53 protein-coding genes and 3 pseudogenes (2 of these 56 cut by a window edge) are annotated in these 57028 nt (G+C 63.2%); 33 read left to right on the top strand and 23 right to left on the bottom strand.

What is annotated here, in order from left to right:
* The 3 genes in view from ACZY1I_RS25415 to ACZY1I_RS25405 are tightly spaced (at most 27 nt apart) and all read left to right on the top strand, a layout consistent with a single transcriptional unit that may run on beyond the window.
* Positions 1-11, top strand: the 3' end of a protein-coding gene (locus ACZY1I_RS25415) for an acyl-CoA dehydrogenase family protein (RefSeq protein WP_463758895.1). Its footprint begins 1057 nt before the window's first position; only the last 11 of its 1068 coding nucleotides appear in the window; its start codon lies beyond the left edge, outside the window; the stop codon is at positions 9-11.
* 27 nt (positions 12-38) lie between these two features.
* Positions 39-659 (top strand): RNA polymerase sigma factor, encoded by a 621-nt coding sequence (locus ACZY1I_RS25410; RefSeq protein ID WP_463758893.1) that lies wholly within the window; start codon positions 39-41, stop codon positions 657-659.
* Complete coding sequence (locus tag ACZY1I_RS25405; protein WP_463758891.1) at positions 656-922, top strand: anti-sigma factor; 267 nt, start codon at positions 656-658, stop codon at positions 920-922. Before ACZY1I_RS25410 ends, ACZY1I_RS25405 begins: the two co-directional genes overlap by 4 nt.
* A gap of 65 nt (positions 923-987) precedes the next feature.
* Here ACZY1I_RS25405 and ACZY1I_RS25400 read toward each other — a convergent pair whose 3' ends face one another.
* Positions 988-1245 carry a cold-shock protein gene (locus tag ACZY1I_RS25400; RefSeq protein WP_463758889.1) on the bottom strand — a complete coding sequence of 86 codons (258 nt, stop codon included), beginning with the start codon at positions 1243-1245 and terminating at the stop codon, positions 988-990.
* Between the two features lie 184 nt (positions 1246-1429).
* On the opposite strand from ACZY1I_RS25400, the gene fdxA reads away from it, so the two are divergent.
* Complete coding sequence (gene fdxA, locus ACZY1I_RS25395) at positions 1430-1771, top strand: ferredoxin (RefSeq protein ID WP_463758887.1); 342 nt, start codon at positions 1430-1432, stop codon at positions 1769-1771.
* A gap of 70 nt (positions 1772-1841) precedes the next feature.
* Positions 1842-2030 carry a hypothetical protein gene (locus ACZY1I_RS25390; RefSeq protein WP_463758885.1) on the top strand — a complete coding sequence of 63 codons (189 nt, stop codon included), beginning with the start codon at positions 1842-1844 and terminating at the stop codon, positions 2028-2030.
* On the opposite strand, the gene ACZY1I_RS25385 is transcribed toward ACZY1I_RS25390, so the two are convergent.
* Both ACZY1I_RS25385 and ACZY1I_RS25380 read right to left on the bottom strand, forming a co-directional pair.
* The gene (locus ACZY1I_RS25385) at positions 2027-2707 is read right to left on the bottom strand and encodes a PAS and ANTAR domain-containing protein (protein ID WP_463758883.1); all 681 of its coding nucleotides are present in this window, start codon (positions 2705-2707) and stop codon (positions 2027-2029) included. The genes ACZY1I_RS25390 and ACZY1I_RS25385 overlap by 4 nt on opposite strands.
* A 248-nt stretch (positions 2708-2955) precedes the next feature.
* Positions 2956-3375 carry an Hsp20/alpha crystallin family protein gene (locus tag ACZY1I_RS25380; RefSeq protein WP_463759297.1) on the bottom strand — a complete coding sequence of 140 codons (420 nt, stop codon included), beginning with the start codon at positions 3373-3375 and terminating at the stop codon, positions 2956-2958.
* A 142-nt stretch (positions 3376-3517) separates the two neighbouring features.
* Between ACZY1I_RS25380 and ACZY1I_RS25375 the strand changes: the two genes are divergently transcribed.
* A complete protein-coding gene (locus ACZY1I_RS25375) occupies positions 3518-3928 on the top strand; it encodes a MerR family transcriptional regulator (protein WP_463758880.1) in 411 nt (136 codons plus the stop codon).
* 9 nt (positions 3929-3937) lie between these two features.
* Here ACZY1I_RS25375 and ACZY1I_RS25370 read toward each other — a convergent pair whose 3' ends face one another.
* Entirely contained in the window at positions 3938-4693 is a 756-nt protein-coding gene (locus ACZY1I_RS25370) for a PIG-L deacetylase family protein (RefSeq protein ID WP_463758878.1), read from the bottom strand.
* An 87-nt stretch (positions 4694-4780) separates the two neighbouring features.
* Between ACZY1I_RS25370 and ACZY1I_RS25365 the strand changes: the two genes are divergently transcribed.
* The 4 genes from ACZY1I_RS25365 to ACZY1I_RS25350 all read left to right on the top strand — a co-directional run bounded on the left by ACZY1I_RS25365 (position 4781) and on the right by ACZY1I_RS25350 (position 7025).
* The gene (locus ACZY1I_RS25365; RefSeq protein WP_463758876.1) at positions 4781-5407 is read left to right on the top strand and encodes a flavodoxin family protein; all 627 of its coding nucleotides are present in this window, start codon (positions 4781-4783) and stop codon (positions 5405-5407) included.
* A 33-nt stretch (positions 5408-5440) separates the two neighbouring features.
* Positions 5441-5854: a ChaB family protein gene (locus tag ACZY1I_RS25360; protein WP_463758874.1), complete on the top strand. Its 414-nt coding sequence runs from the start codon at positions 5441-5443 to the stop codon at positions 5852-5854.
* 96 nt (positions 5855-5950) lie between these two features.
* A complete protein-coding gene (locus ACZY1I_RS25355) occupies positions 5951-6334 on the top strand; it encodes a hypothetical protein (RefSeq protein WP_463758872.1) in 384 nt (127 codons plus the stop codon).
* Between the two features lie 4 nt (positions 6335-6338).
* Positions 6339-7025, top strand: coding sequence for an HAD family hydrolase (locus tag ACZY1I_RS25350; RefSeq protein ID WP_463758869.1), 687 nt, complete (start codon positions 6339-6341; stop codon positions 7023-7025).
* 58 nt (positions 7026-7083) lie between these two features.
* On the opposite strand, the gene mbp1 is transcribed toward ACZY1I_RS25350, so the two are convergent.
* Complete coding sequence (gene mbp1 / locus ACZY1I_RS25345) at positions 7084-7317, bottom strand: microaggregate-binding protein 1 (RefSeq protein ID WP_463758866.1); 234 nt, start codon at positions 7315-7317, stop codon at positions 7084-7086.
* A 149-nt stretch (positions 7318-7466) separates the two neighbouring features.
* Between mbp1 and ACZY1I_RS25340 the strand changes: the two genes are divergently transcribed.
* Positions 7467-7694: a DUF3349 domain-containing protein gene (locus ACZY1I_RS25340; RefSeq protein WP_463758864.1), complete on the top strand. Its 228-nt coding sequence runs from the start codon at positions 7467-7469 to the stop codon at positions 7692-7694.
* On the opposite strand, the gene mhpA is transcribed toward ACZY1I_RS25340, so the two are convergent.
* From mhpA to ACZY1I_RS25325, 3 genes are read right to left on the bottom strand one after another with little or no spacing between them, the layout of a single operon-like run.
* Positions 7681-9204 (bottom strand): bifunctional 3-(3-hydroxy-phenyl)propionate/3-hydroxycinnamic acid hydroxylase MhpA, encoded by a 1524-nt coding sequence (mhpA, locus tag ACZY1I_RS25335; protein WP_463758860.1) that lies wholly within the window; start codon positions 9202-9204, stop codon positions 7681-7683. The two genes, ACZY1I_RS25340 and mhpA, sit on opposite strands and share 14 nt — an antisense overlap.
* The gene (locus ACZY1I_RS25330; protein ID WP_463758857.1) at positions 9201-10139 is read right to left on the bottom strand and encodes a fumarylacetoacetate hydrolase family protein; all 939 of its coding nucleotides are present in this window, start codon (positions 10137-10139) and stop codon (positions 9201-9203) included. The genes mhpA and ACZY1I_RS25330 overlap by 4 nt, the downstream gene beginning before the upstream one ends.
* Positions 10136-11299, bottom strand: a complete 1164-nt coding sequence (locus ACZY1I_RS25325; protein ID WP_463758854.1) for a VOC family protein — start codon at positions 11297-11299, stop codon at positions 10136-10138. Before ACZY1I_RS25325 ends, ACZY1I_RS25330 begins: the two co-directional genes overlap by 4 nt.
* Before the next feature lie 105 nt (positions 11300-11404).
* Here ACZY1I_RS25325 and ACZY1I_RS25320 point away from each other — a divergent pair, with 105 nt between their 5' ends.
* The gene (locus ACZY1I_RS25320; protein ID WP_463759295.1) at positions 11405-12037 is read left to right on the top strand and encodes a TetR/AcrR family transcriptional regulator; all 633 of its coding nucleotides are present in this window, start codon (positions 11405-11407) and stop codon (positions 12035-12037) included.
* Positions 12038-12289: 252 nt separating this feature from the next.
* Positions 12290-13114 (top strand): alpha/beta fold hydrolase, encoded by an 825-nt coding sequence (locus ACZY1I_RS25315; protein WP_463758852.1) that lies wholly within the window; start codon positions 12290-12292, stop codon positions 13112-13114.
* 33 nt (positions 13115-13147) lie between these two features.
* Here ACZY1I_RS25315 and ACZY1I_RS25310 read toward each other — a convergent pair whose 3' ends face one another.
* A complete protein-coding gene (locus ACZY1I_RS25310) occupies positions 13148-14500 on the bottom strand; it encodes an acyltransferase family protein (protein ID WP_463758850.1) in 1353 nt (450 codons plus the stop codon).
* A 37-nt stretch (positions 14501-14537) separates the two neighbouring features.
* On the opposite strand from ACZY1I_RS25310, the gene ACZY1I_RS25305 reads away from it, so the two are divergent.
* Positions 14538-15512, top strand: coding sequence for an aldo/keto reductase (locus tag ACZY1I_RS25305; RefSeq protein ID WP_463758847.1), 975 nt, complete (start codon positions 14538-14540; stop codon positions 15510-15512).
* Here ACZY1I_RS25305 and ACZY1I_RS25300 read toward each other — a convergent pair.
* The 3 genes from ACZY1I_RS25300 to ACZY1I_RS25290 are packed head-to-tail and all read right to left on the bottom strand — an operon-like array spanning position 15509 to position 18621.
* Positions 15509-16273, bottom strand: coding sequence for an acyl-[acyl-carrier-protein] thioesterase (locus tag ACZY1I_RS25300; protein WP_463758844.1), 765 nt, complete (start codon positions 16271-16273; stop codon positions 15509-15511). The genes ACZY1I_RS25305 and ACZY1I_RS25300 overlap by 4 nt on opposite strands.
* Positions 16270-17673, bottom strand: a complete 1404-nt coding sequence (locus tag ACZY1I_RS25295) for an NAD(P)-binding protein (protein ID WP_463758839.1) — start codon at positions 17671-17673, stop codon at positions 16270-16272. Before ACZY1I_RS25295 ends, ACZY1I_RS25300 begins: the two co-directional genes overlap by 4 nt.
* A gap of 33 nt (positions 17674-17706) precedes the next feature.
* Positions 17707-18621 carry an SDR family NAD(P)-dependent oxidoreductase gene (locus ACZY1I_RS25290; protein WP_463758835.1) on the bottom strand — a complete coding sequence of 305 codons (915 nt, stop codon included), beginning with the start codon at positions 18619-18621 and terminating at the stop codon, positions 17707-17709.
* A 57-nt stretch (positions 18622-18678) separates the two neighbouring features.
* On the opposite strand from ACZY1I_RS25290, the gene ACZY1I_RS25285 reads away from it, so the two are divergent.
* The 5 genes from ACZY1I_RS25285 (at position 18679) to ACZY1I_RS25265 (ending at position 23478) form a co-directional block, all read left to right on the top strand.
* On the top strand, positions 18679-19497 hold the full coding sequence (locus ACZY1I_RS25285; RefSeq protein WP_463758831.1) for an enoyl-CoA hydratase-related protein: 819 nt from the start codon (positions 18679-18681) through the stop codon (positions 19495-19497).
* Positions 19498-19601: 104 nt separating this feature from the next.
* Entirely contained in the window at positions 19602-20462 is an 861-nt protein-coding gene (locus ACZY1I_RS25280) for an alpha/beta hydrolase fold domain-containing protein (protein ID WP_463758827.1), read from the top strand.
* Between the two features lie 95 nt (positions 20463-20557).
* Positions 20558-21853, top strand: coding sequence for an acyl-CoA dehydrogenase family protein (locus ACZY1I_RS25275; protein WP_463758825.1), 1296 nt, complete (start codon positions 20558-20560; stop codon positions 21851-21853).
* Complete coding sequence (locus ACZY1I_RS25270; RefSeq protein WP_463758822.1) at positions 21850-22869, top strand: zinc-dependent alcohol dehydrogenase family protein; 1020 nt, start codon at positions 21850-21852, stop codon at positions 22867-22869. The genes ACZY1I_RS25275 and ACZY1I_RS25270 overlap by 4 nt, the downstream gene beginning before the upstream one ends.
* Positions 22870-22884: 15 nt before the next feature.
* The gene (locus tag ACZY1I_RS25265; RefSeq protein ID WP_463758818.1) at positions 22885-23478 is read left to right on the top strand and encodes a TetR family transcriptional regulator; all 594 of its coding nucleotides are present in this window, start codon (positions 22885-22887) and stop codon (positions 23476-23478) included.
* 98 nt (positions 23479-23576) lie between these two features.
* On the opposite strand, the gene ACZY1I_RS25260 is transcribed toward ACZY1I_RS25265, so the two are convergent.
* Both ACZY1I_RS25260 and ACZY1I_RS25255 read right to left on the bottom strand, forming a co-directional pair.
* On the bottom strand, positions 23577-24338 hold the full coding sequence (locus ACZY1I_RS25260; protein WP_463758816.1) for an SDR family oxidoreductase: 762 nt from the start codon (positions 24336-24338) through the stop codon (positions 23577-23579).
* Positions 24335-25366: a phosphotransferase family protein gene (locus ACZY1I_RS25255; protein ID WP_463758815.1), complete on the bottom strand. Its 1032-nt coding sequence runs from the start codon at positions 25364-25366 to the stop codon at positions 24335-24337. Before ACZY1I_RS25255 ends, ACZY1I_RS25260 begins: the two co-directional genes overlap by 4 nt.
* Positions 25367-25403: 37 nt before the next feature.
* Between ACZY1I_RS25255 and ACZY1I_RS25250 the strand changes: the two genes are divergently transcribed.
* Complete coding sequence (locus ACZY1I_RS25250) at positions 25404-27056, top strand: tetratricopeptide repeat protein (RefSeq protein ID WP_463758812.1); 1653 nt, start codon at positions 25404-25406, stop codon at positions 27054-27056.
* 39 nt (positions 27057-27095) lie between these two features.
* Positions 27096-27599 carry a cupin domain-containing protein gene (locus ACZY1I_RS25245; protein ID WP_463758810.1) on the top strand — a complete coding sequence of 168 codons (504 nt, stop codon included), beginning with the start codon at positions 27096-27098 and terminating at the stop codon, positions 27597-27599.
* Here ACZY1I_RS25245 and ACZY1I_RS25240 read toward each other — a convergent pair.
* The gene (locus ACZY1I_RS25240; RefSeq protein WP_463758808.1) at positions 27524-29761 is read right to left on the bottom strand and encodes a molybdopterin-containing oxidoreductase family protein; all 2238 of its coding nucleotides are present in this window, start codon (positions 29759-29761) and stop codon (positions 27524-27526) included. The two genes, ACZY1I_RS25245 and ACZY1I_RS25240, sit on opposite strands and share 76 nt — an antisense overlap.
* A gap of 18 nt (positions 29762-29779) precedes the next feature.
* Positions 29780-30514 (bottom strand): TetR/AcrR family transcriptional regulator, encoded by a 735-nt coding sequence (locus tag ACZY1I_RS25235; protein WP_463758803.1) that lies wholly within the window; start codon positions 30512-30514, stop codon positions 29780-29782.
* 113 nt (positions 30515-30627) lie between these two features.
* On the opposite strand from ACZY1I_RS25235, the gene ACZY1I_RS25230 reads away from it, so the two are divergent.
* From ACZY1I_RS25230 to ACZY1I_RS25205, 6 genes and pseudogenes are all read left to right on the top strand, one after another.
* Positions 30628-31698 carry an oxygenase MpaB family protein gene (locus ACZY1I_RS25230; RefSeq protein ID WP_463758799.1) on the top strand — a complete coding sequence of 357 codons (1071 nt, stop codon included), beginning with the start codon at positions 30628-30630 and terminating at the stop codon, positions 31696-31698.
* A gap of 5 nt (positions 31699-31703) precedes the next feature.
* A complete protein-coding gene (locus tag ACZY1I_RS25225) occupies positions 31704-33392 on the top strand; it encodes an aldehyde dehydrogenase family protein (protein ID WP_463759293.1) in 1689 nt (562 codons plus the stop codon).
* 108 nt (positions 33393-33500) lie between these two features.
* Positions 33501-34727, top strand: a complete 1227-nt coding sequence (locus ACZY1I_RS25220) for an acyl-CoA dehydrogenase family protein (RefSeq protein WP_463758795.1) — start codon at positions 33501-33503, stop codon at positions 34725-34727.
* A 14-nt stretch (positions 34728-34741) separates the two neighbouring features.
* Positions 34742-35608, top strand: a complete 867-nt coding sequence (locus tag ACZY1I_RS25215; protein ID WP_463759290.1) for a hypothetical protein — start codon at positions 34742-34744, stop codon at positions 35606-35608.
* A gap of 184 nt (positions 35609-35792) precedes the next feature.
* Positions 35793-35855, top strand: a pseudogene (locus ACZY1I_RS25210) (hypothetical protein); the annotation flags it as partial.
* Between the two features lie 46 nt (positions 35856-35901).
* Entirely contained in the window at positions 35902-36261 is a 360-nt protein-coding gene (locus tag ACZY1I_RS25205) for a hypothetical protein (RefSeq protein WP_463759337.1), read from the top strand.
* Positions 36262-36317: 56 nt separating this feature from the next.
* Here ACZY1I_RS25205 and ACZY1I_RS25200 read toward each other — a convergent pair whose 3' ends face one another.
* The 5 genes from ACZY1I_RS25200 to ACZY1I_RS25180 form a co-directional block, all read right to left on the bottom strand.
* Positions 36318-39242 carry an MMPL/RND family transporter gene (locus ACZY1I_RS25200; RefSeq protein WP_463758793.1) on the bottom strand — a complete coding sequence of 975 codons (2925 nt, stop codon included), beginning with the start codon at positions 39240-39242 and terminating at the stop codon, positions 36318-36320.
* A complete protein-coding gene (locus ACZY1I_RS25195; RefSeq protein ID WP_463758791.1) occupies positions 39239-39667 on the bottom strand; it encodes an MmpS family transport accessory protein in 429 nt (142 codons plus the stop codon). Before ACZY1I_RS25195 ends, ACZY1I_RS25200 begins: the two co-directional genes overlap by 4 nt.
* A 273-nt stretch (positions 39668-39940) precedes the next feature.
* On the bottom strand, positions 39941-40549 hold the full coding sequence (locus tag ACZY1I_RS25190; protein ID WP_463759288.1) for a TetR family transcriptional regulator: 609 nt from the start codon (positions 40547-40549) through the stop codon (positions 39941-39943).
* 81 nt (positions 40550-40630) lie between these two features.
* Positions 40631-41797 carry an AAA family ATPase gene (locus tag ACZY1I_RS25185; RefSeq protein WP_463758789.1) on the bottom strand — a complete coding sequence of 389 codons (1167 nt, stop codon included), beginning with the start codon at positions 41795-41797 and terminating at the stop codon, positions 40631-40633.
* 62 nt (positions 41798-41859) lie between these two features.
* Positions 41860-43449 (bottom strand): PecA family PE domain-processing aspartic protease, encoded by a 1590-nt coding sequence (locus tag ACZY1I_RS25180; protein WP_463758785.1) that lies wholly within the window; start codon positions 43447-43449, stop codon positions 41860-41862.
* Positions 43450-43732: 283 nt separating this feature from the next.
* Here ACZY1I_RS25180 and ACZY1I_RS25175 point away from each other — a divergent pair, with 283 nt between their 5' ends.
* Together ACZY1I_RS25175 and ACZY1I_RS25170 are read left to right on the top strand one after the other, a co-directional pair.
* The gene (locus tag ACZY1I_RS25175) at positions 43733-44746 is read left to right on the top strand and encodes a CobW family GTP-binding protein (protein ID WP_463758782.1); all 1014 of its coding nucleotides are present in this window, start codon (positions 43733-43735) and stop codon (positions 44744-44746) included.
* Between the two features lie 42 nt (positions 44747-44788).
* Positions 44789-45616 carry an acyl-CoA thioesterase gene (locus tag ACZY1I_RS25170; RefSeq protein WP_463758778.1) on the top strand — a complete coding sequence of 276 codons (828 nt, stop codon included), beginning with the start codon at positions 44789-44791 and terminating at the stop codon, positions 45614-45616.
* Positions 45617-46869: 1253 nt separating this feature from the next.
* On the opposite strand, the pseudogene ACZY1I_RS25165 reads toward ACZY1I_RS25170, so the two are convergent.
* Positions 46870-47505: pseudogene (locus ACZY1I_RS25165) on the bottom strand (PPE family protein); the annotation flags it as partial.
* 1248 nt (positions 47506-48753) lie between these two features.
* Between ACZY1I_RS25165 and ACZY1I_RS25160 the strand changes: the two are divergent.
* Positions 48754-49791 (top strand): annotated as a pseudogene (locus ACZY1I_RS25160) (PE family protein); the annotation flags it as partial.
* A gap of 714 nt (positions 49792-50505) precedes the next feature.
* On the opposite strand, the gene ACZY1I_RS25155 reads toward ACZY1I_RS25160, so the two are convergent.
* Positions 50506-52254: an AMP-binding protein gene (locus tag ACZY1I_RS25155; protein WP_463758774.1), complete on the bottom strand. Its 1749-nt coding sequence runs from the start codon at positions 52252-52254 to the stop codon at positions 50506-50508.
* Between the two features lie 551 nt (positions 52255-52805).
* On the opposite strand from ACZY1I_RS25155, the gene ACZY1I_RS25150 reads away from it, so the two are divergent.
* The 3 genes in view from ACZY1I_RS25150 to ACZY1I_RS25140 are tightly spaced (each overlapping or abutting the next) and all read left to right on the top strand, a layout consistent with a single transcriptional unit that may run on beyond the window.
* Entirely contained in the window at positions 52806-54272 is a 1467-nt protein-coding gene (locus ACZY1I_RS25150) for a DUF3375 domain-containing protein (RefSeq protein WP_463758770.1), read from the top strand.
* The gene (locus tag ACZY1I_RS25145; RefSeq protein ID WP_463758766.1) at positions 54269-54970 is read left to right on the top strand and encodes a DUF4194 domain-containing protein; all 702 of its coding nucleotides are present in this window, start codon (positions 54269-54271) and stop codon (positions 54968-54970) included. The genes ACZY1I_RS25150 and ACZY1I_RS25145 overlap by 4 nt, the downstream gene beginning before the upstream one ends.
* Positions 54963-57028, top strand: partial view of an ATP-binding protein gene (locus ACZY1I_RS25140; protein WP_463758764.1) — the 5' portion only. 1297 nt of this gene lie beyond the right edge of the window; the window shows 2066 of its 3363 coding nt (coding positions 1-2066); it begins with the start codon at positions 54963-54965; the stop codon falls past the right edge of the window. Before ACZY1I_RS25145 ends, ACZY1I_RS25140 begins: the two co-directional genes overlap by 8 nt.

The following is a 57028-nucleotide window of genomic DNA, read 5'->3' as shown; positions in this document are numbered from 1 at the left end:
GATGCCTTTAACGTGGCAAAGCGCGACCGCCGGGGTCAATGGTGACCCCGGCGGCGACACCCGAGGGGCTTGAACCCGAGCATCTGATCGGCGGCATTCCGTTGGCAGATCTGGTCCGTGATCATCACCGGACGATGGTGAACTTCGCTTGCACAATGGTCACGTCACGTGCGGTGGCTGAAGAAGCAGTGCAGGAGGCCTGGCTGCAGGTGCTCAAGTCGTCCGAGTCGTTCGAGGGACGGTCATCGGTGGCGACCTGGTTGTTCGGGGTCGTCAAGCACTGCGCTTCGCGGCACCGTCGCCGCGAGTCGCGGATCCGTGAGCACGAAGTTCTGGTCACCGACGACGAGAGTGATCCGCTGTCGGGCCGCATGCATCCGCCCGGTCACCCCGACGCCGGGCACTGGAGGGTGCCGCCCTCGCGGCGATTTCTCCCGGAAGACCACACCGTGCAACGCGAACTTGTCGAGTACGTGCGGGCGGCGGTGGAAACGCTGCCCACACGGCAACGGCAGCTGATCATCCTGCGAGACCTTGTCGGCATGTCCTCCGAAGAGGCGGCCGAGATCCTGGAACTGTCCGCGGAGGCGCAGCGCGCACTGCTGTATCGCGCACGAGGAAACCTCCGAAATGAACTGGAAAGGCGGTATCAACGATGACCGTCTACGACAACACCGTTCCCGCGATCGACTGCGTGGAGTTCGTTCGACTTGTCGACGACCTCGTGGACTCTGACCCGCAGCAGTGGGGTGCGATCGTGGCGCGACATCTCGAGGACTGCCCGCCTTGTCTGGTCTATCTGCAGCAGATGCTCGATCTCAAAGCCTTGCTCAGCCAAGTGTCCGGAGGCCAGACATTGTCCGGCGGGCGCGCGGCTGCACTCCTCGAAAGGCTCGACGAACTGCGGCGCGGTCAGGAGTAGCCGCACATCGAGTTAAGCTGCGGCACAACCAATTGTGACGCAGAGGCAGGCCGGTGAACCAGCCTTCAGAGCACCTGCACGGCTTCGGCCATCGGCCATCGGCGCGTGCCTCCGGCCCGGTACCTCACACGCTGGCCGGCGCAAAGCCCCGTGCTGCGAGTGTCAACAATCTCGGACGAGTCGACATACACGTCAAGCTTGCCCTCAGTGGGTGTGACGAATCCGAAACCGCCCTCAGCGTCAAACCAATTGACAATGCCGTACGCAACGCCGGGTATCGATTCCAGCAGCCTGTCAGCGTCGAAACTCCGTGTTGTGTTCACGTTTCAAGGGTAACTCTCAACCTTCACTTTAGGGTGGAAGCTGGGTCGTGCGGCCTCGTCATACTGGGTAACAGTTCGGAGTCGGTGCTGCGGTAGTCCACTCGTCTCCGAAAAGGTCTTTGGTCCTTTCGGCCAATGACTTTCGACCGGAGCCGCTACCGCTTGGGCTTTATAGCGTGACCACATGACCTATGTGATCGGCAGGGAATGCCTTGACATCGCCGAGAAGTCCTGTGTCCAGGAGTGCCCGGTCGACTGCATCTATGAGGGCGCGCGAACGATGTACATCAACCCCGACGAGTGTGTTGATTGTGGCGCGTGCAAACCGGCCTGCCGCGTCGCTGCCATCTACTGGGAAGGTGAACTGCCGGACGGTCAGTCACAGCACGTCCAAGACAACGCTGCCTTCTTTCGGCAGATCTTGCCCGGCCGAAGCGCGCCGCTCGGTTCACCCGGTGGTGCCACCACTTTGGGCCGCGTCGGCGTCGACACCCCGATGATCGCGGCGATGCCTGCCAACGGTTGAGGCCAGATGCCAGTGATCGTCGCAGGCTCACAACGAGATTGAAAGCCTGGGGGGTGGGAAACCACGAAGTATGGCTGAATACAGGGTGCTCGACCCGCACGGAGAAGTGGTCGCTAGTAAAGAAATCGAAAGCGCCGAGAATGCACACGCATGGTTGGTCGACTCCGTCGGTGATAATTCCGAACTGGGGTGGCGCTTGGAGGTCAACCACGACGGCGAATGGTCGTTCTTCGACGACACCGAGGGAACATCGAACTAGTTAGCGTCGGTACGCCCCACGCGGGTATGCGCCGTCAGCAGCAACTGGTCGAACTCTGACTGAGTGGTGCCCGCTCGGCCCGCGTTACGGAAGTCTTCGGCGATCTGCTCGGCCAACGGCCGCAGCTTCACGTTCGATTCCTGCGACAACCATTTGAGCAGGTTGAACGCCGCGTCGTCGTCGATACCGTAAACCAGCATCAGCATGCCCTTGGCTTGCTCGATGCCGGCGCGGTGTTCGGCGATTTTCGCAAGCTTGGTCGTGACGATTTCCTGGTGCAACTTTTCGGACAGCGGCGACACGTCGACGTAGAACCCTTGGGTTCCGATCACCGCACCATGCTCGTCGAAAAGGCGGTCGCCGACCACCACGACGTGATGCACCTCGCCGCGGGTGTCGATGATCCGATGGTGAGTGCTGAGCGTCTGCCGGCTGTGCAGGATGTCCTGGATTGTGACGGCGACCTGATCGCGGTCCTCGGGGTGTTTGTGTGCCAACACCAATTCGGTGGTTGGCGTGACGCTGCCGACCTCGTAACCGTGCATCTGTTCTAGCTGCGCCGACCATTCCCAACGTTGGTCGGCGAAAAAGAACCGGAATGAGCCCGCCTGTTGCGACGCGCCTCCTGCCAGTGCCTCTTCGACGGCGGCCGTCTGGCCGTTGAGATCCCAGGTCATTGCGAACCTTCCCTCCTCGGGTTCAGTGCGCTGGACGCCACCGATGACCCCTGGCGTGCCACGTCGAACGGGGACTCGGACACGTTTGGGGGCCGCGAAGCGGCGGCGTTGGATGTTCAACCAATGAGCGGCGCTGGAGGCTCAACGCCAAGAATGTCTAGAACCTATCTCGCCGCGACGAGGGTTGGGCAGCGGCCACGGTTTCGGTGGGCCCATTGTATGCGCGGCCGCTGCCCACCCCCTGCTGCTCAGGGGTCGATTACCGGGCCTGCGTTACTGCGACCGATGGCAATTTTGCGGGGTTTTGCCTTTTCGGCCACCGGAATGTGCAGACTTAACACCCCTTCGTTGTAGGAAGCCTCGATCCTCTCGGTGTCGAGATTCTCGCCGAGTACCAACTGCCTGCTGAACACCCCACGCGGCCGCTCAACGGCGAGCATCTCCCGGTCCGGGTCGACGGCCGCGCGTTCGGCGCGCACGGTCACCACATTGCGCTCGATGTCGATGTCCAACGAGTCGGCGTTGATGCCGGGCAGATCGAATTCCACCACGAACTTCTCGCCCTCTCGCCACGCGTCCATCGGCATTACTGCCGGTCGGGCGGCCGTGCCAAGTACTTGCTGGGCGAAACGGTCCAGTTCGCGGAACGGGTCGGTACGCATCAGCATGGCGGTCACTTCACACTCCAATCTGTCGAACTTCTTAATCATTACCTGTTTCATCAGGCATAGATTTTATTTATCAACATCGACACTAGAACGCAAGTGTGATACACAAGTTTTCTATGGTCCTAAGCAAGGAGATGTCCGATTGACCACTAACTCCGACGACTCGGGCGCGCCGGCGTCTGATCACGGCGTTTATGGAATCTCGGTGGCCGCCGAGCTTTCCGGTGTCGCAGTGCAGACTCTTCGGCTCTATGAACGTCACGGGTTGCTCACCCCGTCTCGCAGCGAGGGCGGAACCCGGCGCTACAGCTCCAACGATCTGACCAGGCTGAGGCGCATCACCTCATTAGTCGAGGCGGGAGTGAACCTGGCTGGGATCACTCGAATCCTGAACCTCGAGGATGACAACGCCGAACTTGCTGCGGTCAACAGCGAATTGTCCTCCGCCAATACCGATCTGCGATCAGACAACCGTACTTTGCGCAACTCCGCCAAAGCCGCTGCGCAACAAGCCGGTCGCCCTAACCCGACGGCAACTGCTGAGCATCCGTAGGCGCCATGTTCATCCGAATGCGAACTCGCCAACCGCAAGCAGTCGCTGCAGTACGAACGGCGGAAGCACCGGCTCTGTGGCGGTTGTATCTGACTCGAATTGCGAGTGAAAGGCCTGCGCGGCCAGTTGTTTGCGGTCGATCGCTCCTGGTCCAAGCGGGATGCGCGTCGCACGGTGCCACGGAACTGCCGCGTCAGCGGGTAACGCCCAGTGCCACATCCATACCGGGTATTCGAGCAGCCGAGCGCCGGTCCGGGCTGCGGCGGCCGCTGCCGCGTGCCCGGTGGCCTCGTGGTCGGGATGTCCGTCGCCGCGCCAGGTGACGGCACACCATACGTTCGAGCCCCAACTCTCGAGGATGTCGGTGAGCTCGTCGGTCAGCCTGCTGGTGTGTTCGCTGATCCTTCCGTCCGGGAGTCCGAGGCAGAAAAGCGTGTTGAGGTCCAAAGCATCTGAGGCGCAATATAATTCATTGCGTCGGAGTCGACCTAGCCGGATCTGCTCGGACTCCGAAGAATTCGGGTGCGCTGCACCGCCATCGGTCACTGACACAACCTGAACGGTGACGCCGCGCGACCGCAACGTGGCCGCGGTGGCCCCAAAGCCCAGCGTTTCGTCATCAGGGTGGGGCGCCACCAGGACCAGCGCGGGGCATTCATCCAGATTGAGTTCGGGGAACTTGCGCTCCCAGCTAGTCCAAACCTGTGCGGGGGTACCGCCACTGTCGAGAGGGCACGCGGCGAATCTCTGTGTGTTGCTTGACATCGCGCCCGTCTCAGTCGGGACCTGCGATTGGGGCCATCGAAGGGGGTTACCCCGTTTATACCGCCCTACGCCGGGTATCACCTCGCTATGGCCGAGCAGTCGGAGGCGCTACGTGCCGTTGGTTTGGTGTGCAGCCTCAAACCCAGTCCCGCGTCGTCGAGCAGCGTTTTGATTGCCGAGCACGTCGTCAACGAGCTTGGCAGAGCCGGTGTCGAGTCCGAACTCATTCGCTGCGTGGACTACCACATCGTTCCCGGTGTCGAGAACGACATGGGACCGGGTGATGACTGGCCCGAGATCCGAAGCAAAGTGCTGGACGCGGACATCCTGCTGATCAGCACCCCGGTGTGGTTGGGACACCCCGCCAGCGTGACCCAACGGGTACTGGAACGCTTGGATGCCGAGTTGTCCAACACCGATGGCAGCGGCACCCCGGCGATGGTGGGCAAGGTAGCGATCGTCAGCGTGGTGGGCAACGAGGACGGCGCTCACAAGGTGGTCGCCGATGTCTTTCAGGCGCTGAACGACATCGGGTTCAGCATCCCGGCGCAGGGCTCTACGTACTGGACTGGCGCTGCGATGGAAACCACCGATTACAACGATCTCGATGAGATACCGGACCCGGTCGCGTCGGCCACAGCGGCGGCGGCCCGCAACGCGGCTCACCTAGCCCGGACTCTGAAGGCACACGAATACCCACCGTACGAGACGTAAAGCATTGCTCAACTGAAAGATTGAGGTGATTTCATGCCTAAGACCACAAAGAGTGGCGCAGCAAAAAAGGATGAGTTGCCCGGCACATTGCAACGTTCGAGCGTCAAGGCGCAGCGGACTTTCGCAAAGGCGCACGACGCGGCCGCGGAACAGTACGACAGCGAACGACGTGCGCACCAAGTCGCGTACGCCGCCGTCAAACACAGCTACGAGAAGGTCGGCGACCATTGGGAAGCCAAGGAAGAAAAAGGCCCGTCGGATAAACACGCGGAACGGGGTGGATTGAACAATCCGCTGCCGACGGAGGAAGGTGTGGACGCCAACGCGAGCAAGAAGCACCTCCTGGACATCGCGCGTCGCCTCGATGTTCACGGCCGGTCCACGATGAAGAAGTCCGAACTCGTCGACGCGATCAAGAAGGCGAACCGTCGCGCCGGAAGGAGCTGACAAGGTCAGATACCGTCTCCGGCCGCGCCACCAGCGATGTTTCGCCATTCCGGACGCGGGTAGCCGAAGGGGTATGAACCGCGCAGAGGAGAAGTGGTGATGAGCTTGCAAAGCGAAGAGGCTGCCGCGGTGACGACTAAGGGGCGCTCGCAGCCGCCAGAAACTGCCGAGCACGAGCGCGGCTGGCTTACCGCGGCGAATTGGGTGTTGGCTCTGTTGACCGTTCCTGCTGCCGCTTTCATCGTGATTTCTGCTGTGGGCGCGGCGATGAGCTTAGCCGCCTGCAGTGCAGCGCATTGCCCGAGTTTGGGGCGACACGGCCTGGTGTACGGCGTGTTGTTGTACGGAGCCCCGATTATCGCCGGCCTAACCATCATTGCCTCGGTCTTCACCGCGCATCGCCCGCGAGGCTTCGTGGTGCCGCTGCTCGGGCTGGGTTTGCTAATCGCCGATTTCGCAGCAATCATGCTGCTCTTCTAAAGCATTGGCTACCAACGACTCTGAGGCTGCTCCGGCGGTCCTGCTCGATATAGACGGCACTCTCGTCGACTCCAATTATTTGCACATCCACGCGTGGCAGCGCGCATTCGCCGATGTCGGGATTGATGTAGAGGGGTGGCGCATCCACCGCTCGATCGGGATGGACGGATCGACGTTGGTCAAGACATTCTCTGACGATGCACCGGAAGTGACGCAAAAGCGCCTAAGCGACTTACACTCTCGCTATTACCAAGAGGCCGCGCCGCTTTTGCGCCCGCTTCCCGGCGCGCGCGAGTTACTTCGGCGCATCCCGGATCTCGGCCTGCAAGTCGTCTTTGCGACATCAGCCCCGGAAGACGAACTGGCACTGCTGCGCAAGGTGCTGGACTGTGACGACCTCGTCACCGCTGTCACGTCTTCCAGTGACGTCGACACCGCCAAGCCGAAGCCGGATATCGTGCATATCGCCCTGGAGCGCGCAGGAGTATCTGCCGATCGCTCGGTCTTCGTCGGAGACGCGGTCTGGGACGTCGAAGCATGCGTTCGCGCCAACGTTGTGTGCATCGGCGTGCTCAGCGGCGGTTCTTCTTGCGGTGAGTTGAAAAAAGCCGGGGCAATACAGGTTTACGAGAATGCCGAGGATCTGTTGCGGAACATCCGCGACACGCCGATTGCCTCGTTGGTTCGATAGCGGTCAAAAGGAATGGGCCCAGTCCGTCGCGGACCGGGCCCATCCTCATGCCTGATTTTTACTGGTGCGACTTCTGGCGCGCCTCGGCAGCCTCGGCACCACCGCGAGCGGCTTCCGCTTCGGCTTCCTTCTTCGCGGCATCACGCTGAGCGTCGGCCTTGTCCTGCTGGGCCTGACCCTCCTTCTTCACGTCATCGCGGCCGGTGACGGCGCCGATAACTTCCTTGGCCTTGCCCTTAACGCCTTCGACAACGCCTTCGGCGCCTTCTTGGGGGCCACTCTTCTCCGACATGAAATCCTCCTGCTTGCGTTGCTTACTTGCTTGGCAGGGGTTCAAGCGTTCGTGCGATCGCCCGATTTGATCTGGAATCCCCCTGCAAATACAGGGTTTCCGAAAGCGGAATGCTCAAACCTGTGGGCTGGCTCACCCGAGTCTGACGTTTGACGGAGGTCGTAGGTTGGAAGGCGTTTGACCTGGCGATTACCGGGAATGCACCCTCACAGTGCGGCTCTGAGCGAGCTGCGGCAGGAGTAAACATAATTCTTACCAGCGCGATCGAAACGATTTTGACCTTCTTGCGCGCCGGCTACCCGCGGGGCGTGCCGGCGACCGATACGTTTCCGGTGCTGGCAGTGCTGCCGCAGATGGAGCGAGTTAACCAGCGTTGACGGCGCCGACACCACTGCATAGCGCGGCGACGTCCCGACCGGTACTCATTACCGTTCGATCTGGACGCACCAAAGCGCTTGTAGCCCAGCCCCGACGCAGCCACGCGTCTAACTGGCTGCCTGGTTCTGCCTGAAGTACGGCCACGCCGCGCCGTTGCAGCGCCGCTTCGTCCCTGGGCGTCAACCGAATCCGGGTGACCAGAGCGAACCCGCGACCGGCGACTTTGTCTAGGCGTTCACCGCTGGGCAGCAATGGATTCGGACACAAGGTGCCGCTGAGTTGGCGTGGTCGACGGGATTTGTGGACCAGCGCGGACCGCTGCAGGGCGGGTGTGGTCGAGTCGATGACCTTGTCGCGCAGTCCTGGAATGAGCCGCAACCGCGGAAGCACCGCGCGGCGGACCAGGTCACCGAGCCGGCCACCGCCGGTCATCGACAATCCGACGTTCAGCGCCAGTCGAATCAGCTGACGGCAGTGCGGTTTACGCTCCTGCTGATAGCTGTCCAGGACATTCGCGCCAAGCACTCCGCTATGGACCCCGGCAATTTTCCAGCTGAGGTTCATCGCGTCACGTACGCCGGCGCCCATACCCTGCCCGATGAACGGGGGAGTGAGGTGCGCCGCGTCGCCGAGGATGAAGATGTTGCCGTAACGCCATCGGTCGGCGATCTGGGCGCGGAAGGTGTACTCGGTAACGCGCAGCAGCGACAGTTCGGTCTCTGGGACGTCATCAGTCCAGGGCGCGATCAACGGCCGCAGCGCGGCCAGCGTGCCGAAGTCATCGACAGTCTCGCCATCGAGCAATCGAAACTCCCAGCGGTACCGTGATTCACCGATGCGCATATACGTGCCGGCGCGCACCGGATCGCAGATCTGGTAGACACCGTCCCATTGGCGCAGATCGGTATCGGTCGCCACATCGACGACCAACCAGCGTTGCTCGAACTTCAAATCCCGCATCGTGGAGCCCATTTGAGCCCGAACCACACTATTCGCGCCGTCGCATCCCAGCAGGTAGTCGGCGTCGACCTGGTGAACCCGGCCATCCTCGCGATCGGTGAACGTCACCCGCACGCGATCGCCGTAGGAAGCGATGCCCGTGACGTCCGCACCGCCGCGTAGTTCCGCGTTCGGATAGCGTTTCAGGTTCGCCCGCAGCAGGCCTTCCAACTCCGGTTGGTCGAACATGTTCGCCTGCGGGAAGCCGTTCTGACTCAGCGTTGTGTCTCGCTGAAACTCGGCCAATACGTTGAATCGATTGTCCAGCAGTCTAAGTCCGAGCGTGGGTCGTGAAATCGCAGCGAACTCGTCAGCGATGCCCAAACGGGCCATGACGCGGTAGATTTCATCGTCCAGGTGCACAGCCCTTGGCTGCGGATACACGCCCGGCCATCGCTCGAGGATCAGGCTGTCCACCCCGTACTGCGCCAGCAGCGTTGCGGCGGTGATGCCAGTCGGCCCAGCGCCGACGATGACGACCGGCACACGACGAATCGGGTAGTCACTCACGTGTATCGCACTGTGCTGCGCTGGGTGCCGAGGTCGACGGCGCCATCATCGGTTGCCACGGAAGCCTCGACGATGTCGCCGTGCTGCAGATACTTCGGGTTGCCGGCTTGACGCTTGAAGAATGCCTTCCACTTGACCGCCGGTGGCAACAGGTTGCCGATGATTTCGAGCGGTTTTGGCGGTGCGCTCAGAGCGGTGCCGACCGGTGTGCCGGTGAGAATCAGGTCGCCCGGAGCGAGTTCTTGGAATTGGGTGAGCGATTGCAGTGCCTGCAACGGCCGGTACAGCATGTCGCCTTCGACGAGTGCGTTCTGCCGCTGTTCCCCGTTGACTCTCAGACGCAGCCGTAGGTCGCCGAAGCGCTTGAGTTCTTCTGCGTTGAGCAGCACCAATCTCGGTCCGACAGGTGTGAATGTCGGATAGGACTTGGCTTCGTAGAACTGGGTCTGGGGGAGCTGAATGTCGCGCGCCGACACATCGTTGGTGACAACCAGGCCGGCAATGACATCGGCCAGGTTGGTGTCAGAAATGCTGGTGCCGACCGGGATTGCGCGCCCGATCACCAGGCCGATCTCCACCTCATAGTCGAGCAGTCGGACGTGCGCGGGCTTGACGATGTCATCGTTTGGTCCGCAGATGGATGCGGACGCCTTGCGGAAGAAGGTCAACGGAATCGACGTCGGGTCCATGCCCGCGTCCTTGACGTGCGACTCGAAGTTGGTCATCTGCGCCACCACCCGGCACGGCCGGGTAATTGGCGAGATCAGTTCCAGGCTTGCGACCGGGACCGTTTCGGTGCTGCCGAGTGCGGCGTCGATCGCGGCTCGATCGGCCAGCAACTGCGCCGTCGTGGTCGCGGCGGTGGTGATTTTTGTGGCGCCAGAGGGAGTTTCGATCCACCAGGAGTCGGCAGTGTGCAGCACGGAAATGGTCATGAGGTAGGCACTTTCAGTAGACCGATCAATCTGTTGATATCGAACTCATTGCGTTGACGAAGTGCGCCGATCATGGAAACCAATTCGTGGCGAGCGGATTTCGCATCGGTACCCAGGAAGTCCTTGGTGGCCGGCGGTCCCCACTGGGCCAGACCCGACGCGGTCAGCGGTGCCCAGCCGGGTTCGAGGCTGTTGTCGAACATGTCGCCGTCGGTGAAGTGCTCGACCATGAAGCCGTCTGGATCACGCCAGTAGTCGAAGATCTGACTGCCCTGGACATGTCGACCGATGCCCCAGGATCGCAAATAGCCTCTCTCCAAGAGATATTCGCCACCCGCGGCCAAGGCGTCGAGGTCGCTGACCTGATATGCCGAGTGCAGGTAACGGTTGGCCGGACCCAGTGCCAACGCCAACGTGTGGTGATCGGCCGGTGTGGGACCACGGTCACAGCGGATGAAGCTCATCGTGGGTCCGCGGTCACGTTGCCCGGGAAAGTACTGAAAATCACTGACGATCATCCCGAGGTTGTCTAGATACCAGTTCAGTGACTGCAGGTACTTCGTCGACTGCAACACCAGGTGGCCGAGGCGTTCGACTCGCGCAGGAACCCGCGCAGGCCGCTGAGTCATATTGGTGCGCAACCGGGTTGGCCCAAAATTGAACATATGCGGCTGTTGTCCCGGGAGCTTTGGCAACTCGTGCATGCCGGCAACCACCCGCACCGGGGTTCCGCCGGGGTCGACCAGATCGACCGCCATCCCACCGATTGCCTCCGGCAATGGGCGTGCGGTGGTCCCGGTCTTGTCGGCCAGGCGTAGCACGTCGACCTCGTCGTGGGCGCGAAAAGCAACGGCGCTGAATCGAGACTGTTCGCCACGCCGCACGATCACGCAAGGTGCGCCGGCGCCGGTGCCGCGCAGCGCGAGCTGGTCGGGGGCGCGATGTGCGGTCTGAAATCCGAAAGCCCGCGCAAACGCCTCGCATCGGGTCAGGTCCGGCTTCTCGAACTCCAACCAGGCGATATCGGCGACCTTGATCACCGGGTTCGCCGACCGCCCGGAGTGCTCGCCGGGCCGGGCTCCCTGCTCGCTGTGCAGGTCTTTATGCACGTCTTCTCGCGCGTCACGGTGCACGTCGTTCGAGGCGCCCAGCACATCCATCTCCATCTCCCCACTACTAACTGACGAAATCGTCACATACGCCGTGGCGCTCAGTCAAGGGTTCTGACGAAATCATCAAGAGTGAGGCATACTGCTGTGGTGACGATGTCGACTAAGGGCTCCGGCCGTTTGGAGCGCCGTAAGCAACGCACCAGGGCGGCTCTGGTCAAAGCGGCGCAGCGATTGATCGCCGAAGGCAAGGTGAATGTGCCCGTGCTGGAGATCACCCAGGCTGCCGACGTCGGGATGGGTTCGTTCTACAACCATTTCGACAGCAAGGAGCAGTTGTTCGAAGCTGCGGTCGCCGATGTGCTGGATGCGCATGGGGCGCTGCTGGACCGGTTGACCGCGTCGATCGAAGACCCTGCTGAGACTTTTGCCACCAGCTTCCGGCTCACTGGCCGGCTGTTCCGTCAGCGTCCGGAGGAAAGCGAGATTCTGTTGGCCAGTGGGATGGCGCTGTTGACGTCGGACCGCGGGCTGGCACCCCGGGCGCTGCGGGATATCAAGGCGGCCGTCGCGGTCGGACGTTTCAAAGTCGACGATCCCGAACTGGCGTTGGCTCTGGCCGGAGGTGGACTGCTGGGGCTGGGTGCGCTACTGCGCGACGATCCGGAGCGTGACGGAGCGCTGGCTGCCGATACGGCGACCGAGAATGTGTTGCGATTATTCGGGCTTACTGCAGAGGAAGCCCACGCGATCTGCCAAAGGCCGCTGCCGGATTTCGCGACTGGCTAATCGCGCGGCGGGTCGCGATCACCGGATCAGGCCGGCGGCTACTGGCGCATTCCGCACATTCCCTGCCCCACTGGCAGTTTGAGCATGGGAGCCAAGCGCGCCGGGCCGGATCTGCGTGCGGGTCGATCGGCAAAACGTGCACGGAGCTTAGCCTTCCGAAGGTTGATGGTTAGGGGCCTACCAAATTGTCAATGCAGGCGCTGGTCGCGTTAACCTCATCGGGCATCCCGGACGGGAGCGGAAAGGGTCGGCATGCCCACGATCACTACCAGCGATGGCGTTGAGATCTACTTCAAGGATTGGGGTTCGGGCCAACCCATCGTGTTCAGTCACGGTTGGCCGCTGTCATCCGACGACTGGGACGCCCAGATGTTGTTCTTTCTCGGCCAGGGCTATCGAGTGGTCGCCCACGACCGGCGCGGACACGGACGCTCGACTCAGGTCGCCGACGGACACGACATGGACCACTATGTCGACGACCTCGCCGCGGTGGTGACCCATCTGGATCTGCACGACGCCGTGCACATCGGCCACTCCACCGGTGGCGGCGAAGTGGTGCACTACCTGGCTCGGCACGGAGAGAGTCGTGCAGCCAAAGCTGTTCTCATTTCTGCGGTTCCGCCGCTGATGGTCAAGACCGAGTCCAATCCTCTCGGGCTGCCCAAGGACGTCTTCGACGGCCTGCAGGCGCAATTGGCGGCCAACCGGTCAGAGTTCTACCGAGCGCTGCCGTCGGGACCCTTCTATGGGTTCAACCGCCCGGGCGTCGAATCTTCGGAAGCCAGCATCGCGAACTGGTGGCGCCAGGGAATGAACGGTGGCGCCAAGGCGCACTACGACGGGATCGTCGCCTTCTCCCAAACGGACTTCACCGAAGATCTGCAAAACCTCACACTGCCGGTCCTGGTGATGCACAGCAAAGACGATCAGATCGTGCCGTATCAGGCCTCGGGCCCGCGGTCGGCGGAATTGCTCCGCAACGGCATCCTGAAGACCTACGAGGACTATCCGCACGGGATGATCACCACCCACGCAGACACGATCAACGCCGATATTCTGGAATTCCTGCGGTCTTAGCGCCGAGCCTGCGCTGGCGGCACGCATTTGCCGTCAGGCGCGATCTGTATGCAGTTTCGGCGCTGCCACTGCAGTTTCGGCGCCGTCACCGGATCCGGCCGGCGCGCCGGCCGTAGCGGGACGCAACGCGACCAGGCTCAACCCGCACGCGAATACCAACACGGTCAGCCAGGGCAGGTGACCGTCTGGAGCGAAACCCAGGGCGGCCAGGAATGCCAGTGCATATGCCGTCGCTACTGTCCCCATGAACATCGTGGGTTCCGTCCAGCGGGCTGCGAGCGGCAGTTCAAAGTTCGGTAGTGGGGCTGCGAAGATTCTTCGCCCCCACCACAATACGATCAACTCGAGGGCAGTGACCAACCCGAGGATCGCCCACCATTCCAGCCGGCCCAGCCACCAGTCGACGGTTGCCTCGGGCGGTTGCGGCAGGAGATTCGCCGGGTAGGCGATGATCGCCACGATCACCACGGGCAGCATGTGCCAGAGGTACAGAGCCATCACGTTGGTGTTGGCGACGGACAGAACTCGTCGGATGAGGCGGGCCCGTAGCACGCGGTTCAGCGCCGGCGCGAGGGCGATCGCAATACCTGCCTGCATGCAGCCGAAAGCCAGCATTGCCACCGAAGGCGGCGTGGTGTTCTGCACGGCTTGACCGGGAACGCCGATCATGCTGACCGGATAAGGTCCCGGCCAGATCAGCAACGTCAATACCACCGCGGACCCCGCGGCGAGCAAAACGGCTCTACGGGGCGTCAATTGCCCCCAGCGCCACGCGATTCCGAGCTGATACAGCGCCGCCCAGCACAGCAGATAGTTGGCCCAGCCCAGATAGGAGAGGCCGCCGGCCAGCGAGACGGCGTCAACAACTGCCACCGCAAGCGCCAGCACCGTCGGCGCCCAAAGGCCCCAACGCCGTTGTGCGGCAACCGCAATGGGGGTCATGGACACCACCAGCACATAGACCGCGAGAAACCACAGATGCATCGCCACTGCCCAGCCTGCGTACTCCAGCACGTCGTCGGCAACATGGTTGATTTCCAGGATCACCACCGTGACCGACACCAGCGCGACATATACCGTCGTCGGCCCGAGTACTCGCGCCAGCCGGCGCCGCAGCCAGATCTGGCGCGACAAGCTGTCGCCCTCGAAGCGATGCTTCCAGGACAGGGCGCCGGCATAGCCCGCGACCAGGAAGAAAACCGGCACCGCCTGGAAGATCCAGGTCAGCCATTCGGTCCAGGGTTGGTCGACAAGCGGATTCTGGCGACCGAAGCGACCGTCGTGGTAGGTGATCGCAGCGGCCAGCCAGTGTCCCAACACGATGAGGACGACACCGGACACCCGGTAGTAGTCCACCGCCAAATTGCGGCCCTTGACCTGCTGCACTAGCGCGAGGGTACGCGGCCGAGGTTCCATGGGCGGTATGAAACGGGCTTATTTAGGTGGTCTAGAAGTCGGGCGCGTCGGTCTCGGCGCCATGGGAATGTCGGCGGTGTATGCGGGGGCGGGCACCGACGACGCCGAATCGATCAGGACCGTTCATCGGGCAATCGACCTGGGCGTCACGCTGATCGACACAGCCGAGGTCTACGGCCCCTACCGCAACGAAGAGTTGCTCGCCCGTGCCTTGCAGGGCCGACGGGACCAGGTGGTGCTGGCAAGCAAGTTCGGGATGATCTCCCATACCGGCCGCAACGGCCTCGACAGCAGTCCCGCCAGCGTCCGCCTCGCCATCGACGGCTCACTGCAAAGGCTCGGCACCGACTACATCGATCTCTACTATCAACACCGTCTGGACCGCAGCACTCCGATCGAGGACACCGTCGGGGCGCTGGCGGAATTGGTCGCCGCCGGCAAAATCCGCCACATCGGCCTCTCCGAAGTCGGTGCGCAAACCATTCGCCGAGCCCATGCCGTTCACCCGATCACCGCCGTGCAATCCGAATACTCGCTGTGGACCCGTGATCCCGAGGACGGTGTGCTTCCGGTGCTGCGCGAGTTGGGCATCGGATTCGTTGCCTACTCGCCGCTGGGCCGGGGATTCCTCACCGGCGCAATCCGTTCCGCCGACTGGCTGCCCGACACCGACCACCGCAAGACCAACCCCCGTTTTCACGGCGAGAACTTCGCGCACAATCTGGCCAGCGCGGACCAGCTTGCCGAGATCAGTACCGACGTCGGTGCCACCCCGGCCCAGGTCGCACTGGCCTGGCTGCTGGCGAAAGGACCCGACATCGTTCCCATCCCCGGAACCAAACATGTTGCCCGACTGGAAGAAAACTCAGCCGCCGATGCGGTTGAGCTCACCGCGGAACACGTCGCCAGGCTCGATGAACTCACTCCGGCCGCGGGTGAACACCACAGCGCGGCGCAGATGAAGTGGATCGACCGCGCCTAGATCTTGCGCACCAGCGCGGCCGCACGCACGTCGTCGTCCACGACGAAGTGCATACGTACGGTGTCGCCGCTGAGGTGAGAGCGAATCACTAACTCTTCGCCAAACTTGATCGGGCGCCGGTACTCCAGCACCGCGCGATAGGGGCTGTTCTCCAATTCGGATACCTGGCCCAGAATTTCGTGCACGCCGTGCCAGTAGATGGTGTTGTTGACGTGCTCGAAAAGGTCAATGTCGGTGCGACGCAGCGGAAACGGCGTCTCCCGCGTGTTCGGGCCGGTGTCGATCGGCTCGGTGAGCCAGGGGCGCCACTTGAGTCGGTGATCGTTGGTGGTGCTCCCGAATCGTTCGACGCAGCCCTCGCTGAGCCGCGAAGGCGTCAGGGTTTCCTTATTCATGCAGATCCAGAAGCCCTCTGTTTCGATCCGCCCGCCTTCGGCGCCCTCGAGTTGCACGCGCATGTTGCACCACCTGCTGGACAGCCCGGCACACCAACGACGGAACGTGATGTCGCTGGGTATCTCGATCGGCTCGAGCACGTCGATGACCGTGCGCAGCACGATCCAATGGGGATGGACTTCGGCCAAGTCCGCATCGGCCAGGTGCTCGGCGCCGACCTCCTGGATGTAGCGGCCGACGCCGTCGAGGCGCAGTCTGCGGTGCTCGTCGATGTCCGAGGTAGCCAGGCGCCAGCCAGTTCGGTAGACGTAGCCCTCGTCGGGCACGGGGACCAGCGGCGATCCGAGTTCTGGAACATCGCTCACGGTGTGACCGTGACCTCGTTGAGCAGCTTCTCCAGCCTCTCGCTGGACGAACTCAGTTTCGACTGGAACATCGATACCACCCGATCGCGCACCCGCGGTTTGTGCGCCAGCGGCGGCAGTATGTCGGCAAGCAGATTCAACCGCGCCGAGCTGAGCCAATCGGTCAACTCGGGGTCGTCCAGCCAACGTTGGAAGCCCCTGAGATCGAACTGAGTCAGCCGCAACCAGTCCACATCCCGGTCCGGGTGAGGGATCGGGGTGCATAGTTCGTTCTTCGCGGCGTCGCCGTCGTAAGCGAACTCGACGTGGGCGATGAAGGCGGCGCTGAACACCTGCTGGCAACCCCGCACTGCCTGCAGAGTCAGCTGCTTACCGTCGAACACCGGTGTGGCCGAGCACTTTGGCGCTCCGTCGGCGGTGCAGTCGATGTAGAGTGCCGACGGAGATGACGTGATGGACCCCTCGTCCAACACGATCTCAGTGGGCTCAATGCGTTGCACGTGGCCCATTCGAACAACGTCTTTGATGCGGCGCAGTTGGTCGTACTCGGGTTGCGACACCGTCGCACATCGATACATCTTGGGCTGGATACTCGGGTCGAGTCGCAGTAGCGTGCCCGCTGATTCCAGTCGGGCGAACAGGTCATCGATCGATGTCGCGGCCTCGATAGCCTCGAGTGTCGCGCCGTAACTGTCGCGGAACTGCTTGATGAAGGTGGGTCCCGGCTGCAACGTCGCGCGGTCGATCAACCAGGAATCGCGCGGCATGATCCAGGTCAGCCGATCGGGGCTGACCCCGTGCCGCAACAACCACAGACAGACATCCATGCCGGTCTTGCCTGCGCCGACGATCACATAGCGTTCGCGGGCGCCCTGCCTGGGCAGCTCGTTGGGCGGAATGCAATCGATGCCTGGTGCAACGGCGTAGGGCGCCGGCCGCATGGACGGCACGATGGCCCGCAAATAGGTCGCATCGACGATGCGTCGCTTGGCGTTGACGGCGTACTCGGTACCCGCAAGGGTGCGGAATCGGCCGTCCCCGAGATACTCGCTCATCGGGAAGTATTCGACCCGCCCGCTGGTCAGGAACTGCTGCTGCATGACGGCATCGAAATACGCGCAGATTTCACCAACCGGGGCAAGCTCATTCAGCCCTTGATTCCAGCCCACACTGTCAATGGTGTTGTTGCCCAGCGCTCTTGAGTTGACGCCGTAGTACGCAGAAGGCTGGTGCAGTCGGACGAACGGGTATGCGGTGGTCCAGTGGCCGCCCGGTTGATGCGCCCGGTCGACGATGACGACGCGCGCCTCGGATTCGCTGATGACCGTGTCGGTGAACGCCATTCCCATGGCCCCGGCACCTACCACCAGATAGTCGGTGTCCAAAATCTGGACACTCATTCTGCGCGCTCTTTCATGCGCCCACGATAATGCCTACCGATTCACCCACTCCGCGGACAGCTGCCAAAGCTGCCGGGCTGTGGAGGGATCGGTCGCGGTCGGGGCGGCCGCGTCGATCTGGCAGTCGGCCAGGTAGGCGCCACCGTGCCTGGTCAACGAGGGTTCGGTGGCGGCCCATACCGTGGTGGCAGCGGCCTGCGCTACCGACTTCAGGTTCTCCGGTGCGAAGGTCTGCGGACCCATCTCGTAGAGCGTTTTCAAGGTGGTGCGGTCCATGTAGCGGCCCAGATCGGTCTGACAGGTACCTGGGTGCACCGCCAGCGCGGTGATGCCTCGATCGCCATAGCGCCGGTGCAGTTCGACGGTCATCAGGATGTTTGCGGTCTTGGCCTGTCCGTACGCGGCGAACGTGTCGTAACCGCGCCGATCGAAGTTGATGTCGTCGAGTTCGATGGCCCAATGCAGGTGCGCCGCCGAGCTGAGGGTCACCACCCGGGCTTCCCTGGAAGCCGCTGCGGCAGCTGACAGTTGAGGCAGTAGCAACGTCGTCAGCAGAAAGTGCCCGAGATGGTTCACGCCGAACTGCAATTCGAAGCCGTCGACGGTGGTGCGGTGGGGGGTGAACATCACGCCCGCGTTGTTGATGAGAATGTCGATGCGCGGATGCCGCGCGGCGATCTGAGCGGCCGCCGCACGTACGCTGGCCAACTTCGCCAGATCCAGTGGGACAGCGTCTGCGTTGGGTTCAGCGAGAAGCGCCGGATCACGAACCGCTGCAACCACTTCGGCACCGGCTTCGGCCAGCGTCTTCGCCGTCTGCCGACCTAATCCGCCTGCCGCGCCGGTCACCACGACGGTCTTGCCGGCCAAGTCGACGCGGGCGATGACGTCGTCGACCGTCGTCGAGAAATCGAACAACGAGACTCCTTCGGAATAAAACAACTGCATTTTCCTGAACGTAGCAAGCGGGTGAGCTGCCACCAAGCGTCCGGTAAGTTTGCCCGCATGGGAGCCGATCTCACAGTCGCGATCGCCGACGGTGTCGCGCTGGTGACCCTTAATCGGCCGGAACGGCGCAATGCCTACACCGCTGAGATGGGCGCGCTGCTCAACGAGGCCTACCGGCGATGCGACGACGACGACAAAGTGCGCGCGATCGTCCTGACCGGTGCCGGCGACGCTTTCTGCGCCGGCGCTGACTTCTCCACGCCGGCAAGCCCTTTCGATGCCCCCTCCGACGACAGTGCTTTCACCGCGTCGCCGACCGATCCCGCCGCGTTCGAACTGCGGACCCCGGTCATCGCAGCGGTGAACGGACACGCCATCGGAATCGGGTTGACCATCGCTCTGCAGGCAGATATCCGGGTCATGGCTGATGTCGCCAAGTACGCTGTGGCGCAAGTCCGAAGAGGCGTCATACCGGATTGCATGTCGCATTGGACGCTGCCACATCTGGTCGGCGTGGCGGCTGCGGCGGACCTGCTGTTGACGGGACGCACCTTCGATGGAGCCGAAGCGGCGGCGCTGGGCATCGCCACCCGCACCATGCCGGGCAGCGAGGTGCTCGACCACGCGATGGCCGTGGCGCGCGACATCGCCGTCAATGTGGCTCCGATGTCGGCGGCCTTGTCCAAGCGACTGCTCTGGGACACCGTGATCCATCGCTACACACCCCGTCAGGTCGCCGATCTGGAAACACGACTCCACCACCGGGTCATGGGCGGTGCGGATGCCCGAGAAGGTGTGCAGGCTTTTCTCGAGCGGCGCACTCCGCAGTGGAGAACCTCGGTAGCGGAGGAGTGGGAACCGTTGCCGGAGGCGTGATTGCCGGACCGCCGCCGGAACGCAGTCGTTGCTGCGGATACGCTTCGACGACGGCGAACAGCGACTGAGGGAATGATTGGTTGACCAGCTGGAGAAGCCGGGCCATGCCCGCACTGCTTCGTCTGACAGGCAGACACCGGGCCTACGCGAGCGCCGAAACCGCGCGTGCACACATCGAACAGCGCGGCCTGCATCGACAACAGTTCGGCCCCCCGCCGCGGCTGCGGCCCAAAGTGAAGGTGGAGCTACACCGGCGGTCGGAGTGGCCGATCTACACATTGACACCGAGAGGCACATCACCGGACCGGACCGTCGTCTACCTGCACGGCGGAGCCTGGGTCAACGAAATCACCGTTCAGCACTGGCAACTGGCAGCGCGAATCGCGGCCGGAGTGCCGGCCGAGGTGATCGTTCCGATTTTTCCCCTGGTGCCGTTCGCGACCGGCGCCGAGGTGATGCCGGTCATCATCGATCTGGTGGCAGAAAACATCTCCTCAGGTCGCGACGTGTGTCTGGTCGGTGACTCGGCCGGCGGGCAGATCGCGTTGTCGGCCGCACTGGCGCTGCGCGACGAGCGCAGTGTGACGATTGCCAGGACGGTGTTGATCTCGCCGGTGCTGGACCTGTCCCTGACCAATCCGCTTATCGACTCGGTCGACGATCCGTGGTTGGCGCGCGACGCCCTGCGGGTGTTCGCTGACCGATGGCGCGGCGAACTGGCGCTGACCGACCCGCGGGTGGATCCCCTTTCGGCCGATCTGACCGGGCTGGGGCCGTTGACGCTGTTCAGCGGTACCCGAGACATCCTGAACCCTGATGCACGACTGCTGGCCGAAAAGGCCACGGCTGCGGGAGTCGACGTCGATTACCACGAACAGCCTGGCCTGGTGCATGTCTACCCGCTGACGCCGACACCCGAAGGCCGGGAGGCACGAAACATCATCCTGCACAGCCTGAGGCACTGATCAAGCACAGTCCAGGCAGTTGCGCTACTTCTTAACGGCATGATTACACTGTGATTACTCCGTAAGTAAATGCTAGTTGCCGTGTGAGGTGGCCGATGGCGTGGGACTTCGAGCCGGATCCGGATTTCGCTGAAAAGCTCTCGTGGATGCGCGATTTCATCGATACCGAGGTGATCCCGCTCGAACCGCTACTTGACGAGATCTCGCCCGCCGACTGGCTGCCGGTGAAGCGCCATCTGCAGGAAAAAGTGAAGGCACAGGGACTCTGGGGAATGTTCCTCGATCCACGACTCGGCGGTGAGGGACTCGGTCAACTGAACCTCGCCCAGATGTCGGAGATCATAGGGCGTTGCATGGTGTCGATGGAGTTGTTCGGAGTTCAGGCGCCGGACAGCGGCAACATGGAACTGCTGGCGCACGGGGCCACCGAGGAACAGAAGCAACGCTGGCTGTACCCGAACCTTAGCGGCGACATCTCGAGTGCCTTCGCGCTCACCGAACCTTTCCTCGCCGGCGCGGACCCGACCGTGATCGCCACCAATGCAGTTCTTGACGGCGACGACTGGGTTATCAACGGCCACAAGTGGTTTACCACCAATGCTTCCTGCGCCGACATCATTTTGGTGGTCGCCGAGACCGACCCCGCGGGGCGACCGCACCGGCACGCGTCGATTCTGGTGGTACCGGCGGGAACACCCGGCCTGCAGATCATTCGTGACATCCCCACCATGGCTCACCCTGACCCCGAGTTCGGCCGCCGCGGCAACCATGCCGAGGTGGTGTTCACCGACTGCCGGGTGCCTGGTGACCACTTGATCGGGCCGCGGGGTGGCGGCTTCCTGCTGGCGCAGCAGCGACTGGGCGGCGGGCGGATCCATCACGCGATGCGCTGGCTGGGGCAGGCGCAACGGGCCCTGGACATCATGGGCGAGCGCGCGGTTTCCCGCCGGTCGCACGGGCGGTTGCTGGGCGAACACCAAATGGTGCAGGACTATATTGCGTTGTCCCACATGGAGATTCAGGCGGCAAGATTGCTGACCTTCCAAACCGCATGGAAAATGGACCGGTTCGGCGCGGCGGACGTGCGGGCGGAGTTGGGCATGGTCAAGGCGCACGTGTCCAAGGTGGTGCTCGCCGTGCTCGACCGCACCATCCAGGTCTGCGGCGCGCTGGGCTACTCCGGGGATCTGCCGGTCGAGGGGTGGTACCGGATGACGCGCTTCGGTTCGATCGGTGACGGACCCGACGAATTGCACAAGTCGGTGCTGGCCAGGCATGTGCTCAAGAAGTACAGCCCGGTCGAGGGTTGGCCCACCGAACACCTTCCGTCGCGGCGGGAAGAAGCTGAACGCAAGTGGCAAGCGCTACGTGAGGAAGCAGGTGTCCGATGAGCATCTCGGATCGTCAACAGGCAATGGTGATGGATGGGCCCGGCGTCGCGCCCGTGGCCGTCGACAGACCGGTCGACCAACCCGGGCCCGGCCAAGTATTGATCAAGGTCAACGCGTCGAGCCTGAACTTCCACGACAACGTCAACCTGATGGGTCTGCTGCCCGGTCCCTGGCCTCGGGTGCCGATGAGCGACGGCGCCGGGGAGGTGGTCGCCGTCGGTCCGGGTGTCGAGGACCTGCGGGTCGGCGAGCGGGTGATGGGTGCCTTCAACCCGAATTGGCAGGACGGGCCACCTACGCCGGAAGCCAAGCGGGAATTGCCCGGTGACAGTTGCGACGGGTGGCTGCAGCAGTACCGCGTGGCCGCGGTCACCGGTGTCGTCCGTACGCCCGACCACCTCAGTGACGTCGAGGCCGCTACGATTCCGTGCGCCGGGGTGACGGCGTGGAGTGCGTTGCGGGAAGCCAACATCGGTGCCGGTGATGTGGTAGTCACGCAGGGCACCGGCGGGGTGTCGTTGTTCGCCGTGCAATTGGCGCAGACGCTGGGAGCCACCACGATCCTGACGTCGTCGTCGGACGAGAAGCTCAAGATCGGATCGGGTTTGGGGGCAACGCATCTCATCAATTACCGCACCACTGCGTCGTGGGACACCGAGGTGAAGCGGCTCACCGACGGGCGGGGTGCCAACCTCGTCGTCGAACTCGGCGGACCCGCTACGCTGGCGCAGTCGCTGCATTCGACGCGCATGGGCGGCACGATCGCGGTGATCGGCGTGCTCAGCGGATTCGACCTGACGCCGATCGCAGTTGCCGAGGTGATGCTCAATAATCTGCGCATCATCGGGATCACCGTCGGCAGCGTCAGCGCACACCGGGAAGTGGTCGAGGTGATCGCCAAAGCCGGTATCAAGCCTCATATCAGTCACGTCATCGACTGGGGCGACCTCGACGAGGCGCTGCGGTTGATGCGCGGCGGCACCCACGTCGGCAAGATCGCGCTCACCATCCCGTGACGAGGAGGGCTGCCGGTGCCCGGTGAATTGCGCCTCGACGCAGACCAGATCGTCGCCGCCGCCGTCGACATCATGCGGGAAGGTGGTTTGGACGCAATCAGCATGCGTAGCGTGGCGACCCGGCTCGGTGTCACGCCGCCGCCGGTGTACTCCCGGATCGGGAACAAAGATGCGCTGATCGACGCGGTCGCCGACCACTTGTTGGACGACCTTGCACCCCCACTCGACCGCGACGAGACGTGGCCGGACTACGCGCGACGGTGGACTCGGCAACTTCGCGCACGGCTCACCGACACCGCCGACAGCAGACTGTTCCTGCAAGTGAAGCGTCCCGCATATCTGAAGGCCGCCCGTCCACTGTTGAAATGCATGCGCCGCGACGGAATGTCGAACGACATGTCGGTCCGTGCCTGCCGGCTATTGACCTGGGCGACAGTGGGTTTCGTGGCAATGGACCATCCGCCGGCAAAAAAGTCCACTCGTCGGCCGGGTCGTCTGGCCGGAAGCGATCCGGCGGGGGTGACGCGCGAGGAGGTCGACGAGTTGTTCGCCGTCCACATCGACTACCTCATCGACGGCCTCGCGCGAGACGCTCGCTCGGGCGGATAGCGCGCGTTGCGGTTATCGCCGCCGATGGGCCCTACGTAGGGGATCGTCGTCCAGTTCATCCGTAGACCCCACGCTCGGCGCGGCTGGGTTGATGGCCACTACGCAACCCCACCGTCAATCGTCATCAACGTCCCGGTGGTGTAACTCGAAGCCGCGGAAAGGAAGTAGATCACCGCGCCGACGATCTCCTCGGGACGGCCGACACGCCCCAACGCAATGCGGCCCACCACGCCGGGGAGCAGGTCGGGGTTGCGGACGAAGCCCGACGCGGCGTCGGTGTCGAAGGTACCGCAGACGATTCCGTTGATCCGCACGCCGACTCCGGCGTACTCGAGTGCGGTCGCGGTGGTCAAAGCGTTCAGGCCGGCCTTTGCCGCGGCGTAGATGGTCGCGACCGGTGTCGGTCGCAGCGACGCCAGCGAACTGATGTTCACGATCGACCCGCCGCCGGTATCGGCCATCGCGGTTGCCGCCAGCGCCGTCAGGCGGGTGGGGCCTTTGAGATTCACGCCAACTATCTTGTCGAACAACATCTCTGAGGTATCCAGCAGCGACGGCGAGAGCGGGCTCATCCCCGCGTTGTTGACCAGTCCGTCCAGCCGGCCCCAGCGCGCCGCCGCGGCGTCGACCACGTCGGCCAGCGACTCCCAAGCACCGACATGGCAGGCCAACGGGTAAGCCTGACCGCCGGATTGCGTGATGCTGGCCGCAAGTTCCTCGCATGCGGCGACTTTTCGGCTAGCGATGACGACGCGCGCACCACGCTGCGCAAGTCCGACGCTGATGGCGGCACCGAGTCCGCGGCTGCCACCCGTGACCAGGACCACCTGGTCCCGCACCGCGAAGAGCTCGTCTGTCATTTCGCGAACCTCTCTGCGCGGCGGAGCAATTCGTCCACTATGGCACCGAAGATCTCGTGAACCGGATTTCGAGACTCGCCGCGCAGAAACGTGGCATAGGACGCCTCCAGGACGATGGCCAACTTCCACGCGCTGAACACCTGGTACCAGCCGAACCGTGACATGTCCCGTCCAGTGGCGGCGGCGTAACGATCGATCAACTCACCCGGTGTCTGGCAGTGCTCGCGATCGATTCCGCGCGGAGATTCAGGCGAGGCCAACGCAATCGGATTGCCCGGCTCCGGCCAGAAGATCATCGCCCAGGCCAGGTCGATCAACGGATCTCCCACCGTGGTCATCTCGAAATCGACCACGCAGGCGATCCGGGGCGGCGGCGTCGGTGCCCAGATGACGTTGTCCAACTTGTAATCGCCGTGCATGACAGTCAGATCGCCGCCTTTAGGCAAATTCTCGCGCAGCCAGGCTGCTAGTTCGTCGACGCCATCGAGGTCGCGTACCCGGTACTGAGAAAGCTGGGTCAACCACCTGTCCACCTGGCGAGGAAGAAATCCCTGCGGGCGGGACAGTTCGGCGAGTGCGGTTCGCGTCCAGTCGATTCCATGCAATTGCGCCAGGGTGTCGATCAGTTGCTCACCGATCAACCTGTGCGAGGACCGATCTTGATACAGAGATTCGGGGAGCCCGTCGCGGCGGATCACCCCACCCTCGACATAGGACATCACGAAGAACGGGGCGCCGAGAATTGCGGGATCCTCGCTGCGGGCCAATACCGCGGGCACTGGAACGCCGGTGCCTCCGAGCGCCTCGATGATCCGCGCCTCGCGGATGACCTGATGTGCGGTGCCGGACACAGCAGCCAGCGGAGCGCGGCGCACCACCCAAGGCTGACCAAGTCGTTCTATCCGGAACATTTCGCAGCTGCCGCCGCAGCGGATGGGACTCACGGCGATGTCCGCGGCCTCACCGGTTTCCGCGGCGAGCCAGTCGCCGAATCGCGCGGTGTCGAAACCGGTGGCGAAGCGCGGCACTCAACAAAGATACTGCTGCCGTGGGTATGGTTCGTGCATGACTGCCGACGAGCAGTATTACGACCTGGGGTCCTATCACCGACCTGTCGAGACGCCTTTCCCGCAAGCGCAAGTCTGGTTCGACCGCGGGCTGGTGTGGGCGTATGCGTTCAACCACGAAGAGGCCATCCGCTGTTTCGAGCGGGCACTGGAACTCGATCCGGACCTGGCGATCGCACGATGGGGCATCGCCTATTCGGTGGGGCCCAACTACAACAAGGCATGGGAGGCGTTCGACTCGGTCGATCTGTCCTCGTCGCTGGCGCGGGCCCGCCTGGAACTTCAACTGGCCGCGCAGGGCCGGGCGGGCGCCGTCGAACAGGACCTGATCGCTGCGTTGCGCGCTCGTTTTCCCACCGACGACCCGGCTGACACCGCTGCCCTCGACGCCGGACGCCTTGCCTATGCCGAAGCGATGACGACACTGGCGCCGACGTATCCGAATGACATCGACATACAGGCGCTCGTCGCCGACGCGCTGGTCAATGTCACCGCATGGGCCCTGTGGGACACCGCCACCGGCGAGCCCGCGGCGGGTTCACGGGTGCTCGAGGCCAAACGGATTCTCGACGACGCCCTCGCCCTCCCCGCGGGCCGACAACATCCCGGGATTCTGCATCTCTATCTGCACACCATGGAGATGTCGGCGACGCCGGAGGTCGCCCTGCCGGCGGCGGATCTGTTGCGGGGCTTGGTACCCGACGCGGGACACCTGCAGCACATGCCGAGCCATATCGATGTGCTGTGCGGTGACTACCGCGCCTCGATTGTAGCGAATCAAGCTGCGGTACAAGCAGATCGACGATTCGTGAGCCACCGGGGCCCATTGAATTTTTACTCGCTCTACCGTGCCCACGATCTGCATTTCATCGTCTACTCGGCGATGTTCGAAGGCCAGTCGCAGATCGCACTGCGGGCCGCCGACGAACTCTCCGCTCAACTGACTCCTGAACTGCTGGCGATCCAATCCCCGCCGATGGCCGACTGGCTGGAGGCCTTCGTGCCGCTCCGCACCCATGTGCTGGTGCGATTCGGTCGGTGGGACGAGTTGATCACGCAACCCCTGCCGCCTGATCGCGACCTTTACTGCACCACCGTGGCGATGGTCCACTACGGACGCGGCGTCGCACTGGCGGCCACCGGCCAACTCGCCCGCGCACATGCCGAACGCGTCGCGTTTACCGATGCCTACCAGCGGGTGCCGGACTCCCGGTACTTGTTCAACAACACCAGTCGGGACATCCTTGCGGTCGCTGCGGCCATGTTGGACGGTGAAATCGCTTATCGTGACGGGTTTTTTGACGAGGCGTTCGATCATCTGCGGCGTGCGGTCGCGTTGGACGACGCGCTGCCCTACGACGAGCCCTGGGGCTGGATGCAACCCACTCGGCATGCGCTAGGCGCGCTGCTGCTCGAACAGGGCCGTGTCGAGGAGGCCGCCACGGTGTACGCGGCGGACCTAGGCCTAGACCCCACACTCGCGAGGTGTTGCCAGCATCCCGGAAACGTGTGGAGCTTGCACGGCTATCACGAATGCTTGCGACGCTTAGGTCGCGACGCTGAAGCCACGATCATCGACCAGCAGTTTGCGCTGGCTGCAGCGCGCGCCGACGTACCGATTCGGGCATCCTGCGCCTGCCGGTCAACGTAGGGGAACGGCGTCGGCCGCTGCGGCGCTAGAGTTCTCGGCATGTCGGAGGAGTCGGCGCGAGGATTCGTTTCACTGCCCGAAGGTATGTCAGGCGCACTGTCCGCGCCCGCCGGAAGACTGCTGGTCACCGGTGTCGACGGCGCCGGCCAGTCGTGCGCGATCCAAGACGGCGCCGTGACGCTCAACGGGTTTCCCGGCTTCGAAGGCATCCTGTATTCGGTCCTCTACGAGACACCGTCGCCGGCGATCTCCGACGGCGGGCGCGCCGCGGACACTCTGGATCTGGGGGTGCCGCCCGGCGCTCTCAACTGGAAGATCATCGACTACGGCGCGGGTGTGGAGTTTTCCATGCACCACACCGACACCGTGGACCTCGATCTGATCCTCGCGGGCTCTGTCGAGTTGATCCTCGACGATGGCGCACACCCGATGGAAGTCGGTGACACCGCGGTGGTCACCGGCGTGGATCACGCCTGGCGTACTGGCCCGGAGGGATGCCGGCTTAGCGTCATGTCGTTCGGGACCCGCTCGACCGCGACATAGCTGGAACTCATCGCGGGGGTCTGTGACAACGGATCCACCGGTTCACCGTCGATCAGCAGGTTGCGATTGACCCCGAAGGACTGCGGAGCGGCGCCACCCCGCGGATCGAAGATTCGCGACCCCCAGCCGTGATCGAGCACGATGAGCCCACGCCGGGGCCGGTCGCTCAGCGAGGCGCGCACCTCGACCTCGCCGACCGGTGAGAACACGCGCACCAGGTCGCCGTCATCGATACCGAGTTCGGCCGCATCGGCTGGGTGGATGAGCACCACACTGCCTTTGCCGCCCGGATGTAACCCGGGTAGATCGTTGAGAAACGAGTTCATCGAATGGCGATGACGGCGGTTGCCAACCTGAAACGGGTAACCGAGCGGCGCAGCCGCGGATGGTGCGGCGAGTAGTTCGCGGACCCGACTCATCAGTTCGGGGGGAGCCAGATGTACGCGCTTGTCCTCGGTGCGTAGCGCGTCCCAAAAGTGGCCGAACTCTCGCGGGCCGAGCACCATGCCGTGCGGATGGGCCAGCAGGTCACGCCATTTCAGCTTGTGGCCGTTGACTTTTCGTGACATCGCGATGATCAGGCGGTTGATCCAGTGTGGTGAGAATTCCAGTGCGGGTCGGCGGGTAGCCTTGGCAAGCCGCCGACTTGCCTTGACGAACGCATTGACGCCCATCACACCGAACAGCGGCGCATTCATGGCCAGTGCGAGATCGACGAAAATTCGCCACTCTTCGCGGGCGGCCTTCGGAGGTTGTACCGCACGCACGCCGTACTGCACATACGGCTCGTCGTGCAGATTGCTGGTCAGTGCGAGCAAGTCGTCGCGTTCCAGCCAGTGCACCGCGGGCAGTAGCCAGTGCGCATGTCGGTGACTTTCCCGCTGGACGAAGTCGATGGCGACCAGCAATTCGAGTCGTGACAGGGCGACGTCGAGCGCCGCGCCGTCGGGACCTGAGATCACCGGGTTACCGGAGTTGATCAGCAGGGCGCGGATCTGCCCGGGGCCCGCCGTGGTGATTTCGGCGGGCAACTCGCTCAACGCGTGTGCGCCGGCCACCATCGCCCGCCCGGTCAGTCGGCTGCGGTGGCCGGACCGCTTGGCGGTGGCGGCGAGTTTCAGCGCATCGATGTAGCCGGGTTCGAAGCGACGACCGCCCGGGCGGTCCATCCGTCCGGTGATGAAATTCAACACGTGGCCCAGCCATTCGCCTACGGTGCCGGTGACATGCAATGAGATTCCCGTTCGGGTGACTACCATGGCTGCTGTCGCGGCGGCGAAATCCCTTGCGGTGCATTCGATTTGTTCGCGAGAAATATCGCAACGGCGCGCCAGGTCGTCGAGATCGGTGTCGGCCACCAGCGCCCGAAGAGTCGGCATGCCGGTGGCCCGGTCCGCGCAATCGCCGCGATGTTCGAGACCTTCGTCGACGATGACCTTGACCATCCCCAGCAGCAGCGCCCAATCCTGACCCGGGCGCACCGCAATGTGGAGGTCGGCCTTGTCAGCACTCTCCGTACGTAGCGGATCGACGATGACGATTTTGGCGCCTTGCTTCTGCCGGGCCAGTGCACGCTTCCAACCGCCCGGCGCGCTTTCCACCCAGTTCCAGGCACTCACCGCCGGGTTGGCGCCGACCAGTAGAAAGTAGTCACAGCGGTCGATATCGGAGACCGGAACCATGATCGAGGACCCGTACATCGCCTCGGCTACGAAGTGCAGCGCGTTCTGATCTACCGAGCCCACCGCATAGCGATTCTGGGTGCCGACCGCATCAAGCCAGCCGTTCATGAAGATCAGGTTCGACGACGAGTACCCGGCCGGGTTGCCGTAGTAAGCGCCGACGGCGTCCGGTCCGTCGGCCTCGATCAGCGCCGTCATGCGGGTGGCGATATCCGAGATCGCCTCGTCCCACGTCGCTTCCACGTAACGCTCGCCGACCCGGCGCATGGGTGCGAGGATGCGGCGCGGGTGGTCGACGAGTTGGGCGGCGTTGCGGCCCTTCGCGCAGAAGTCCTGCCAACTGTGCGGGTTCTGCTTGTCGGCCGAAATCTTGCGGACCCGATTGTCTTCCACTGTGACCTCGACTCCGCAGGAAGCCAGGCAGTAGCGGCAGAAGGTGAACACAGTCCGCGAACCGTCGGTTCGCTCGGACGGGTCCATGGTCCGAGCGTGACACTTTCACCCGTTTTTGTATAGCTCACCGGTAGGCCGTCGGACCGGGTCTCGGTACGTTTCGGCGGTCTTAGCGATGTCTTCAGGTAGGGGAAGTACCTCGTTCGGGTCGATGTACACGCCGGCGGTGCGCAGGACGTCGTCGACGATCAACCAGATCCAGCGGCACAGGTCACCGATGAGTCCTTCCTGCGAAACCCCATCAGAGTGGGCGAGCCAGCGACCCGCGGCCGAATCCACCAGGCCCACAATCGCAAACGCCGGTCTCTCGGGATCGGCGTCCACCCCGAATGCGCCAAGGTAGACGGCGAACAGGGCCGTCATCCGGGTGCCCAGAGTATGCGCGATATCAGCGAAGGCGTTGCTGGCTTCTGCGCTGTCCTCGGCGGCGCAGCGCCGTAGGTAGTCATAGAGATTGCGATGCTCGGTCAGAAACTGCACGTGGCCCCGGACAGCAGCGTCGATGACACCTGCCATCGACCCGGTCGGCTGCCACAGCGGCGCCAATCCCGTGGCGATCATGTCACCCGCGCGTCGCGCCACTTCACGTTGCAGGTCTGCTGCACCGTTGAAGTGCCGGTACAGCTTGGTCCTCGTGACTCCGACAAACGCCGCGACCTGCTCTGTCGATGTCTGCGGGCCGTGCACCTCGATCGCAGCCAAGGCGGCGTCGATGAACTCCGCACGGCGGCGTTCCCGCTGGCCGGCCCAGCGGCCGGTCTCGACGTCAGCGTTGGCCATATCGGCACACTACCCAAACATCTGGTACATGACGTACCATTGTTACTGGTACGTGACGTACCATCTGATAAATCCGCCCACGCTGCGACGATGGAGTACAGGGGAACCGACGAATGAATTCCGTGGACATTTTCCGCAAGGCGACCGGACTCCCGGCGCCCAGCGAAGCGAAACCTCTGCCTGACTACGGGTTCTTCGGCCCCGACTCGATCACCTGGAAGGTGTGGGGCTATCCGACCTCGATCATCATCGGCTTCTCCCGAGCCGTGACCATCGAGCACCTCGACCCGTTCTTGGCCGCGGCCGTCGACGCTACCGGCCAGGTGTACGCCCGCACCTCCGTGCGGTACAACCGCACCATGCAGTACTTCGCGCTGGTCGCCTACGGCGACGCGCAGTCGGTGCTCAAGGCCTCAGACATCCTGGTCAAAATCCATGGCAAAGCGGTGGGGACCGAGCCGATCACGGGTAGGCGGTTCGACGCCAACGACCCGAAGTCTCAGCTGTGGATCCATCTGACCGCCTGGCACTCGATCCTTTACAGCTACGAACTGTTCGGACCCGGAAAACTCACTCCTGACGAAGAAGCCCAGTACTGGCGGGAATGCGCCCGCGCCGCGGAGTTCCAGACCATCAATCCCGACGACGTTCCGCGCACCCGAGCGGGTGTCATCCAGTATTTCGAGGACTTCCGGCCCAATCTCGTCGGGTCCGAAGTCGCGCAGAACATGATGCAGTACTTAGTCAATCTCGGCTACCACGTCCTCCCGGAGAACACTCCTCGGCTGGTCCGTCACCTGATCAACATCCCTATGCGGCAAGCGATCATCGCGACGATGCCGCCCTGGATGCGCAAGCTCGGCGGCCTGCATCAGAACCGTGTGGTCGATCTGACCGCCAGGTTCCTCACCCGGCCAATCTGGCGCTACCTGGCGAAGCGGCCCGGGCTGGAGGTCGCGGCACTGGATCTGCTCACCCCGCTCACCACGCCGATCCTGGCTCCGGCGCTGCTAAACATCCCTGCCGAAAACCCGGTGACCTACACGCCCGACGAGGCCCGCCAGAAGTTCGGCTACCCGCAGACGCCCGTCGAGCAGTACCGGCAACTCCAGCAGGACCGGCCGGCCGCGTACTCCAAGAACCACACCGACGCCCTGATGGCGTTCAGTTCGGTCGGCCGATGACCACGATGACCGATTTCAAAACCGTCGTCGATCAAGCGCTGGGTGAGCTGGTCGAAGGCCAAAAAGCCTGGGCTCAAATCACATTGGGGCAGCGGCGACAGATCTTGCAGCGTGTTCAGGCGTTGGCCGTCGAGCACGGCTCCGCGTGGGTGGACGCGGCGGTCCAGATCAAGCAGCTAGACCCGGCGTCACCGCTGGTCGGCGAGGAGTGGATTTCCGGTCCCTATTCGCTCGCCAACGGCGCGGGCGCACTGGCCGGCAGCCTGGCCAAGCTCGAGCAGGGCCGCAGTCCACTGCACGGCGCCACTTTCGGAAAGAGCCCCGGCGGGCAGACGACTGTCGATGTCTTGCCGCTGAACATCTTCGACAGGCTCCTGTTGTCCGGGTTCAGCGCCAAAGTCTGGCTACAGCAGGGAGTCACCGCCGCAGATGCGCTGCGCACCGCAGGCCTGGCCCAGCTCGATCCCAGCCACACTGACGGCATCGGCGCGGTTCTGGGCGCCGGAAACATCACCTCGATCGCACCGCTGGACACAGCGTATGAACTGATCGCCAACAACCGTGTGGTCGCACTCAAACTGAATCCGATCACCGACCCGCTCCTGCCGGTACTGCAGAAAGTGCTGGCACCATTCATCGAGATCGGTGCGCTGCGGATCGTTACCGGCGGCGCCGACGTCGGCTCCTACCTTGTACAGCACGACCTGGTGGATCACGTTCACATGACAGGCAGCGCGCAAACACACGATGCGATCGTGTTCGGGACTGGTGCGGAGGGGGCACGTCGCAAAGCCGCGAACGATCAACTTCTGGAGAAGGACATCACCAGCGAACTCGGTGGCGTGTCCCCGGTGATCGTGCTCCCCGGCAAATGGAGTTCGGCTGACATCGAATTCCAAGCCCACCACATCGCCACCCAGCGGTTGCACAACAACGGCTACAACTGCGTTGCCACGCAAGTCGTGGTGCTGTCCTCGAGATGGGCCCAACGCGACGAATTCGTTGCGGCACTGCGGAAAGCCCTCGCCTCGGCCCCGTCGCGGGCCGCCTACTATCCCGGCTCCGACCACCGCGTGGCGAACGCATGCGCGACATACCCCGCGGCAGAGACGCTCGGTGCCCGGGTTGTGATCACCAATCCCGACAATCACGACGCACTTCTGAAGACCGAGTATTTCGCCCCCGTCCTCGGCATCATCGACCTGGATCTCGAGGATGCTGCCTACACGCAGGAAGCGGCGCGCCTGTCCAACGAGCAATTCGTGGGCACGCTCGGTGTGAATATCGTCGCGAGTCCGGACTCTATCGAGCGTTTGGGTGCGACGTTCGATCAGTTGGTCGACGACTTGCGCTACGGGACGGTGGCGATCAACGCCTGGACCGGCCTGGGCTACCTCACCCCGTCAGCTACGTGGGGCGCGTTCCCCGGCCACCCGCTCAACGATGTGCAGAGCGGAATCGGTGTGGTACACAACGCATTCCTGATAGCGCGTCCTGAGCGGACCGTGGTGCGCGGGCCGTTCCGTCCCTTACCCCGCTCAGTGATTGGCGGCGAGCTGTCGATCTCGCCCAAGCCGCCATGGTTCGTCAACAACCGCACGGCCGCGCGAACCGGACGGCTCCTCACCGCCTTCGCGGGCAAGCCCAGCTGGAGCAAGCTACCGGCAATCTTCGCCTCCGCGATGCTCGGTTAACCCATAGCGGCTGGGAACAGCCGGCTTGGGATGCAACGTCAACGCTGTACAGTCGCTCAGCATTGCTGTTAAAGTCCGCAACTAACAGCACTGTCGCGGCGGGAGCCCATGGCTGAGTCGGTTGAGCAATTCCGGATTCGGGCGAGAACGTGGTTGGCCACGGCCATGCCACGGCTCGATCCCGACAACCCCGCCAATCTGGAGCGAGACACCGAAGCCTCCTGGCGCCGGGCGCGGGAACTTCAAAAAGCCTTGTACGACGGCGGATTCGCCGGAATCTGTTTTCCGCGCGAATACGGCGGCCTCGGCCTGAGCTACGAATACAAGAAGGCGTTCGACGCCGAAGCCGCCGAGTACGAGACACCATTTGTACTCAACGTCCCGTCTTTCGCCATCTGCTGCGCGACCATCCTCGACATGGGCAGCGAAGAGCAGAAGCGCACGCACATCCCGGCGGCGCTGCGCGGCGACGAAGTGATCGTGCAAATGCTGTCGGAACCCAGCGGCGGCTCGGATCTCGCGGGCGTCATCACCCGCGCGGACCGCCGCGACGACCGGTGGATCATCAACGGCGCCAAGACATGGACCAGCGGAGCATTCGCCGGCGACTATGGCCTGTGCCTGGCGCGCACTGATTGGGCAGCGGCCAAGCACCAGGGTCTGACGATGTTCCTGGTTCCGCTCGGACACCCAGGAATAACGACGAACCGCATTCGTCAGGTAACCGGGTCCTCGGAATTCTGCGAGGAATTTCTCGACGACGTCGACGTCGGGGACGACGCGGTCGTCGGCGAGCCGGGCAACGGCTGGGACGTCGCATCGCGTCAGCTCTACCACGAGCGCCGTACTATGGGTGATGGTTCGGAATACACGTGCGGGCCGGGAATCGCTGAATCCCAAGATGTTTCGATCGACCTCGTGGCCCTGGTGGACGCAGTGGGCCAGCGGTATTCCCAACGGGCGCAGGAGGTGGCCGGTCGAGCACTGGTCCATCGGGCGGTGCAGACACAACTCAGCGACCACGTCTATCGCGCCGTGGCCGGCGGCGCCCTGCCGCCGACCGCAGGACCGCTGATCCGGCTGTTCATGGCGGAGGTCCACAACGTCGAGACCGATGCGGCCGCTACGGTCGCCGCGACTTCCGCCGTCATCGAGGACGGCGCGGCCTTGCTGGACGTCGGAACGCGCTACATCGGTCGCCAGATCGCCAACATCGGCGGTGGCACCACCGAGATGGCGCGCAACGTCATCGGGGAGCGGGTCTTGGGCTTTCCTCGCGAATACGCCGCCGACCGCGGCATGCCGTTCAACCAAGTGCCGCGCAATCGTTCATAGAGAGGCAGATGACATTGAGCGAGCGACTTCAAGATATCCGCGAACTTGCCGGTGACTCCGACGCTTATCGCGACGAGCTGTACCGGCGATGGACCGGTCTGCTCAGTTACCGCTACATCGGCCGCAAACACTCTTCGATGGACCTCGGCGAGGTAGACAACACGGTCACCATCCGCCGTGACATGCGCAACGAGGCCGGCGGCATCATGGTTGCGCCGCTGGCCATTTCGTCGCCGGAAGGTTGTCAGACCGACATGGTTGCGGTGCCCAACCCGGTGATCGCATCAGTCCAAATCATCGACCCGGGCCGCGATGTGGCCAGAATCGAGATCATCGACTCCGGCATCGTGCATCAGGGCCGCATGATGGGCTACGGACGCTGCAAAATTGTGGACGCCGACAACCCGGACCGGGTGATCGCCTTCAACGAAGGGCAAGGCGCAATCATCGGTATTCCACCGGAAGGCCTTGACCGGATGGATGTTTCGGGCACCGAGTTGGTCGTCGAAGACTCGCTCGATCTGCCTCCGCTGTGGGCGGCGTTCGGGGCGACTAAACGCGACGACGGCCATTGGATACTGCCCCCGTTGAGTGCCGAGTTCGCGTCGCCGGATGCGGCGCTGCACATCGGGCCACAACATGTGGTGCTGGAAACCGCAGCGACCGACCTCGCGGCCGACCTCGCCGGGACCCGCCAGATGCAGGTGGTCAGCTGGCACGTGATGTTCATGTCGCGCGGCAAGGTCGGGCCGTTCCGGGTCGAGGGCACGGCGCACCGCGGTGGATCTGGCCGGGTGGGTGTGCGGATGTTGCTGCACGACGAGGGGAACGCCGATAAGGCCGTTACTTCCGCCGCGGCGATCTTCGACGTGATGGATTGACGCAAACGTAAATTGTTGCGCGCCTTGCCAAACGGCGCAGATAGCAGGCGGTCCCACCGTCGGCAGATCATTTGAGAAAAGCTTGCAAATCGGCTGAGATTGACATCAAATTCACAGGAAAGTCATAGCATCTTCCTGTTGACGTCAGGTTTTGCTCGGGCTGCCCCTGCTGGGAGGAGCAGAGATGTCATTTGTGATCACAACGCCGGAATGGGTGACTGCGGCGGCCACGAACCTGGCGAACATCGGTTCGACGATCAACGCGGTGAGTGCAGCCGCGGCGGCCTACGGAAATGGCGGGAACGGCGCAGCCGGCAACGCTGGGCAGGCTGGCGGGCAGGGGCGGCGACGCGTTCCTGTTCGGCAACGGTGGCGCAGGGGCGCGGGTGGCGGCACGAGTGTTGTTGGCGTTAGCGGGGGTCATGGTGGCGTCGGTGGGGCAGGGGGGGGCGATCTTCGGCAACGGCGGCGCGGGCGGCGCCGGCGGACATGGTCACGCCACCGCCGCCGGCGCGAGTGGCGGTGGCGCCGGCGGCCTCGGCGGCAACGCGGGGCTCATCGGTAACGGAGGTAACGGTGGCGGGCGCCGGTGGTTTCCAATTCGAGGCCTGGTGGCTAGCGCCATTCGGCTTCCGTTTGTTCTAGCTCGCTAACCGGGCGAAACGAAGAACCCCGCGACACTCGAGGTGTTGCGGGGTTCTTCGTCTCATCAGACGGTGGATAACTCTTCGGTCTTCTCAGCCGACTGTTGCTTCTTGGCGTGCTTAGGCCACGGCGACGGCTTCGGGCGTTGCCGAACATGTTGCGGCCACCAGAACCACTTGCCCAGCAGTGCGGCAATTGCCGGCGTCATCAACGATCGAACGATCAACGTGTCAAACAGCAGACCCAGCCCGATGGTGGTCCCGACCTGGCCGATCACCACGAGTTCGCTCACCGCCATGGTCATCATCGTGAACGCGAACACCAATCCCGCCGAAGTGACCACCGACCCGGTACCGCCCATCGCACGGATGATTCCGGTATTTAGTCCCGCGTGTATCTCCTCCTTGAATCGGGCGACCAACAGCAGGTTGTAGTCGGCACCGACCGCCAGCAGGATGATCACGGACATCGCGAGCACCATCCAGTGCAGTTCGATGCCGATCAGATGCTGCCAAATCAGCACCGAAAGCCCGAATGATGCACCGAGAGAGAGCAATACGGTGCCCACGATCACCGCCGACCCAACGACGCTGCGCGTGATGATCAGCATGATGATGAAAATCAAGCACATGGAAGCGATTCCGGCGATCATCAGGTCGTAGTTGCTGCCGTCCCGCATGTCCTTAAAGGTCGCAGCCGTGCCACCGAGGAGGATCTTGGAGCCCTCCATGGGTGTGCCCTTGAGTGCCTCGTAGGTGGCCTTCTTGATCGTCTCGATGTGCTCGATGCCTTCTGCCGACATCGGATCGCCATCGTGGCTGATGATGAAACGCACGGCGTGGCCGTCCGGAGAGATGAAGTTCTTCATGCCCTTCTTGAACTCGGCGTTGTCGAACACCTCCGGCGGCAAGTAGAACGAGTCGTCATTCTTGGACGAGTCGAACGCCCTTCCCATGGCCGAGGAATCGCGCTGCGCCCGCTCTTGCTGATCCAGCATTCCCTTCTGGGTCGAATACATAGTCAGCATCATGGTTTTCATGTTCTTCATGTTCTGGATCATCTCGGGCATCAGCGCATTGAGTCGCGGCATCAGGGTGTCGAGGTGTTCCAAAACCGGGACCAGACTCTGAATGTCGTCGGTCATCGTGTCGATGCCGTCGAAAACGTCGAAAACCGACCGCAACGAGAAGCACACCGGGATGTCGTAGCAGTGCTTCTCCCAGTAGAAGTAGGACCGAATCGGCCGGAAGAAGTCCTCGAAATCGGCCATGTGGTTGCGCAAGTCGGCAACGTCCATGGTCATGCTCTTCATCTTGGTGACCATGATGTGCATGTCTTTGGTCATCTGCGCGGTGATGTCCTGCATCTGAACCATGCTGTCGATGGTCGTCTGCATCTCGTCGGACTGCTTCAGCATGTCGGCAATCTGGTCTTCTTGATACTTGTTCGTCATCTGCTGGCTGACGCCCTGCATGCTGATCTGGAACGGGATCGACGTGTGCTCGATCGGTGTGCCCTCGGGGCGGGTGATGGCCTGTACACGACTGATTCCGGGTACCCGGAAGATGGCCTTGGCGATCTTGTCGATCACCAGGAAGTCCGCCGGATTGCGTAGGTCGTGGTCACTTTCGATCATCAGCAACTCGGGGTTCATCCGCGCCTTGGAGAAGTGCCGGTCGGCGGCCGCGTACCCGGTGTTGGCCGGAATGTCGGCGGGCAGGTAGTTGCGGTCGTTGTAGTTGGTTCGGTAGCCCGGCAGGGTGAGCAACCCGACGAGGGCGATCCCGATCGTCAGGACCAGGATCGGGCCTGGCCACCGGACGACCACCGCACCGACCTTGCGCCAGCCGCGAATTCGTTGTGCGCGCTTGGGTTCGAGCGTCTGGCGGAAGCGTGAAGCAATCGAGATGACCGCCGGGCCGAGTGTCAGTGCCGCCGCCACAACGACCACCATGCCGATGGCCAGGGGGACGCCGAGTGTCTGGAAGTACGGCAGGTTGGTGAAGTGCAGGCAGAACGTCGCGCCCGCGATGGTCAAACCCGACCCCAACACCACGTGTGCCGTGCCTTGGAACATGGTGTAGTAGGCGTCTTCTCGAGATTCGCCGACGGATCTGGCTTCTTGATATCGGCCTATCAGGAAGATCGCGTAGTCGGTGGCGGCGGCGATCGCCAACGTGACCAATAGGTTGCAGGCGAACGTGGAGAGTCCGATGATCTGGTAATAGCCCAGGAAGGCGACCGCGCCGCGCGCGGCGGCCAACTCGAACACCACCATCCCCAAAGTGAGCAGCACGGTGACGATCGAGCGGTAGACCATCAGCAACATCGCGATGATCACGAGGAAGGTGACGGTGGTGATCACCTGCAGGCTGCGGTCGCCGGCGAGATGCTGGTCGGCTTCCAGTGCAGACGGTCCGGTGACGTAGGCCTTGACCCCGTTGGGGGCCTTCGTACTTTTCACGATCGTTTGTACGGCTTCGACCGAGTCGTTGGCCTTTGTCTCACCCATGTTCCCGACGAGGTAGACCTGCACATAGGCGGCCTTGCCGTCGTTGCTTTGTGCACCGGCACCGGTGAGTGGATCGCTCCAGAAGTCTTGAACGTGCTCAACGTGTTGGGTGTCGGCCTCGAGCTTCTTGACGATCTGGTCGTAGTAGGTGTGCGCTTCGGCGCCGAGCGCATTCTGGCCCTCCAGCACGATCATGACCGAGCTGTTGGACTTGTACTCCTTGAACACCTCACCAACACGCTTGGTCGCGATCACCGATTGCGCATCGTCCGGGCTCATGGAGACGGACCGCAATTTGCCGACCTCGTCGAGTTGGGGTACGACGACGTTCAGTAACGCGATGATCCCGATCCAGGCCAAGATGATCAGCCCGGCAAACCTGCGGACGAAATGTGCAATCTTCGGGCGCGCTGCGTGTCTGGGAATGGGAGCAGTATCGGCGGTGTCGGGCCGAGTCTGTTCGGTGGTGGTGCTCATGCTGATTTCACCATGCAGGAGGTCAGGGCGTGCACGCCGTTGGCAACTTTCTCGTCTTTGACTTCTTCGTCGACGGTGATGCGACAGCCGAGTCGATCACCATCGCCTTGAGCCGAGATGGTCGGGAACACTGAGGGAGCGGTGGTACTGAGCACCACACTCCAGGGCAGCGGTGTGTTGTCCAGTCGCTGGGGCTCAGAGCTGAGGTCCATGTAGTTCACGTTGGCGTAGCTGCCTGAGCCGAAGATCTCGTACTTGATGACCTTGGGTTTGAACGGCTTCGAATCGTCGACTTTTCGGCTGGTGAACGCATCCGTGTTGTCAGCGTCGTAAAACGACTTGATCCGCACCACGGCGAAGGCGCCGACAACCACCACTGCCACGATCAATAGCGGCAACCAGGCGTTACGCACGATCTTGCCCATCTGTACCTACCCGATCCCTTCCTGCCCAGCACTGTCCGCGGCGGCGTGACTTTGCGGCCCTGCTTGCAGTTGGGCTGCGCCACAAACCATTTCGACAGCATGCGGGAACCGGACGCTGTCAGCGTCAGGTGCGTAATTCCCCCGTGCAGCCAAATATGGCCCGACGCGATGCGTTCCGCGTTGCCGCGGCGCTGTCGAGAATCGCCGCCGGGCCATGTGTACATAATCTGCATTATTTGCAGATTATGCAAATTTTCTCAGTGGTGTTTCAGGTCACTTCGTAAAGATGCTGTTCACCAGTGCCGCCGCACGCTCCACGTAGGGCATTGGCGTGTCGTCGGCGTCGTCCGGCTCGCCACTGGACCAGCGTTCTATACCCGAACGGACCGCGGTTAACGCCAGCGCGGAGATCAACGCAGGTATCTCGTCATCGGACGGCATGCCCTGGCGCTTGGCCACGATATCCGTCAGCTGAGTCTGGAAGCGCTCCAGGTCGGCCAGGAATGCCGCCAACACCGCGGGGGTGGTTTTTGCCAGGTCCAGCATGCACACGGCTTGTTCGCGTTCCGGCGGCATATCGCGGAGGTGGTGTGCGGCCAGGGTGATCAGCTCCGCCAGGACCACTGGGTAGGCGGCCGGGCCGGCAGCGACGAATTCGGCGGCGAGTTCGGGCGGCAGGTCGGAGGGGCCGTAGGCGATCGCGGCCTCTTTGTTCGGGAAATAGTTGAAAAATGTGCGGGTCGAGATTCCGGCCTGGGTACAGATTTCCTCGATGGTCACCTTGTCCCAGCCGCGTGCCTGCGCCAACCGCACGGCAGCCCCGCGGATATCCGCACTGGTCTGACGGCGGCGTCGCTCGCGAAGACCCATCGGATTGGCCATAACACTCATGGTTGCACTTTATGCAAACTTTGCACCCAAATCACACTCACATGTTTGGGTCGGATTCCTCGGTGCGGTAGCTCAGCGTTTGCCCCAGTCCCACGCAGGTGTGGTCAGCAGGCCCTGGCCGGTGACTCGGGTCTCGCCGAAATCCTTGTACAGTTCGACCTCCTGCGCGCCGTCGGATCCGTCATTCAGAAACTCGAGCAGGGCCCGGGAATGGGTCACCACCACCACCTGGGTGTGGCCGGCCGCGACCCGGATGAGCTCCGCCAGTGGGCGGACGAGGCTCGGGTGCAGCGAGGTCTCGGGTTCGTTGAGCACCATCAACGACGGCCGATGCGGGCTGAGCAAGGCGGCTGCCCACAATACGAATCGCAGTGTGCCGTCTGATAATTCGGCCGCCCGCAACGGGCGTAACATGCCGCGCTGCTGCAACTGCAGATCAAAAAGTCCGTTGCTGACATCGACGGCGATGGAGGCACCGTCGAAGGCGTCGGCGATGATGCGGCTCAGATCGTCGAATCCGGCCTCGATGATCGTCTGAATCGCTGCGGCGAGGTCTTTGCCGTCATCAGAGAGCACCGGAGTGCGGGTGCCCACCTGCGGTTGCCGGGCGGGTGCCGCGGGATCAACGCGGAAGCCGTCGTAAAAACGCCAACCCCGAAGCCGTTCCCGCACCGCCGCGAGTTCGGGAAGCGCTTGCGGATGCGCATATTCAGCCAGCACGCTGCGATAGGGCGGCAGAGTTCGGCACAACTCGTCGAAACCACGGCCCGAATCGTCACTGACTTCGGCGAATTCGCGGGTGCGGCCCACCAGCGTGGTGGCGCGGCGCAGCACCGGACCGACGAACAGTGCCTCCCGCTTGATTTCCGGATCACGTGCGAACGCCGACCCGAAGCCGGCCATCTGCGGCATGCCGAGATCGACAAGATAGCCGAAATCGTCTGCGGCGAAGCCGAGTTCAAGTGATACCGGTTTGGTGCGGACGGTGCCCTGCACGGTTCCGGTACGACGGGCCCCGTCGAGGTGCTCAGGGCCGGCCCACAACACCGATTCCAGCCCACCCTCGCGGGCCAACGAACCGATCACCTCGCCGCGGCCGCAATCCGCCAACAGGCGAAGCGCGCGGTACACCGACGACTTGCCGGTGCCATTGGCGCCGGTGACGACGGTGAGGCGACCCAGGGGCAGGACTACCTCGCGCAGCGAGCGGTACCCGCGTACCGCGACCGTCTGCAACATGTGGCTGACTCTAGCGGTGGGTGCCGACAAGCCTCAATCTGTCAGTCCGGCAACGGAATCCGCTACATGGTGTTGAAGATAGTCTGGCCCTGCCCGGCCGGGTTGTAGTCAATGAAGATGGAACGTTGGCTGAAGGGCAGGAAGCCGCTGTTCATCAGGCCCGACGAAATGACAGTGGGCTGGTAGTTGTTGGTGTTGAACTGGTATAGCAACTGAGTCTTGGCGGCGTCAGCGTAAACCTGGATCAGTGTGTTTGCTGGCAGGGATCCGGCACCCCCGATCACCGACGATGGCAGGGTTCCGAGCACGCCACCCGAGTCGATGATCGACGGGACGGCCTGCACCCCGCCGCCATTGACCGACACATACGTGGTGGCGATGGGAGCACCGTTCACCACGATGGCAGGTGTCCCGGTGTTGGGGCCGAACTGCAGTTGCTGGTTGGGCATGTCGATCCGCAGACCCGCGCCGAGGTTGCCCGGTAAATACTGGTTCGGAATGCTGGGCCCAGGACCAACCGCGTTGGGTCCGACACCAAGCACGCCGTCGACGCCCGCGGACGCAAAGTACGCATCGAAGGGGGTGGTGAACGGGTTCTTGATGAAGTTGGTCAGGTATGCCTGGATCGCGTACTGCGAGGTCGGAATCGAGAACAGCACGACGTTGACGGGGGTGGGGGCAGTGACGATGCCATTGCCGAAGTCCACCGTGGTCGGATACGACGCATAGAGGTAGGTGAGCCCACCGCTGTAGCCGCTGATGTTGATCCCGGTGGGCAGACCCATCCGCAGCAATCCGGGTACGCCGCCGACATCGGGAATCTGCAGAACCAGGCCTCGGGACCCAGTGTCGACCAGGATCGGCGCAATCGGTCCGCCGTTCGTCGAGATATTGACCACGGGTTCGGTGTTGGCAACGGTCGGCATTGAGACGGTCTTGGTGTCCCACCCGGTTCCGCTGTAGCCGGGGTTGCCCCAGAAAGTTCCGGCCTGGCCGCCGGTGCCTCCGTAGGCCCGCAAGGCATTGCCCATGCCTAAGCCTCCGGCGCCACCGTTCCCGCCACTGCCGAACAGCCATCCACCGTTGCCGCCACGACCACCGAGACCGCCGACAGCGGCTCCCGCATTGGGCGCGCCCCATCCGCCGGCGCCGCCGTTGCCGATGAATCCAGCCGATCCGCCGATTCCGCCGTTCTCCCCCGTAGCCGTCGGCGAGTAGCCGTTGCCGCCGTTGCCGAACAGGATGCCGCCGTCTTCACCATTCGGGTTCGCCGCGGTGCCGGCCACTCCATCGCCGATCAGCGGCCGTCCTAGCACCAGTCGGGTGGGAAAGTTGATGACATTGAACACTTCGTCCAGGAAGGGGACGCTCGCCGCAGCCTCTGCGGTCGCGTACGCTCCGGTCGCCGAGTTCAGCGTCTGGATGAACTGCTGTTGGAAAGCGCTGACCTGGACGTTCAGCGCTTGATACTCCTCGCCGAAGCCGCCGAACAACGTTGCGATCGCACTTGACACTTCGTCCGCCGCAGCGGGGGCAAGCCCCGTGGTGGCGGCGGCGACTCCCGCGTTCGCCGCATCCAACGTCGAACCGATGTTCGCCAGCTGCCCCGACGCCGCGCTCAGCCACTCGGGAGCAACAACTACAAACGACACCCCGCCCCCTTCAAGTCAATCGTCGATGTGTGCATCGAGACTATCCAGTTCCCGCTCCGGCTTCTCGGCTTTCAGCACACCCGACCCAACTCGCATTGGATACTCACAGGAACGGCCTCGCCCCGGCGGCTTGACCTGCAAAAACTCGAAATGAGTGTGTTTGGCGCCCGTTACGGGCGTCGGTCTGTGCGGTAACCGTTTGTTTACGGGACCGTGCCACAACCCCGCCGTCGCGCACGCCGGTAGCCTTGGACGCCCAGATGCGGACGTGGGGAGAAGGCTTTTGTCTGCGATACCTGTCATCGCTCTTACCGGTCACCTCGGCGCGGGCAAGGCCACGCTGCTGAACCACGTATTGCGCAGTCCCGGTACCCGGATAGGGGTCGTGGTCAACGATTTCGGAGACCTCAATGTCGACGCCGCGCTGGTGGCGGGCCAGATCGACGAGCCCGCATCGATCGCCGGGGGCTGCATCTGCTGCCTGCCAGACGACGGCGGGCTCGATGAGGCACTCGCCAAGCTGGCTGATCCGGCGCGCCGCCTCGATGCCATCGTCGTCGAAGCCAGCGGCGTGGCCGATCCGGTCGCGATCGCGCGGATCATCGGCTTCAGCAAGTTGCCCGGCGTTCGGGCCGGCGGTTTGATCGACGTCGTCGACGCCGCCAACCACTTCGACACCGTCGACCGAACCCAACTGCCTCCGGCTCGCTACGGTGCCGCGTCCCTGATCGTTGTGAATAAGCTCGATCAGGTATCCGAAGACGAGCGGCCGGCGGTAGTCGAACGCGTCAAAAAGCGTGTGGCGCAACGTAATCCGCGTGTACACGTCGTCGGCACCACAGGCGGCCGGATCGACCCCGCGTTGCTGTTCGACGCCCTGGACACCGCCGAGACGACCGGACAACTTTCGTTTCGGGAGTTGATGTCCGACTCCGATTCTGAGCAAGACCACGTCCATGCCGACGCCGTCACCGTGACGAGCACCGGATGCGTCGACCTCGATGCGCTGTTCGACCTCCTCGAACAGCCGCCGGCCGGGGTGTTCCGGCTGAAAGGCGTGGTCGCGGTCGGCAACGGACGATCTGTCCGAACCTACGTTGTCAATCTGGTGGGTCCGGCGATCCACGTCGTGAAGGCGCCTCCGCGGGCCGTCGCGAACTGCCTGGTGGCGATCGGCATGCATCTCGATGTGGCGGCTGTGCGTGCTCAACTCGTCGAGGCATTGGAGCCCGCCGCTGGCCCGTCGGCGGCGTCAGCGCTGCGCCGATTGCAGCGCTACCGGAGGCTCAGCCGCTGAGTTCCCGGTGCGTCTTGGCGGGGTCAGGCAAGATACGTCTCAATGTCATCTTCGCTCAGCGACGTCCTCGCCACCCTGGAGCTCGACAGGATCGACCAGTGGCGCTTTGTCGGCGAGCAGTTGCCCGCGCCCGCCAACCACATTCTGGGCGGCCACATCTCCGCGCAGGCTTTACTGGCGGCAAGTCTCACTGCACCGGGTCGTACGCCACACAGTGTGCACACGTACTTCCTGCGGCCAGGGGATGCCCGTAGGCCAGTGGACTTCGAAGTGGTCGATCTTCAAGAAGGTCGGACCTTTTCAGCGCGCCGGGTGACCGCCCGGCAAGACAGCAAGATCCTGATGGAAGCGATGTCCTCGTTCAAGGTCGCGGATCCTGCGTCTGCACAGGTCGTTTACCAGCCGCCGATTCCGTCGGCGCCGGCACCGGAGACGCTGCCCTGGGTGCCACCGCATCTCGCTGAATCCGACGAGAACACTCGCGGGCGGTGGGCGAGCCTCCGCTGGTTCGAGCGTCGCATCATCGATACCGAGCACGCGGCCCCCGCACGGTCGCCGATGTGGTGGAGGCCCGACGGCGAGGTTCCCGACGATCCGGTGCTGACCGCAAGTCTGGTGGCCTATCTGTCGGCGGTGACGTTGACCGAACCGGCGTTCGTCGCCCGCGGCGGAGTCGGGGAATCGGCGCAACGTGATCACTCGGTGTGGTTCCACGCACCCGCAGTGTTGTCGGATTGGCTTCTCTACCAACGGTCTTCGCCGAGTAGCGCCGATTCGATGGCGCTGGCGAGTGGGGCGATGTTCAACCGCGGCGGTGGCCTGGTCTGCACAGTGCGGCAGGAGATGTACTTTTCCGCACCCCGGTCCTGAGTGCAGACAGTTCTCCGACCACCGTTGAGGAGGTAGCTTCAGAGTGCACGCCATCATCGTTTGAGGAAGGGGTCGCGCGTTGGCCATCCCCCGGAACGCTGCAGCGACCGCGTTGCTTGCAGCATGTGCGCTGTCGTTGGCGCCTGCGGCTCACAGCGAAATCCGTACCGTTCCGCTGCCTGAGTCGCCCTGCAACCTGCCGACCGCGCGAGGCCTGATCATTTGGGAACGCGTGCCGGGTGCGCTAGACACCGCCAGGACCATCAACGAGTCAGATATCGCCAGCTGCAGGCCCACGCTCGACACATGGCATGCCGGGCAACCGACCGGACCGGGCTATTGCTCCAAGATCGGTTGGATCTCAGACAATCCTGGCTACTTGGTGAATGTAACCCCAGCACCGCCATTGAAGAACATGATTGACAAGGTAGGCGACTGCTAGCGGTCTCAGTCTTAAACTGCTGCGGCACAACCTGATTCGCTGGTGCTGCGAACTAGCGGTTGATGTGGAGTGGTCCGATGCCGATGAGGTTGTCGCCGGTCAGCCCGATGCCGGTGTTGTGGGTGCCGGTGTTGAACAGGCCTTGGTTGTAGTCGCCGTGGTTGCCGATGCCGAGGGTTGTCAGCAGGGACAGTGGCAGGCCGCTGTTGCCGTAGCCGGTGTTGCCGATGCCGAGGTTGAGTTCGCCGGCGTTGCCGATGCCTACCTGGTTGAGTCCGGTGTTGAGCAGGCCGACCTGGTTGATGCCGTGGTTTGCGACGCCGAATCCGCCGAAGGTCGTGATGGGGTCGGTGGGGGTGAAGAACGGGCTGACGTTGCTGATCCCGAGGTTGAGGGTGCCGGTGTTGAACAGCCCGTAGTTGCCTTCGCCGATGTTGCCGTAGCCGAAGCTGGGGAGTTCGGTTGCGGCGCTGGGTAACCCGCTCAGTGCATTGGCGTTGATGTTTAGGGGTCCGAAGCCGACGAGGTTGTCGCCGGTGAGGCCGATGCCGGTGTTGTGGCTGCCGGTATTGAACAGGCCTTGGTTGTAGTCGCCGTGGTTGCCGATGCCGAGAGTCGTCAGAAAGGACAGTGGGAGGCCGCTGTTGCCGGTTCCGGCATTGCCGATCCCGAGGTTCGATGTCCCGGCGTTGCCTAGGCCGACGTTCCGCAGGCCGGAGTTAAGGATGCCGACCTGTTCGATGCCCTTGTTGAAAAAGCCGGCACCACCGAACGTGGTGACCGGGTCAGAGGGGGTGAAGTTGGGGCTGGCGTTGCCTGCACCGATGTTGAGGGTGCCCGAGTTGTTGATCCCGTAGTTGGACTCACCGGTGTTGAAGAAGCCTAAGTTGCCGTTCCCAAGGTTGCCGAAGCCGAAGTTCGGCAAGGTCGTCAGCGCCTCCGCCGGCGCGACCAACTGCGATACCGCCGCCGCGGCGCTGGTGTGGTACCCCAGCATCGCGGTCACGTCCGCGGCCCACATCTCCTCGTAGATGCCTTCTACCGCCGCGATCGCCGGCGCGTTCTGGCCAAAGAGGTTCGACAGGACCAACGACACCAAGTTTGATCGGTTCGCAGAGATGAGGGCCGGACGCACGGTGGCCGCGAGCGCTGACTCGAATGCCCCAGCTACTACCTGCGCCTGTGCAGACGTCCCCGAAGCCTGTGCCGCCGCCGTCGACAAGTAGCCGGCATAGGGTGTCGCTGCCGCCGCCATGGCTTGCGATGCAGGACCTTGCCAGGCCTGACCGGCCAGGTCCGACACCAAAGACGAGAAGGATTGCGCCGCCGAATCCAGTTCGGTGGCCAGCGCGTTCCAGGCCGCCGCCGCCTCCAACATCGGCCCTGAACCCGCGCCAGAAAACAGCTGTGCCGAGGTGATCTCCGGGGGCAGAACCAGAAAGCTCATTGTCTTCGCGACCTTTCGTGTCATCTCTTCGCTTGACTTGGTACTTTGCCGGATGCGTAGGCACATCCGATACGGCAAGATCATGCCATGCAAACGAGGATTCGGTGGGTTAATACATTTGATTTATCTATGAATCCAAATTGACAGTCCGGTCAACGTGCCGAGGATGGGCTTCTAAGCAGGAGAAAGACCACGTGGAGCGCGATTCAATGAATCTTTCCCAGCTGGACGAGTCGGCTGGGTAGGCCCGTAACTGGTGGGAATCTCCTAGTCATTCGGTCCTATCCTGGGGCTTTGAGCAAGCTAAGAATCAGCTGTGAAAACCACCGAGGCGTCAATTTTGAACTATGAATGTGTTTGCTGGATGCCGTTCGGGGCCGGTGGTGAGGAGCGCTGCTGCCCCGACGGGCTCGCATGCAAGGTGGTGGCGTATTCAGCAGGGTCGGCGGCAGGTGCCGCAAACGAAGTAGTCGCCCGCAAGAGAAGAAAAAGACGGCAATTTCCGTCGCTAACTAGCGCGCGGCGTGGCTGCTGCAAATTCGGAAAACGTGCAGCACATGGCCACTTCGGGGAAGTCGTCGGTGTTGTCCGGCCATATCTTTCCAGTAAATCCGCGCCAGCAGACATCGCCGCCATTCAGTTACAGTTTTCCTGCCAACAAAACTGGGATCGATCGTGGTTATATTGACAGCGAAGTCAAAATCTTCTGATCAAATGTGGCAACTGGGAAATGGTGGCATCCACCTCACTTAAATTGCGGAGGCGTAAATTTAGTTAGTCACAATGGGCGGTTGAGATATGGCGGGTACTGCTGAGCTCAGACTCACAGAAGGGTCGGCGCAGTGCTGCCGCGGCCGCGCTCAGGGTTCGGACTCGGCATGTCACGCGACCGCCATCGCTCGGATTGCGATGCATCACCGCAGTTCACTGGCTCCCAATGGTCGGCGAGTACTTACCGACGCCAGCAGCGGCGGGCCTCAGTATTTCGGTAATCGATCTTCCATGTGGAGGCCTGGTTGGTCACAAGCTAGTTGTTGTCAAAACCAATCGGAATGGGTGCCGCCACACTCGTAGCTGCAGCGGTACCTATTGCGAATTAGATGTCCACTATCGGTGTGATCGCAATGTGAGCGGTCGTGCCAAATGCTGCCGCGACTGGCGCTACAGCCTTTCATCGGCTGTGGTTGTCGGCTGGCCCCTTTAGCGGCAAATCTTTGAATTCATTCGACCGCTCTTGCGAGGTGTTATATGTCATTCGTCCTTGTTTCGCCGCAATCACTTGAATCGGCTGCAAATGAGTTAGCCGCTATCGAGTCAACAGTGAGCCAGGCCGCCAGCGCAGTTTTTGCCCCGACTACGGGGGTGCTCGCATCGGGTGCTGACGAGGTGTCGGAGGCGATCACGGCGTTGTTCAACACCCACGGCCTGGCTTTCCGGACAGTCAGCGCGCAGGCCGCCCACTACCACCGGCAACTCGTTCAGAATCTGTTCGGCTCTGGACACATCTACGCAGCCGCCGAGGCCGCCAACGTCGACCCCCTGCGCATGGTGCAGAACGGCGTGTTGGACATCGTCAACGCGCCCACCGATGCGCTGCTGGGTCGTCCGCTGATCGGCACCGGGGCCGACGGCACCGCGGCCCACCCCGATGGGAGGCCCGGGGGTCTGTTGATCGGCAGCGGCGGCAATGGATTCGAGGGCGCCGGCGGAAACGGCGGCGCGGCAGGCCTACTCGGCAACGGCGGGAACGGCGGCACCGGGTCTCCTGGCTGGGCCACCCCCGGCGGCAACGCTGGCCGAGGCGGCAACGGAGGCGCCGGTGGTCTGCTGTTCGGCAACGGCGGCTTTGGCGGCGCGGGCGGCACGGGCGATGGGGGTGCCGCAGGCCTCAATGCGGTGGCTGTCGGCGGCCCCTTCGGCGTGAACCTGGGCACCAATGCCACCGCCGGGTGGAACGGCGGCTTCGGCGGCGACGGCGGAACCGGCGGCAGCGCGGGACTGCTCCTGGGCCACGGCGGTGACGGCGGCCCGGGTGGTGCGGGCGGAAACGGCGGTCAGGGCGGATCTGCGGCGAACGTCGCTGTTGTAGGTGGCCTCGGCGGGTCCGGCGGGGCCGGCGGGACGGCCGGCGCCGGTGGGGCCGGCGGCCATGGCGCCGCGCTCTACGGCGACGGCGGCTCGGGAGGTATCGGTGGAGCGGCAGGCACGGGCGGCAACGGCGGTGCCGGTGCTCAATTCGGCCTGCAAGGCGCCGGTGGTGCGGCCGGGTACAACGGGGGTCCGGGGTTGGGTGGCGTCGGCGGCCGTCACGGCGCGGTCGGCGGTTACGCAGGCAGCACCGGCGAGACGGGCTGGGGCGGCGGTACCCCGCACGCCGGTGCGCACGGCTTCCTCACCCCGGCGGGTGTGCAACAAAACATCCTGCACCTGGCTCAGCCGGTCACGTCGGTAGTGAACGGCGTGAGCGCTCAGTGGCATAACTGGCAACTGAACGTCAACTGGGTGCTGGGGTTGGGCGGCGGCGTCGTAACCAGTGGTGCCAATGGCCTACTCAGCTTGAACTCGCTACCTGGCACATTCGTGACGGGGCTGTACGGGTCGGTGTCCGGCACAATATCCACAGTGCCAATCGATTTCGTGAACGCGATCTTGAACAACAGCTCGATCACCAACATCGGCTACGGCAACACCGGCAAATTCAATGTGGGAGTGGGTAACTCCGGCGACTTCAACATTGGCATCGGCAACTACGGCAACTCCAACCTCGGCGTCGGCAACCTCGGCGAATCCAACGTGGGTTGGGGCAATCAGGGTTCATTCCTGGCCGGCTTCGGGGTGGTCGGCAACGGCGGCTTCGGCTTTGGGCCGGCTACCTTCACCAGCGAGGCCGTCACCAACCCCGCGGCCCCGCTCATCGACGCGTTCATGAACTGGGGACAAAGCGTGCTCGCCAGCGTGCCGGTCGTGTCGTCGCCCGGAGGCTGACGTGTGCTGTGATTCCTAGGCGTCCAACCGGATCAACTGGCCCTGACGGTAAAGCTCGGCGCACTGCGCGCGGCGCACCTTGCCGCTGGTGGTGATCGGAATCGAACCCCGTGGCACCAGAACAAGATCCGTCACACTCAGGCCATGTACCTTCGAAATCGAGGATGTGACTGCACGTTTGAGATTGCCGAGCTGTTCGGCCGCTTCCTCGGTGGACACATCTTTGAGCCGTATCTCGAGAACCGCGACCAGTTTCTCGATTCCGTCCACAGGCACCGCGAACGCTGCACAGCGGGTCGGACTGATCTCCTGAATCGTCGCCTCGATGTCGTCGGGAGAATGATTCTTCCCGTAGACGATCAACAGGTCCTTGATGCGGCCCACGATGTAAAGCTCACCGTCATAACGGAACCCGGAGTCTCCCGTCCTGAGCCAGGGGCCTTCCGGCGTTCCGGCCGTAGGGTTGACGATCGATGCACCGAACGTTCGCGCGGTTACCTCGGGTTGCTGCCAGTAGCCGGTAGCGACATTGCCGCCTTGAAGCCAGATTTCGCCGACCTCGCCTTCCGAACATTCGGTGCTGGTGTCGGAATCGACGATCCGCAGCAACTGCGTGTCGACGGTGCCGTAGCTGACCAACGATGTGATGCCTTCGCCCTCGGTATCCGTTTGTTCCGCGTGGCCGTCGGGCAATTTTTTGGCGTCGAAGTTGACGACCTTTGGCGGATGGCCTGCCTGGCGAGTCGCGATGAAGACGGTCGTCTCCGCCATGCCATACGACGGGCGGATCACCTGGGGGTCAAGACCGTTGGGGGAGAACCGGTTGACGAAGCGCTTCAGCGTGGTTGGTTGCACCCGCTCGCTGCCGTTGAGGATGCTATGGATGCCGCTGAGATCAAGGCCTTCGAGATCTTCGTCTTTGGTCTTACGAGACGCCAAGTCGAATGCGAAATTCGGTGCTGCGGAGAATGCGAGTTCGTTCTTCGCCAGCATCTCTATCCATCGGGCGGGCCGCTGCATGAATCCCAACGGGCTGGTCAGCTTGGCTGGAATGCCCGCCAGAACCGGCATGATGAGTCCGAGAACGAAGCCCATGTCGTGGTAGAAGGGCAGCCACGACACCACCGTCGATCCGGGCGGGGCTACCTTCCCGTATATCCCGTAGTAGCTGGTCATGATCTGCTCGAAATTAATGAACATGTTCTGATTCGTGACCATGACGCCGGCCGGTGTGCGGGTGGACCCGGAGGTGTACTGCAAATACAGGATGTCCGGTTGTCCATACGTCGCACGAGCGGCCGGTCCCGGGCGGCGATTCAAGTCCAGTCGATCGACTTCGATGATCGTCGTGTCGCTTTGGCCGGGCCGCGGCTGCAAATAGCCCCTGACATTGTCGGCGACCGAAGAAGCCGTGAGGATGACGGCCGGTGTGGTATCGGCCAGCACCGAGGTGGTGCGCTCATCGTGTGCGCCACCTTGCGGAACTGAGAGCGGCACCGCGACGAACCCGGCGTGCAACGAAGCGAGAAAACCGACGATGTACTCGAGGCTTTGCGGTGCGAGGATCACCGCCCGGTCGCCCGTGCTCCCGTGTTGCGCGATTTCCGCGGCCAGGTTGATCATTTGCCGGTACAACTGCGACCAGGTCAGCGTGAGTTCAACACCGTCCCAGGATTGCTCAAAGTCTAAGAAGGTCAGCGCAATGTCGTTGGGCTGCAAACTTGCACGCTCGCGCACCACATTGGGAAGGCTGGAATCAATCACGGCAGTCAGACTCCTGAGGGCTCGAAGAATTGGTGTTGACACCGTCGGCGTCTGGGCTTCGGAAAGTCATGAGAAGTGTTACACCGGACCCGCGAGATCGGTGACGTGGGCATCCGTGTTCGAGGGACGCCACCGTAGCGGCGCCCCGACCCCATCGTCGCTCAGTCACACCCAATAGGTTGCGTAGCCTCGTGCCCAGTTGTTTGCTCTGTCATAGAACATACCTAAGTCTTGACCCGCCCCGAACATCGATCGACCTCGGGCGCTCGGCTGAACTATGCGCGCAGTGACGAGGTATTTCTCACATCGCTCGGACGGTCGTCACGGTGACGAATTGGATTCTCGCAGCGGCATCACCAACCTCACGCCACTCACGGGCAACAGGTGCCACGTAGGTAACGGAAATGCGTTGGGGGATGGTTACTTCCGTGACCAGTTCTAATTGGCGTCTGTGAGCAAGCCCTCCACGACACGGCTCGTTCGAGCGCCAAACATGTCGCCGCCGTGGCCTATGTTGGGGCGTTCGGAGGAATGTCTCAGACGCATCGGGGGTGACAGTGGACGACAACACGGGTCTGTCGGTCGCGGAACTGCTTGATCTCAACCGCGAACTGCAGGGATCCCGGGTCATCCGACTGCTTGCCACGCTCAACTTGGGCGTCTACGCGACGCTGATGGAACGTCACCTCGGCGATGCCGCCCTCCCCGAGGCCGAATTGGTGGTGCGCCTGGAACGCGACCTCGAACAGATCGGTGAAGCACAGTCCGGCCTGGCGTTGATCAAGTCGTGGGCCAGCCAGGGATGGCTGCACCGTATCGTCGATGTTCGCGCCGGCCACGAGCGGAATATTTGCTACCTCACTCAGGACACCCGTCGGGCGCTGGACTTTCTTCGCGGCATGAGGCGCCAGGACACCATCGCGACCGGTGGGTCGATCACCGGCATCGCATCGCGTCTCAAACAGGTCGCGTTGCGCGTCGACAGCGACCCTGCCCGCATTCGCAGGCAGATCGAGGTCGAGATCGCCGCCCTGCACCACGCTCTTGACGAACTCGACGCCGGCCAACGCCCGCAGCCAGACGTCACCGACTGCTACGACGAAGCCCGCGCGATCGCCCTGCAGATGGAACGGTTGATCACCGACATCGGCCAGTACGGCACGATGATCGAGCAGGCCACCGCAGCCCTCGACGAGCCCATCGACAGCAACCTCGAGTACCGCGACCGGCAACGCCAGATGTACACCGACTACCAGGCAGCCTGGGACTCACAAGGGCGCGACTCGCACCGCGCTTTCCTGCGCATGATCAACGATCCTGACCAGCGTGCGGAGTTCGAGGCCGATGTCACCGCCGTCGCCGAGGCGCTGCCCGCCCTCGACCCCGCCCTGCGCAAGGTCATGGCCAGCTTCTTCGAGCTTGTCGGGCACCAGATCGACGAGGTCGAGCGGATCCAGCAGCGCTGCGCCCAGCGGGTCAAGCGGTTCACCGCATTTGGCATCATGGAACAAAGTCGCGGCGTGGCCCGCCAACTCAACGAGGCCATCGGCGCTGCCCGCGCGCTGCTCAAGTCCTCGTTGATCGACTCACGTCTCGACATCGATGTTCCGTTGGCCCGTCACGCCATCACTTCCGTTGGCGCACTGAGCTTTAAGATCGGCGACTTGTCCAATCCGGCACCTGCGAAGGCTGCGACCGGTGAAGTCGACCTGACCAGCTTCGCAGCGCTCACCACCCAGGTCGACGCGCCCGCCATGGCGGACATGCTCAACACCGCCATTCGCAAGGGGCCAGTCACCTTGCCGGACGCCGTTGCCATGCTCGATACCGCCTACCTGGGTCACGTCATCGTGCTGTGGTCCTGGGCGCTCAAACAGACCCAACCAGATCCCGCGCAAGATGCCGCCGAGTCGGTGATCGTCCGGTTCCGATCGCTGGACGGCACCGACCGCGAAATCGGCCTTCCCCGTTTGGCATTCACCGAATCGATCACCACATTCGCGGGAGCCGGCACATGACCCCCCGACAAGAAGAAGCTGACATCGACTTCTCGTCGCTGCCGCAGGTGGACCAGGCGGTTCGAACTCCGATTCAGCGCAGGCCGCGATTCGACGGCGACGTCTCCGAACTTCCCGACCGTGCCTGCTGGGCCCTGCAGCACCTGCTCAACCGCCGCTACATCAGCGCCGAAGCCGACACCGACATCTACAGCTGGGTTGTCGAGTATCGCAACCAGTTGTCGGTCCGGCTCTCCGAACTCGACTTGCTGCTGCGCATCATCGAAGGCACTGAAGTGGCCTTCATCGAACAGGCCCGCTACGAATCTGCCCGGGGTATCAAGCTTCTGCGCCGCGAGCCGCTCGGTACCTACGACTCGATCCTGGCGTTGCACCTGGCTCAGATGATGCGGGCGGCCGGCGGCGGGCCGGTGCTGATCAGCCGCGAAGAGATGCACGCGCTGTTTTCTGGCGTGCTCAACGACACCGATCGAGACGACGTCACCTTTGCCGCCCGCATCGACGCCGCCATCGCGCGACTTGCCGGCCTGGAGATCCTGCGCAAGAGCCGCGACGACGAGGACAGCTACACCATCAGCCCCGTAATCAGCGCGATCATGACCGCCTCGGTGATCAGCGAACTGCAACAGCAATTTGAACAGCTACTCAACGGCGGCGCACCACAGGACTCAAGCGAAGAAGTCGAGTTCGATGACTGAACAATTCCATCTGTCCCGTCTGCAGATCGTCAACTGGGGCGTCTTCGACGGATACCACTCGATCCCGTTCAGCAGCGGCGGCGCACTGATCGCCGGCGCCTCGGGAAGTGGGAAATCGTCACTGCTGGACGCGATTTCGCTAGGCTTTCTGCCGTTCAACCGGCGCAACTTCAATGCTTCCGGTGACAACACCGCAGCCGGATCAAGCGCGGGCCGACGCACCGTGGACAAGTACGTGCGGGGCGCGTGGGGTCAGCGTAGCGACGGCGGGACCAGTCGGGTGATGTACCTGCGCGGCGACGGTACCGCGTGGTCCGCCGTCGCGGTTACCTACGCCAGTGACACCGGCCGATCGGTCACCGGTCTGGTACTCAAATGGCTCACCGGAGACTCCCGCAATGATTCGTCGAGCCGATTCGTGTTGGGTGACGGCGACCTGGACATCGAGGATGTGTGTAACCGGTGGGCGGCCAACCGTTTTGACGCCAGCGTGTTCAAGGAGGTCTGGCGGCTCTCTACCAAGGTTGAGTCTCAGTATCTGGCACAGCTGTACGCCACCATCGGGATTCGCGCATCCGATGCGGCGCAGCAGCTCCTCGGCAAAGCCAAGTCGCTGAAAAGCGTTGGTGGACTTGAGCAATTCGTACGAGACTTCATGCTCGACGAACCCGACAGCGTCACCCGACTGCCCGAGGCACTCAAGCAGATCGATCCGCTGGTCGAAGCTCGCGAACTGCTTGCGGTCGCGCAGCGCAAGCGCAAGATCCTCGGCGACATCGAGCAGGTCCAGCATCGCTATGCATCGGAGTCCTCGGACCTCGGAATCATCGACCTGGTCGACGTGCCGATGGTGCGGGCGTTCACCGACCACGTCCGGCTGGCGCAGTGCCCCGCTCAGGTCGCATCGCTCGACGGCACCATCGACCAACTCGAGAACGAGTACGAAGACGTCACCCGTTCACTCAATCTGGCTAAGGCCGAAGCGGATTCACTCAATGCCCAGATCAGCGGCTCCAGTGTGAACACCGCCCCGCTGCAATCGCAGGTGACCGCCGCCGAGGCGGAGGCCGAACAGATCAGCCGCCGCCGCGCGGCCTATGAAGAGCTGCTCGCTGCCCAGGACGTCCCGACTCCCGAGACCGCCGAGGAATTCTGGAACCTACGCGAGGATCTGCTGGCGCAGGCCACCGAAATGTTGGCCAAGGTCGAACGCGGCCGTGAGGCCTCCACCGACGCGGAGTATGCGCAGAAGTCCGCCCGCATCGTTCGCGATGAGGCCTCCAAAGAGCTGCGCCGCGTCGAACACGTGGTTTCGGCACTGCCCGAATTCGCTCTCGGGATGCGCGAACACATCTGCGCCGCCGTGGGAGCTGACCCGGCCGAGCTTCCCTACATCGCCGAACTACTGGACCTCAAGCCCGACCAGACGCGTTGGCGTCTCGCGGTCGAGAAGGTACTGCGCGGCGCGGGCCTGCGGCTGCTGGTTCCAGACCAGCACTGGGCTGCGGTGCTGCGGTTCGTCAATGAGACCAACATGCGCGGCCGCTTGCAGTTGCACCACGTCCGGGCGAAATTCCTCGGTGCCGCGCCGGCAGATCTCGAGCCGAACACGTTGGCGGGCAAACTGTTCGCGGTCGACCCCACACATCAATGCGCCGCTGAAGCCGTGGATATCATCGCGGACGCCGGCGACCATATCTGCGTCGACAGTCCCGACGTCTTCCCCCGATTCCGCCGGGCGGTCACCGACGCAGGGCTCTATAAGGACTCAGACCGGTTGGCGGTCAAGGACGATCGACGCCCGGTCAAGCAGTCCGACTACCTCTACCAAGGCGACGTGTCGGCCAAGATCAACGCGCTCACCCTGGAACTCGGCGCCGCCGAGGAGAGCTACTTGAAGGCCAGACGGATTGCTGACGAAATCGCCGCCCGACGCCAACAGTGGCGCGACCGCGCGGCGGCGTGCAAAGCGATCTGCGAGCGCTACCCGCAGTGGAGTCAGATCGACTCCGAAACCGCTGATGGGCACGCAGACCGCCTGCGCGAGCAGTACGAGCT

The organism is Mycobacterium sp. IDUB_37 (assembly GCF_055419245.1).
The sequence above is the reverse complement of the archived record's forward strand: the minus strand, read 5'-3'. Positions and strand labels throughout refer to the sequence as shown.

What these genes read in the sequence shown, in the direction of transcription:
- ACZY1I_RS25410 (WP_463758893.1), top strand. Translation starts at nt 39, where the DNA reads ATGGTGACCCCGGCGGCGACACCCGAGGGGCTTGAACCCGAGCATCTG.
- ACZY1I_RS25405 (WP_463758891.1), top strand. Translation starts at nt 656, where the DNA reads ATGACCGTCTACGACAACACCGTTCCCGCGATCGACTGCGTGGAGTTC.
- fdxA (WP_463758887.1), top strand. Translation starts at nt 1,430, where the DNA reads ATGACCTATGTGATCGGCAGGGAATGCCTTGACATCGCCGAGAAGTCC.
- ACZY1I_RS25390 (WP_463758885.1), top strand. Translation starts at nt 1,842, where the DNA reads ATGGCTGAATACAGGGTGCTCGACCCGCACGGAGAAGTGGTCGCTAGT.
- ACZY1I_RS25385 (WP_463758883.1), bottom strand. Translation starts at nt 2,707, where the DNA reads ATGACCTGGGATCTCAACGGCCAGACGGCCGCCGTCGAAGAGGCACTG.
- ACZY1I_RS25380 (WP_463759297.1), bottom strand. Translation starts at nt 3,375, where the DNA reads ATGCTGATGCGTACCGACCCGTTCCGCGAACTGGACCGTTTCGCCCAG.
- ACZY1I_RS25370 (WP_463758878.1), bottom strand. Translation starts at nt 4,693, where the DNA reads ATGTCAAGCAACACACAGAGATTCGCCGCGTGCCCTCTCGACAGTGGC.
- ACZY1I_RS25365 (WP_463758876.1), top strand. Translation starts at nt 4,781, where the DNA reads ATGGCCGAGCAGTCGGAGGCGCTACGTGCCGTTGGTTTGGTGTGCAGC.
- ACZY1I_RS25360 (WP_463758874.1), top strand. Translation starts at nt 5,441, where the DNA reads ATGCCTAAGACCACAAAGAGTGGCGCAGCAAAAAAGGATGAGTTGCCC.
- mbp1 (WP_463758866.1), bottom strand. Translation starts at nt 7,317, where the DNA reads ATGTCGGAGAAGAGTGGCCCCCAAGAAGGCGCCGAAGGCGTTGTCGAA.
- ACZY1I_RS25330 (WP_463758857.1), bottom strand. Translation starts at nt 10,139, where the DNA reads ATGACCATTTCCGTGCTGCACACTGCCGACTCCTGGTGGATCGAAACT.
- ACZY1I_RS25325 (WP_463758854.1), bottom strand. Translation starts at nt 11,299, where the DNA reads ATGGATGTGCTGGGCGCCTCGAACGACGTGCACCGTGACGCGCGAGAA.
- ACZY1I_RS25320 (WP_463759295.1), top strand. Translation starts at nt 11,405, where the DNA reads ATGTCGACTAAGGGCTCCGGCCGTTTGGAGCGCCGTAAGCAACGCACC.
- ACZY1I_RS25315 (WP_463758852.1), top strand. Translation starts at nt 12,290, where the DNA reads ATGCCCACGATCACTACCAGCGATGGCGTTGAGATCTACTTCAAGGAT.
- ACZY1I_RS25305 (WP_463758847.1), top strand. Translation starts at nt 14,538, where the DNA reads ATGAAACGGGCTTATTTAGGTGGTCTAGAAGTCGGGCGCGTCGGTCTC.
- ACZY1I_RS25295 (WP_463758839.1), bottom strand. Translation starts at nt 17,673, where the DNA reads ATGAGTGTCCAGATTTTGGACACCGACTATCTGGTGGTAGGTGCCGGG.
- ACZY1I_RS25290 (WP_463758835.1), bottom strand. Translation starts at nt 18,621, where the DNA reads ATGCAGTTGTTTTATTCCGAAGGAGTCTCGTTGTTCGATTTCTCGACG.
- ACZY1I_RS25285 (WP_463758831.1), top strand. Translation starts at nt 18,679, where the DNA reads ATGGGAGCCGATCTCACAGTCGCGATCGCCGACGGTGTCGCGCTGGTG.
- ACZY1I_RS25280 (WP_463758827.1), top strand. Translation starts at nt 19,602, where the DNA reads ATGCCCGCACTGCTTCGTCTGACAGGCAGACACCGGGCCTACGCGAGC.
- ACZY1I_RS25275 (WP_463758825.1), top strand. Translation starts at nt 20,558, where the DNA reads ATGGCGTGGGACTTCGAGCCGGATCCGGATTTCGCTGAAAAGCTCTCG.
- ACZY1I_RS25270 (WP_463758822.1), top strand. Translation starts at nt 21,850, where the DNA reads ATGAGCATCTCGGATCGTCAACAGGCAATGGTGATGGATGGGCCCGGC.
- ACZY1I_RS25260 (WP_463758816.1), bottom strand. Translation starts at nt 24,338, where the DNA reads ATGACAGACGAGCTCTTCGCGGTGCGGGACCAGGTGGTCCTGGTCACG.
- ACZY1I_RS25250 (WP_463758812.1), top strand. Translation starts at nt 25,404, where the DNA reads ATGACTGCCGACGAGCAGTATTACGACCTGGGGTCCTATCACCGACCT.
- ACZY1I_RS25245 (WP_463758810.1), top strand. Translation starts at nt 27,096, where the DNA reads ATGTCGGAGGAGTCGGCGCGAGGATTCGTTTCACTGCCCGAAGGTATG.
- ACZY1I_RS25240 (WP_463758808.1), bottom strand. Translation starts at nt 29,761, where the DNA reads ATGGACCCGTCCGAGCGAACCGACGGTTCGCGGACTGTGTTCACCTTC.
- ACZY1I_RS25235 (WP_463758803.1), bottom strand. Translation starts at nt 30,514, where the DNA reads ATGGCCAACGCTGACGTCGAGACCGGCCGCTGGGCCGGCCAGCGGGAA.
- ACZY1I_RS25230 (WP_463758799.1), top strand. Translation starts at nt 30,628, where the DNA reads ATGAATTCCGTGGACATTTTCCGCAAGGCGACCGGACTCCCGGCGCCC.
- ACZY1I_RS25225 (WP_463759293.1), top strand. Translation starts at nt 31,704, where the DNA reads ATGACCGATTTCAAAACCGTCGTCGATCAAGCGCTGGGTGAGCTGGTC.
- ACZY1I_RS25220 (WP_463758795.1), top strand. Translation starts at nt 33,501, where the DNA reads ATGGCTGAGTCGGTTGAGCAATTCCGGATTCGGGCGAGAACGTGGTTG.
- ACZY1I_RS25205 (WP_463759337.1), top strand. Translation starts at nt 35,902, where the DNA reads ATGGCGGGAACGGCGCAGCCGGCAACGCTGGGCAGGCTGGCGGGCAGG.
- ACZY1I_RS25200 (WP_463758793.1), bottom strand. Translation starts at nt 39,242, where the DNA reads ATGAGCACCACCACCGAACAGACTCGGCCCGACACCGCCGATACTGCT.
- ACZY1I_RS25195 (WP_463758791.1), bottom strand. Translation starts at nt 39,667, where the DNA reads ATGGGCAAGATCGTGCGTAACGCCTGGTTGCCGCTATTGATCGTGGCA.
- ACZY1I_RS25190 (WP_463759288.1), bottom strand. Translation starts at nt 40,549, where the DNA reads ATGGCCAATCCGATGGGTCTTCGCGAGCGACGCCGCCGTCAGACCAGT.
- ACZY1I_RS25185 (WP_463758789.1), bottom strand. Translation starts at nt 41,797, where the DNA reads ATGTTGCAGACGGTCGCGGTACGCGGGTACCGCTCGCTGCGCGAGGTA.
- ACZY1I_RS25170 (WP_463758778.1), top strand. Translation starts at nt 44,789, where the DNA reads ATGTCATCTTCGCTCAGCGACGTCCTCGCCACCCTGGAGCTCGACAGG.
- ACZY1I_RS25145 (WP_463758766.1), top strand. Translation starts at nt 54,269, where the DNA reads ATGACCCCCCGACAAGAAGAAGCTGACATCGACTTCTCGTCGCTGCCG.